Origin of the sequence: Streptococcus sp. 4094, assembly GCF_013277125.1 — a bacterium.
Lineage (GTDB): Bacteria > Bacillota > Bacilli > Lactobacillales > Streptococcaceae > Streptococcus.
The window spans coordinates 1-57,671 of the sequence record NZ_VMMI01000005.1; the positions used below are offsets into that span (position 1 = coordinate 1).

Sequence of the window (57,671 nt, forward strand, 5' to 3'; positions counted from 1 at the left end):
GTGAGCAGTTTATACCATAATCCGCTTTCAACGATAAAGAAAAGGTAAGAAAAATGAAACATTTAGAAATTGAATTGAAAACACTATTGAAAAAAGATGAATACAATCGTCTAAAAGACCAGTTCACAGACGTCACTCCTGTTCTTCAAAAAAACCACTACATGGACACACCTGATTTTGAACTGCGAGAAAAGAAAATTGCTATGCGCATTCGAACCTTTGAAGACTGGGCAGAATTGACACTCAAAGTCCCGCAGAGTGTTGGAAACATGGAATACAACCAAAAATTGCAACTAAAAGATGCTGAAAACTATCTGTCTAAGGAAGAACTTCCTCAAGGGCTAGTACTGGATGAATTGGCGAAACATGGCATCCAAAGCAAGAACTGGCAGGTACTTGGTTGTCTAACAACACTTCGCTATGAAATGCAAACAGCTATCGGTCTCATGGCTCTGGATGAAAGTCAATACTTTGATATGACGGATTACGAATTGGAGCTTGAAGTGGAAAATCACGAGCAAGGCAAACAAGATTTCCAAAAATTTTTAGAGGAAAATCAGATTTCTTATCAAAAAGCTCCTTCAAAATTGGTTCGATTTGTCAAAAGTATGAAAAATAGCTGAAATAATCTCCATTTTTTGGTAAAATAGAAAAGATAAAAATACAAAAATCCCAGTTCATATAGGTAAGGCAAATATCACTAGGATTTAAAAAGTTTACAGAGGACGGTCTATAATGTCAGATAGAAAAAACATGAAACTTTTCGCACTCAACTCTAACCAAGAGATTGCACAGAAAATTGCTGAAGCTGTTGGTGTCCCACTTGGAAAACTATCGTCACGTCAATTTTCAGACGGAGAAATCCAAGTGAATATCGAAGAAAGTGTCCGTGGTTATGATGTTTACATCATCCAATCAACAAGTTTCCCTGTTAACAACCACCTAATGGAATTGTTGATCATGGTCGACGCTTGTGTGCGCGCAAGTGCCCACAGTATCAACGTTGTCCTTCCATATTTTGGCTATGCACGTCAAGACCGCATTGCTTGTCCTCGTGAGCCACTTACAGCTAAACTAGTTGCCAATATGCTGGTTAAGGCTGGTGTTGACCGTATCCTGACTCTTGATTTGCATGCCGTTCAGGTTCAAGGTTTCTTTGATATTCCAGTGGATAATCTTTTCACTGTTCCCCTATTTGCAAAACATTACTGCGATAAGGGACTACTCGGTTCAGATGTTGTTGTCGTTAGCCCTAAAAATTCAGGTGTCAAACGTGCGCGTAGCTTGGCTGAATATCTTGATGCTCCTATCGCCATTATCGACTATCCTCAAGACGATGCAACTCGCAACGAAGGTTATATCATTGGTGATGTTGAAGGTAAGAAAGCCATCTTGATTGACGATATTTTAAATACAGGACGCACCTTCTCTGAAGCTGCTAAAATCGTTGAACGTGAAGGGGCTACAGAAATTTATGCTGTTTCTAGCCACGGTCTCTTCGTCGAGGGAGCTGCTGAACTTCTTGACAATACTAAGATTAAAGAAATTCTTGTGACTGATTCAGTAGCAACAAAAGAAAAAACTCCTAAAAACGTATGCTACATCACTGCTAGTGAGTTAATTGGTGACGCCATCGTCCGTATCCACGAAAGAAAACCAGTCAGCCCACTCTTTGCCTACAACAAAAAGAAATAAGGTGATTCTTTGATTTATTTGGACAATGCTGCGACAACTCCTATGTCAGCAGTTGCTATTTCAGCTATGACCAAGGTGATGCAAGAAACCTACGGCAACCCTTCTAGTATTCATGGTCATGGTCGTCAAGCTGGTAAACTCTTACGAGAAGCCCGTCAGGAACTAGCTCAGTTACTGGGGACAAAACCTCAACATATCTTTTTCACTTCTGGTGGGACAGAAGGCAACAATACTGCTATCATTGGTTACTGCCTTCGTCACCAAGAACAAGGAAAACATATTATCACAACTGCTATTGAGCACCATGCTGTCCTTGAAACAATTGATTACTTGGTTCAACACTTTGGGTTTGAAGCAACCATTATCCAGCCAGAAAATCAAGAAATCACCGCCCAGCAAATTCAAGAGGCCTTACGTGACGATACGATTTTGGTTTCTACCATGTTTGCCAATAATGAGACTGGAAACCTACTGCCCATTGCTGAAATTGGCCAAATACTCAAGCAACACCCAGCCGCCTATCATGTCGATGCAGTTCAGGCTATTGGTAAAATCCCTATACACCCAGAAGAATTGGGCATTGATTTTCTCACTGCTTCTGCCCACAAGTTCCATGGTCCTAAGGGAATCGGTTTTCTCTACGCATCTAGCATGGATTTTGATTCCTATCTTCATGGCGGAGACCAAGAACAGAAAAAACGAGCCGGAACTGAAAATCTAGCTGCCATCGTGGGTATGGTTGCAGCCCTAAAAGAAGACCTAGAAAAACAGGAAGAACATTTCCAACATGTACAAAATCTAGAAACTGCCTTTCTTGCAGAGCTAGAAGGAATTCAGTATTACGTGAATAGAGGACAACATCATCTCCCTTATGTTCTCAATATTGGATTTCCTGGTCAGAAAAACGACCTCTTACTCCTTCGGCTAGATTTGGCTGGAATTTCAATCTCTACTGGCTCAGCCTGTACGGCAGGCATTGTCCAATCCAGCCATGTTCTTGAAGCCATGTACGGGGCAAATTCAGAACGCTTGAAGGAATCCGTTCGTATCAGTCTCTCGCCAGAAAATACTGTTGAAGACCTACATACCCTCGCAAAGACCTTAAAAGAAATTATCGGAGGTTAGCCATATGGCATTTGAAAAAACCATTCAGTTAAAAAATTGTCGTTACGACTACACTCTTAGCCCTTCTGTTAAAAAATTCACCCTTAAGGACAACACCTTTTTTGAGACTAAGGTTGGTAACTATGAATTGACTCGCCTACTTGAAAAAGTGCCAAACAGCGGTGAAGGCTTCCAACTCAAAATCATCATTAACAAGGAACTTACAGGTGCTAAAATCAATATCACTGACAAGTTTGGGCTACGTCTAGTTGATATTTTCAAATCAGAAGACCACCACATTCATCAGGAAAAATTCTATTTCCTCATGGATAGCTTGGTAGAACGTGGTGTCTTTACAAAATCGGAAAGATAGAGCCAAAATGTTTGAACTGACCTATAAGGACAGCTATCATGTAGAGCGCACTCTCAAGTATGAGGATTACGAGGCTCTCATGCTAGCTCTGTCAGGATGTGTGACTCTGCCAGATACACTTTATGTAACTTCTTTGACCTTTAAAGGACAGGAAGTTTACCAAGGACTGGTCGGAGACCTCTACCGTTTTCTATCACATGCAGATTTTTTACAACAAAACTAAGATTTTTCTTAGTTTTTTCTTGTTTTTGTTGATTTTTTCACAATGTTTCTATAAAATAGAAGAATAGAAAGGTTGTGATTTTGTGAAAGATAAACAGTCTGCTATTCCAAAAGCTACAGCAAAAAGACTCTCTCTCTACTATCGAATTTTTAAGAGATTTCATGCAGAAAAGATTGAACGTGCCAACTCTAAGCAAATTGCAGAGGCCATTGGGATTGATTCAGCGACCGTACGTCGTGATTTTTCCTATTTTGGTGAACTAGGTCGGCGTGGATTTGGATATGATGTCAAAAAACTGATGACATTTTTTGCCGATTTGCTCAATGATAACTCTATTACCAATGTCATGCTGGTTGGTATTGGAAATATGGGCCATGCCCTTCTCCACTACCGCTTCCACGAGCGTAACAAGATGAAGATTATCATGGCCTTTGACCTAGATGACCATCCCGAAGTCGGAACCCAAACTCCTGATGGAATTCCTATTTACGGGATTTCTCAAATCAAGGATAAAATCAAGGATGCTGATGTGAAGACTGCTATCCTGACCGTTCCCAGCGTTAAGTCACAAGAGGTTGCCAATCTCTTGGTTGATGCTGGCGTGAAAGGAATTCTTAGTTTTTCACCAGTCCATCTGCATTTACCAAAAGATGTGGTCGTTCAGTATGTCGATTTGACAAGTGAACTCCAAACACTCCTCTATTTCATGCGAAAAGAGGATTAGAAAGCGAAAATCATTTTATGAAAAAACCAGTTATAGGGATTACAGGAAACGAAAAAACTCATCCTGATGATGACATCATGATGAGCTACGCAGCAAAAGGCTTTGTTGAAGGCGTTAAAGACGCTGGAGGGATTCCCATCATCCTACCGATTGGTGATCAAGAAATGGCCTGCCACTATATCAGTATGATTGACAAGCTCATCTTGACAGGTGGGCAAAATGTTGATCCAAAATTCTATGGTGAACCAAAAACCATTGATAGCGATGACTACCACCTTCAAAGAGATATATTCGAACTAGCCCTCATCAAGGAAGCTATCAAACAGCAAAAGCCGATTTTCTCTGTCTGTCGTGGGACTCAACTCTTTAACGTTGCCATGGGTGGAACTTTGTACCAAGATATCGAAGATCACTGGCAGGATTGTTCCGCCGAGTACACAACCCAACGCTTGGTGACAGAACCTGATACAGTTCTTCGAGAAATCTATGGAGAAATCTCCCATATCAACTCCTTCCACCACCAGAGCATCAAGGATTTAGCACCAAATTTAAAGATTGCGGCTCATGATCCTAAAGATGGTATTATAGAAGCTGTTATGAGTACGGATGATGTCGCCTTTCTCGGTGTCCAATGGCATCCAGAGTTTCTTTTTGAAAATCGTCCCAAAGATAAAAACCTCTTTGACTATGTCGTTAATGAACTTTAGATTAAATCTGTTTTTTCACGGTAACTAAAGTAACTAGAATATGAGACAATCAAATGGTCCAAGAGGACAATTCCCATCAGGTCGCAGGCTTCTTTAACAAGTTTAGTGACATGATCATCATTTCGGCTAGGGGCTACCGCTCCCGAAGGATGATTGTGGACCAAGATGAGAGAAGTCGCCATATGCTTGATAGCATAGTGAAGAATCTCACGTGGTTCAGCAATACTACGAGTAGCTGAGCCGATAAAAATGGTCTGTTGATGGATGATTTGATTTTGAGTATTGAGATAGAGCGCCACCAGGTGCTCTTGTTTTTTGTCCCCCAATTCCTGTTGCATCTTCTTGGCCAACTTTTGACTGCTGAGAATACTTTCCATCTCAAGAGTCTCGTGTTTATGAATACGATGCCCCAGTTCAATCATAGCTTGCAATTCTATGGCCTTAACACGTCCAATACCAGACAGACTCTGCAATTCCTGCAGGGTCATTTTTTTCAAATCCGTTAGGTTTGAAAGATTGTTCAAGACTTTCTGGGCAATTTCAAAAACACTAGCTTGACGTGTTCCTGTCCTGAGTAAAATAGCTAGTAACTCTTGATTACTGAGCGCTTCAACTCCTTCCTTGGCCAGTCTTTCTCTTGGTAATAGTGAATCTTCTTGGAATGAAATACTGTACATAAAAATCCTCCTCACTTTATTATTCGTGAGAAGGATGAAAAATTAGATTTTTTTCTCAATTGGGGCCACACTAGCCAAAAGTTTTTTCAAACCTACTTCTGGGAAATTGATTTTCAATTCCTGCGTAGCACCGCTACCTGAAACTTCCAAAACAGTTCCCTCTCCCCACTTCTTGTGGAGGGCAATGTCACCAATGGACCAATTTGCCTCGCTAGAAGCTGATTTTGCTCCAGCTGTAAATTGACTAAACGGAAGGCCACTTGACTGGATAGATTTTGGGGCAGCACTGCGTTTACGGTCTTGAAGAGCCTGGGCAAGACTCATACCTTGACCGAAGGCAAGGTCACCACTGCTATAAGATGCCTTAAAGCTTGTATTTGCTGGACGAGCCAGACCTTGATACTCAAGTAAGTCCGAGCTGATTTCGTTAATAAAACGAGTGGGACGGTTGTAGTTGGTACGACCGAAAAGCAAGCGTGAGTTAGCATTGGTCAGATAGAGAATTTTCTCTGCACGCGTGATACCTACATAGGCCAGACGGCGCTCTTCTTCCAATTCATCTGAATCCTCAGCTGCACGACTAAGTGGAAAGACATTTTCTTCCATCCCAATCAAAAAGACAACTGGAAACTCGAGACCTTTGGCAGCATGCAGGGTCATCAAGGTCACTTCTGATGTCTCCTGACTACCTGAATCTGTGTCCGCAATCAAGGCCAAGTCATTTAAAAAACGACTCAGTTTATCCAGACCAGTTTCTTCTTCTGGCCCATCAGAGGTGTCATCAAAGTTTTTCGTCACAGAGAGGAACTCCTCGATGTTTTCTACACGAGCCTTGCTTTCTAAGGTCGCTTGGGCGTTAAGAATATCGACGTAACCTGTTTTTTCTAGGACGGCCTCAACCAACTCAGTAATGCTTAAGTGGTCCAGTTGCTCTCGCAAATCTAACATCATATTTGCAAAATCCCAGATAGACTGGGCTACTTTACCCTTGATACCAGACAACATGATATTGGCTGAAGCATCTAGCATAGACATGTTTTGCATATTTGCAAAGTCACGAATTTTCTCAACAGTACCTGGCCCAATTCCACGTTTTGGTTCGTTGATAATACGCTCAAAACTGATATTGTCACTCAAATTAGCAATAAGATTAAGATAAGCGATAATATCGCGGATTTCCTTACGGCTGTAGAACTTGGTTCCACCAACCATGGTATAAGGAATGTTTGACTTGAGCAGGGCTTCCTCAATAGTACGAGACTGGGCGTTAGTACGATAGAGAACTGCAAAATCCTTGTGAAGGAAGTTTTGACTCCGACCAAGTTCATCGATAGTTCTGGCTACAAATACAGCCTCATCTAGCTCATCATTGGCACGATAGTAAACGATTTGCTCCCCATCAGCATTCTGGGTCCAGAGATTCTTAGGACGGCGGTTTTTGTTGTTTTTAATGACCTCGTTGGCCGCTTGGAGAATTGTTTTAGTGGAACGGTAATTCTCTTCCAACAAAACAACCTTGGCTTGGGGATAATCTTTCTCAAAATCCAAAATATTCTGCATATCCGCACCACGCCAACCGTAGATAGACTGGTCCGCATCCCCAACCACACAAATATTTTTAAAGCGTGAAGCCAAGAGTTTGACCAGTTGGTACTGGGCATGGTTAGTATCTTGGTACTCATCAACGTGGATGTATTGAAACTTCTGCTGGTAATAAGTCAAAACATCAGGATTTTGATCAAAGAGACGCAAGGTCAGCATAATCAAATCATCAAAGTCAACCGACTCCGACTGACGCAGTTCTTTCTGATAGGCTGTATAACACTGGGCCACAATTTGCGTGTACATATCTCCAGCTTGGGAGGCATAAGCCCCATCATCAATCAAATCATTCTTAGCGTTGGAAATAGTTCCTAAGATGCTCCGTTCATTCCATTTTTTAGGATCCAAGTTCAACTGCTTGAGAATGCGTTTCATAAGAGTTCGCTGTTCACCAGGATCCACAATAGTAAAATTACGGTTGTAGCCAATATGATCCGCATCGCGACGCAGGATACGAACACACATGGAGTGAAAAGTCGCAATCAAACAGTCCTGAGTAGCTGGATTGAGGCTATAAGCACGCTCTTTCATCTCACGCGCAGCCTTATTAGTAAAGGTAATGGCCAAGATATTCCAAGGATTGACCAGCTTTTCATCAATCAAATAAGCGATACGGTGGGTCAAAACACGGGTCTTTCCAGAACCAGCCCCTGCCATGATCAACAAGGGACCTTCTGTCGTTTGCACCGCCTCAGCCTGACGGTCATTCATTCCATTTAATAATGCGTTCATCTTCTCTTCCTTACTCTTGAAGTCAATATTTCTATTATATCAGAATTCAGGGAAAATAGAAACTTTATGGGGAGTAGCAAAATATAGTGGATTGAAACTAGAATACTACACTGTAGGTTTCTAAAACACTCGACTCTTTCACTCAATTTTTTCATAAACTAGCTCAATACTTCAATATAAAAAAGGTAAATTTAAGATTGGCAATACGAACGTTAAACAGAATTCCATTTCTCTTTTTAGAATCAAAACAACGATATCGTAAAACCTCTACACGAACAATAGATTGCGACACTAAAATATTCTCCCCTAGTTTTGCTTTACTAATAGTATATAGGAGGAGAGCTATGAATTCTAGACCCTTTGTTATGATGTGGTTACAAACAGAGTTGGAAAAAATCTTAAAATTAGAAAAACGCATTATACCAGGCATTAAAAGCTTGATACAATGCGTTTTATTATAAAAAGATCTACTGGATTTTTTATCAAAATAAACTTCCAGTAGATCTTTTCACTTTTTATTAATAAGTTCCTTCTTCACCTTGGCTAGTCAAGATTACCGGACCATCCTTAGTAATGACAAATTGGTGTTCATATTGACAAGATAGCCCACCGTCAATAGTCTTATGAGCCCAACCAGTCTTCATATCTGTATCAATTTCCCAGTCACCGGTATTGATCATTGGTTCAATGGTTAAGACCATTCCTTCACGGAGACGAAGCCCACGACCAGCAATACCATAGTTAGGAACCATTGGTTCTTCGTGCATAGTTGGGCCAACACCATGACCAACCAAATCACGCACTACACCGTAACCACGACTTTCAGCGTATTCTTGAATGGCTGCACCAATATCACCGATACGATTTCCAACAACAGCTTGCTCAATACCCTTGTACATGGCTTCTTTGGTTACATCCATCAAGTTTTTGACTTCTTCGGACGGTGTACCAACAGCATAAGCCCAACAAGAGTCTGCAAGACCACCAGAGTAACTCTGGGTGTATTTTTTCATTTGCTCAACATTGTTGAAGTTTAATTTTGAGACATTCAAATCAGATTTGGCAATTGGACCTCCCAAAACCATATCAACCTTAAGCAAATCACCATCTTTCAAGATATAGTGACGAGGGAAAGCGTGAGCCACTTCATCATTAAGAGAGCAGCAGGTAGCATAAGGATAGTCCATCATGGCACCGTCAACTCCAATCTGAAGCGGAAGGAAATTTTCTTCCTTACAACGACGGCGAACGTATTCTTCAACTTCCCACATATCTACGCCTGGCTTAATCAAATCACGCAAGCCAATATGGATACTTGCTAGAAAATCACCGGCCTTATCCATAGCTTCAATTTCACGAGCTGATTTTAATGTTATCATTTTTTCTCCTAGTTTCTAATTAATTTTAACAGTCACATTTGCCTTTGAAACAATCTGATGACCATGATAAATATCGTAATCAATAATAGCTGATCGTCTAGTATGGTGGATAATGCGTGCTTGAATGCGCAGTATATCATCTATCTGAACAGCCTGCAAAAAGTAGATCAGCATTTGTTCGATGATGAGATTGCGCCCACTATTCACAACTAAATCTTGGGTCATATGGGTCAGAATTTCTGCCAAAACACCATTAGCCAAAACTCCGTTTTTCTCAAGCATAAAAGGTTCCACTGTAATCACTACTTCATCATGGTGATAAGAAAGTTTTTGACCAATCTGCTCAGAAAAAGTTGGTAGAGCCGAAACTTGAGAACGACTCATCTTCTCCATGACATCTCGTCTTGTCACAACTCCAAGCAAGGTTTGATTATTCCGAACAACCGGTACCATTTCAAAGTCTTCTGCGATCATCCGTTGACTCACATTAGCAATATTTGTTGATAATCCAACTAAAAATAGACTACGAGACATGACTTTATCAATTGTGGTACTTGGTGACTTATCACCCGCATCTCTCATAGTAACAACCCCAACAACGATCTGATGTTGATTGATAACAGGGAAACGACTGCTACGATTCTTACGAACTAAGTCCAAATAATCTTTAACGGTGTCGGTCTCTCTCAGAAAACCATACTCATGACTAGGGCGATAAAGTTTCTCAACTGTCAGAATATCAGTCTTGATTTGGACATTTGACAAGGCTTTATTGATCATGGTCGCGACAGTGAAAGTATCATGCTTGCTTCTCAGAACAGGAATCCCTTTTTGATTGGCCAGTTTAAGTACATCATCATGAACCTGAAATCCCCCTGTAACCAGAACTGCATTTTCATTTTCCAAGGCTAGCAACTGAATACGGGTTCGGTCTCCGACAATCAAGAGCCCCCCATCGTGAAGGTAAGACAAGATATTTTGTTCAGTCATGGCACCAATTGAAAACTTACTGAATTCTCTCTCTAAACCTTCTTGCCCAGCCAGAACCTCAGAAGAAGTCACTTCTGCAATTTCAGCAAAAGTTAATCTTTCAATCGCAACTTTCTGGGATTTGACGCGGATTGTTCCACTTCTAGGACGGGTCTCCACAATTCCACGGTTTTCAGCTTCCTTGATAGCGCGATAGGCCGTTCCATCACTGACTCCCAGATGGTTGGAAATACTACGAACACTCACCCTTTTACCTACTGGTAATTCCTCCAAATAGCTTAGAATTTCCTGATGCTTACTCATTGAATTCTCCTTTTACATACCGAAATTCAAGATAATCTCGCATTTTTCTTGTATAACGATCACTTCCCTTAAACTGACGGAACAAACTAAATCCAGACTTAAGAGCAACTCTTTGGCTAGCTTCATTTTCAAGGTGGGTAATGATAGATAATTGTTTTAAGCCAAATTCCTCAAAAGAAAGCTGACAAATTTTTCTAACAACCTCTGTCATAAATCCTTGCGACCAAGCATCTTTTCTCAAAAAATAGCCAAGCTCAGCTTCTTTTTTGATTTCATCTAACTTCTCAAATTTAATAGAACCAATCATTTGTTGATTTTTCTGGTCACAAATTGCCCACACTCCCAAAGGGGACTTCATAAAGTAATTTGCTAATGCATATTGACTTTCTTCCAGACTTGCCTGAGTTGGGAAAATAAATTGGAGATTTTCTGGATTCGAAGCTATCTCATGGAAGTCCTGACTATCACTAAAAAAGAAAGGACGCAAATACAAGCGATCCGTTTCAAAAAAAGAAAACATTGCTAATTTGGTCCAAATATTCATAAACACCTCTACGGTTTAATCCTCAACAAGTGTAATATCCGCTCCTAGATTACGTAATTTTTCAATAATATCAGAATAACCACGTAAGATAAACTCGATATTGGTAATTTCAGTTTTACCTTCAGCCATAAGCCCAGCAATGACTAGTGCAGCCCCAGCTCGTAGGTCAGTCGCTTTAACACTGGCCCCACGCAAATCACGTCCACCTGTGTACAAAATATGACCATTTGTTGTCGAAATGTCCGCATCCATCTTTGCTAGTTCAAAAACATGATTTACACGTTTTTCGTAAATCGTATCGACAATTGTACCACGACCATTCGTTCTTAATAAAAGAGGGGTAATCGGTTGTTGCAAATCAGTTGCAAAGCCTGGGTAAGGAGCTGTCTTAATATTGATTGCTTTCAAATTAGACTGCTCTTCGACAAAAATGCTGTCTTCAGATACAGTCATTCTCACTCCCATTTCTTCCAGCTTAGCAATAAATCCTTCTAGGTGTTCGTAAAGAACATTATTTATACGAATCCCCTTGCCAACTGCAGCAGCTAAAGAAATATATGTTCCAGCTTCGATACGGTCTGGAATCACCTGATGACGGGTTCCATGCAATCTTTCAACACCATCAATAATGATGATATTAGTTCCTGCACCGCGGATATGGGCTCCCATATTATTCAAGAGGGTAGCTACATCAATAATTTCAGGTTCACGGGCTGCATTTTCAATAATGGTACGACCATTCGCTTTAACCGCAGCAATCATCGTATTGATCGTTGCCCCTACACTAACCGTGTCCATGTAAATACTTGCACCATGAAGTCCTGTATCTTTAGCAGATAACTTCATGTTATCTCCCTCGTAGCCAACAGTGGCACCCATAGCTTCAAAAGCCTTAAGGTGTAGGTCAATCGGACGAGGACCAAGATCACATCCTCCCGGTAAACCAACTGTCGCTTCACCAAAACGGCCTAAGAGACTCCCATAAAAATAGTAAGATGCACGAAGACTGTTAATTTTACCATAAGGCATTGGAATATTTTGAACACCTCTTGGATCAATCTCCAAGACATCGTCATAACGCTTAACAGTAGCTCCCATCAATTCCATAATTTCGACAAGACTGGCTACATCCGAAATATCTGGAACACAATCCAAAGTCACCACATCATCAGCCAATATAATAGCTGGAATTAAGGCCACAACGCTATTTTTAGCACCACTAATAGTGATTTCACCTTGTAGTGGTAATCCACCATTGATAACAATTTTTCTCATTCTAAGTTTTCAATACTCTTTCAAGATTTCTAATAAGGTCTTTAAAATAAAGTATATCATAAATTTATCCTTTTTTCCATCCTTTTCAATTTTATTGGATAAATCAGAGTTGATGAGTTAGTCACTGATACTCAATAAAAATCAAAGNNTTGAAGAGATTTTCGAAGAGTATAATCTTTCTCGAATCGCTATTGCCCCTTTTTTGCCCCCTGAAATCGAGTAGGAGCTAAGACTACCCCCCTTATCTAAGTATCGGAATACGGCTGTTCAACTAAACTTTAGAAAGAACTTCTCCCCCTTCTCTCAGTTCACAGAAGCGTTTTATACATAGCGTCCTATATTTCATGAACAAGACGTTTTCAGGCTAGCATCCTATCAGACAATCTATTTTAAAGATAACCGTGACTCAGGATCACCTCTATCTGTCGTTTTCTCTTTATAGTGATAGACCTCACGGGATAAGTCATACATCTTTCCTCGTGTATACAAGATATGAGGACGTTAAAAGGTTACAGTGAAAATAGAAAATCCTAGTCCGAATTCAATTACTCTCGTGATTTACGCATATAGGTTACGACTACCTTTTTGGAATTTAGAGTTTTGAGCCCCCTTATCTACTATATACGCCTTACTATCACGTTCCTGTTCGTAGAGCCACGATTTCGCTATCCCTTCCTCTGACGATTCTTATTTCCAGCATCAGACTTGGGAATCGCTATTTGACTCGCCGATAACTTTGACATCAGATATACTATAATAAAGTGAAAAAAGAATTAAACAATTTAATTTTGAAATTCAAATCAATTGATAACAATATTTTAGAAGATATGCTGTGCTATTCCAGATTCAGTTTGCTATACATGCCCGTCGTACCACAAAATCCCGTGTCTGATCAGACACGGGATTTTTTTATCTTCTTTACTGAGATGAATTGTCTTTTTTAGTTCGTGCCAACCTCAAGGCACGATTTGGATTGAGACGATTAAACAGTTCTTCCAATTTCTTTTCATTCCAAACGTCTGCAGCGGAAACAAAGTTGCCATCCGCATCTCGGAAAGATATCGGTTTATCTCCCATATCAATCTCCTAGTCTACAAATTCAAACTCAAATTTACCAATGCGGACTAAATCCCCATCCTTAGCACCACGCGCACGAAGGGCTTCATCAACTCCCATACCACGAAGTTGGCGGGCAAATTTCATGACTGATTCGTCACGATCAAAGTTGGTCATATTAAAGAGTTTCATCAGTTTTTCACCAGAAAGTACCCATGTCGCATCGTCATCACGACTAATTTCAAAGGCTTTTTCTTCTTCGTCAAATCCATAGTAAGCTTCTTCTTCCATATCGGACTCGTCGTAGAGCAAGAATTCTGGTGTCTTGTCTAACAATTCAGCTGTAGCATCTAAAAGTGTTGCCAGACCTTGCTTGGTCAATCCAGAAATTGGGAAGATAGCTGGTAACTCTTCAAATTCATCATAATTTTCAGCCAATTTTTTCTTAAAGTCTTCAAGATTTTCCTGACTCTCAGGCATGTCCATCTTATTAGCTACAATAATCTGTGGACGCTCCATGAGGCGAAGATTGTAAGACTCCAGCTCTTTATTGATAGCTAGGTAATCCTCATATGGATCACGGCCTTCGCTAGCTGACATATCAATGATATGGAGGATGACACGTGTACGCTCAATGTGGCGGAGGAACTGGGTTCCCAAACCAACACCTTGACTAGCCCCTTCAATCAAACCTGGTAAATCGGCTACTGCAAAGGATTCACCTGATTGGGTACGAACCATACCAAGATTTGGTACAATGGTCGTAAAGTGGTAGGCTCCAATTTTAGGTTTAGCTGAGGTAATAACACTTAAAAGTGTTGATTTCCCAACAGATGGGAATCCTACTAAACCGACATCTGCCAAGATTTTTAGTTCCAATTGTAACTCACGTTCCTGACCTGGTTCTCCGTTTTCAGAGATTTCCGGTGCAGGATTTTTTGGTGTCGCAAAGCGGATGTTTCCACGTCCACCACGACCACCGTGGGCTACAATAAATTCTTGACCATGTTCAATCAAATCTGTCAAAACCTTGCCAGTCTCTGCATCACGAACAGTCGTACCTTGTGGAACACGAACTCTGAGATCCTCTGCACCACGACCATGCATCCCTTTGGTCATTCCTTTCTCACCAGAATCAGCCTTGAAATGGCGATTATAGCGGAAATCCATGAGGGTACGTAGACCTTCATCTACAACGAAGACGACATTGCCTCCACGACCACCATCACCACCCCAAGGACCACCATTAGGGACATATTTTTCACGGCGAAAGGCAACCATACCATCGCCACCATTACCAGCCTTGACCTTAATCTTGGCTGTATCTAAAAACATACTCATTATTTCTTCTCACTTTAAAAAAGGGCTGGGAAATCCCAGTCACTAAATTTTCTTGAATCTATTTTATAGATTACTGAGGGCACCAATTGCAGTTGCAAAAATTCCCAATAAACTTGCTACTAGCATGATAATCACGATAAACAAGGTTATTTTCTCAAACATCGTTTTTTTACGATTTCCATTATCTCCAAATGCCATTTTTCTCTCCTTCGTTACATTCTATTTTCTATTATCTTAGCATGAATTGAGCTAGTTTTCAATAGTCACTTGCTACTGGTGCGATAATCCATAAAATGATATAAGCTACAATTCCCGCTCCGTAACAGCAAGCAAGAACACCCCATATTACACGAACAATAGTCGGATCCATATCAAAATAATGGGCTACCCCAGCACAAACACCAGCAATTTTTTGATCACTACCACTTCTCATCAATTGTTTTTTCATAGCTATTCCTCTTTCTATTCTTCATGGTCTTTCCAATAATCTCTGATGCTGATTAACTGTGTTTTTGAAGCCTTCAGCATGCGTCTAGAGCCTTTTACCGGTACAGCGACTACCTTTTGCGGAAGATACAAAACTGTTTTAAAAATACGCTGACTGACCGTATCATCTTTTGCTAAATCTTTCTGGAAATTATTTGAAATAATAGCATCAAGATAAAACTCATGCACCCGTTTCCCAAAGTTCTCAGCCGAAATCTCGTACAATTTTTCTGATAAGGTATGCTCATTCATGTCTGGTGTTGCAATCAAGGCCTCTAAAATAGCACCAGCCAAATCATGTTCTCCATAGTACAAGATTCCAAACATCTTGTCATTGATGAGATTGTCCAGATAAGGATTTCCATGAGCAATGACAGGCGTCCCACTAGCTAAGCTTTCCAAGTAGGTCAAGCCTTGGGTTTCACTTGTCGATGCCGAGATGAAGAAATCTGCCGCCTTATAATAAAGAGCCGTCTCACTAGGAGCAATCATACCTGTAAAGATAACGAAGTCTTGAATCTCTAGTTTCTGGGCTTGCTCTTTGAGGTCATCCAGATAAGGCCCATCCCCAGCAACTACCAGTTTCACCTTGTCTTCCTCTCTCAGAACTTCTGCAAAGGCTGCTAATACTGCTTGAATATTTTTTTCATAGGAAATTCTGGAAAGACTAAGCAACATCTTTTCATCATCTTGAATCCCTAATTTACTACGCAGTTCTTTCAAATTTTCCTGCTTGATTTCCGGACGCTCAAACTTGGCTAATTCAATTCCAGTTGGAATGACCCGTTTTTCAACCTTGACCTTATAGTCAGATAGCAAGTCACGGACAATCTCACTCGGGCAAATCACCCCATCCACATCATGTAAAAAACCTCTAACCAAATACTTGACCATACTAGGACGAATCAACATCCCCTTGGCAATATAATGCACATAGTCTTCGTACTGGGTGTGATAGGTATGGATGACTGGAATCTTCAATTCACGCGCAATCCAAATCCCCAACAAGCCAAGAGAAAATTCTGTCTGAGTATGGATGATATCCAGCTGATACTGTTTAGCAATTTCCAGTGCTTTGCTGAATCCTCGATAGGCAAAGCGGCGATCCTTAAAAGCAAAGAAAGGAACACTTGGAATGCGGATAATTTGCCAATCTTCATAACGATTGACATCCTTATCTGTTGTCGTAAAGATAAAAACAGCATGTCCCTGCTTTTCAAGTTCGGTTTTCAAGGTTCGAATACTGGTCGCAACACCTGAAACCTGAGGAAAATAGGTATCTGTAAATAAACCAATTCGCATAGATTACCTCACTTTTTACTTTCTCCCTAAAGCGGCTTGTTTTTCATAAAAGTCCAACCAGATTTGCAACAGATGCTCTTCAGAATACTCTCTAGAAATATTCTTAGCCTTTTCTTTGAGGTCTTTTAAGGCAGCAGGATTTGCTTGATATTCCAGAATAGCCACTTTCATCTCTTCTCTATCTGCTGTCGCCCGATAATTTCCCTCCAAAATCACCTTATAAAGATCCAAATCACGCAACATAATAGGAGCTTCACAACTAGCAGCCTCTAAAATAGTCATCGGGAAGAGCTCATTGTAACTAGGCAACAAGAAAAGGTCCGCTAGGGCATACAATTCGCGCATCCGCTCTGGCGATACAATACCTGGAAAAATCAAATTTTTAGGGGGATTCTCCATGATTTTCTTGTAGCGTTCATAACCATCTGTCATACCACCAAAAGAGAAACCACCCGCCCAGATAAAGGTAATCTGAGGCAATTCCTCAACCAGACGGATAAAGTCATCAATCCCTTTACGTTTCTGAACTTGACCAGCACCTACTACGATAAACTGATTGTCACTAAGACCTAGCTCTGTTCGCAGTCTGACTACCTCTTCTTGTGGAAGGGGATGCCATTTTTCCTTATTGACAAAGTTAGGAATATAGGTCACTTTTTCACGTGGAATACCAGCTGCCACCAAATCCTCGATAAACATCGGATTTACCACAACCAAGTGCTCCATCCGGTTGTAAAAAGAAAATACATAGCGTTTCACAATTCCCTTTAAGAAAAATGGAATTTTCAAACTTCCCTCAAGTGTATCAGGTAAGAAATGCACATATCCAATTTTCCTCCCTGATCGTTTCTTTTGGAATGTTGATAAATAATAGGGGAAATCAATGGTATGAAAGTGAGTCACATCTGCCTCGATTGGAAGATTTTCTGTAACAATCAATTGGTCCTTGGCATCACGGTGAAGAAGACGAACTAATTCACGGTAAGCACCTGAAACTCCTTGTCCTGCTACTTTCTCACTTGAACTCAACATATTGATGCGTAATTTCTTTTTTTCCATAGCTACTATTATATCATTTTCTTTGAATAAAATCAGCAAAAGAAAGGAGAGACTAAAGGAAAAGAGGGGAAATTTCCTCGCTTTTCCAAGGGTCTCTCACATGCTTTTATATGTTTACTTAATGCCTAGGGCAATGCGTGCATAGCGACTCATTTTTTCAACTGTCCAGGCTGGATACCAAACTAACTTAACCTCAGTATCCGTTACTTCTGGAACCTCTGTCATAGCATCATAAATCTGGTCCGTCAAAAGATCAGCTAGGGGACAACCCATGGTTGTCAAAGTCATATCAATCTCTGTTTGCCCTGTGTCGCCGTCAAAACGAATCTCATAAATCAAACCAAGATTGACAATATCGATTCCCAACTCAGGGTCAATAACTTCTTCCAAGGCTGATAAAATTCGTGTTTTGATGTTATCAATTTGCTCTTCTGTATAAGCCATATTCATCCTCACTCTTAGTCTTCAATAAAATCACGAAGCGGTTTACTACGACTTGGTTGGCGTAGTTTTCTCAAAGCCTTTGCTTCAATCTGACGGATACGCTCACGGGTTACGTTAAATACTTTACCCACATCTTCAAGGGTACGCATTTTTCCATCATCTAATCCAAAACGTAGACGCAAAACGTTTTCTTCACGGTCTGTAAGAGTATCCAAGACTTCATCCAACTGCTCACGCAAGACGATACGAGTCGTATAATCCACTGGATTTTCAATCACTTCATCTTCGATAAAGTCCCCAAGGTGGCTATCATCCTCTTCACCGATAGGAGTTTCAAGGGATACCGGTTCTTGAGCAATCTTCAAGATTTCACGAACCTTATCAGGTGTCATATCCATACGTTCAGCGATTTGCTCAGGTGTTGGATCTTGTCCCAATTCTTGAAGAAGATTACGCTGTTCACGAACCAATTTATTGATGGTTTCAACCATGTGGACTGGGATACGGATGGTACGAGCTTGGTCCGCAATGGCACGAGTGATAGCTTGACGAATCCACCAAGTTGCGTAAGTTGAGAACTTAAATCCTTTAGAATAATCAAACTTGTCAACCGCCTTCATCAAGCCCATGTTCCCTTCTTGAATCAAGTCAAGGAACTGCATACCTCGGCCGACATAGCGTTTAGCAATAGAAACAACCAAACGAAGGTTGGCCTCCGCAAGGCGCTGTTTAGCTTCGATGTCACCCGCTTCAACAGCCAGCGCCAATTCTTTTTCCTCTTCATTGGTCAAGAGAGGAACGACCCCGATTTCTTTCAAGTACATACGAACAGGGTCATTGACCTTAGCCGAAGTTGACCCAATCAAGTCCTCATCACTGAGTTCTGGTTCTTCTTCATTGCTAAGAACACGCGCACTCGGATTTCCTTCGTTATCTGTGATAGAAATCCCTGCATCCTGAATTCGTTGCAAGAGATCTTCAATCCCATCAGCATCCAAGGTAAAAGGAACGACAAGACTAGCATTGATTTCATCATCAGTTGCTGTCCCTTTTTGCTTATGATTACGGATAAATTCTGCTACTTGTACGTCAAATGTTGTTACTTCTTTTTGTTTTGTTGCCATTATTACTCCATTCTTCTCTTTTGGGAAATTAAACGTTCCAATTCTTCTAGGGCTGTGTCTGTATCTCCTACATGGCTAGCTTCCTGCACCTTCTTTTTGATTCTCATATTGTCCTGATTCAAGAGAGCCTTGTTACGAGTCATTTCTACTTCACTAAGTTCCTGCGGTGACATCTCAGCAGGTAAATCCTGAGCTAAAACCTGATACCAAGCTCTTTCAACTTCATCTGTCTGTTCTGCTAAAACTTCCGGAGGAAGATTGCCATACTGACCAAGCAAGTCATATAAGACCTGAAATTCAGGTGTATCAAATGTAAAATCTTCTCGTAAACGGTAATCGTTCAAAACAAGAGGGGATTCCATCATCCGATAGAGTAGATGGGCTTCTGCTCTCATAATAGCTGATAACTGCTTGGTGACAGGCATAGTGATTTGCGTCGGTCTGGAAATCCCTTCCATGCGATTCTGCCTTTGCGCCTGACGACTCTCATTAACAATCTGCTCAATCTGGGCATAATCAAAAGATGCCAGACTGTCAGCTAAAATATGAATATAGCTGTTTTGAGCAGTGATAGACTTTTCTTGAACAATCAAGGGAGCTATTTTTTCAATAAACTCAATCTGGGCCTGCAGATTTTCACTATTTTCAGGTTTGTACTGGTGAATGTAAAACTCAATCGGACTAATACGAGTTTTCGTTAATAGATAGGCCAAGTCTTCCGGACCATTTTTTTGTAGATACTCATCTGGATCCAAGTTATCAGGCATGCTGACGATTTGCACAGGCATATCACCAATTTCATCCAGTGCTTTCAATGTCGCAGCTTGCCCAGCCTTATCGCCATCGTAAACAAGAACCAACTTCTTGGTTAGCCTTTTCAGATGTTCAACATGCTCACGACTTAAAGCTGTTCCCATAGATGCGACAGCATTTTCGATTCCAGCCCGATAGGCTGCAATGACATCCATGAATCCTTCCATCAGGTAAATCTCACTGGTTTTACCAGAAGATTTTTTTGCCCTATCCATATGATATAATTCGTAACTTTTGTTAAAAATTGCAGTCGATCGGCTATTTTTATATTTAGAAGTTTGTGAATCCGTTTTCTGCCAGATACGACCTGAGAAGGCAAGCACCTTTCCTCGGTCATTTGTCAGGGGAAACATAATCCGATTGTGAAAGGTGTCTACAAATTGATTAGCATCTGAGAGGTAAAATAGTCCCGAATCCAGGAAATCCTCTTCACGATACTGACCAGCCAAACGTTGATAGAGATAGTTGCGTTCTGGAGGTGCTAAACCAATCCGAAAATGCTTGAGCACTTCATCTGTCAAACCGCGCTGATAAAGGTAATTTCTGGCCTCTTCCCCCATGGTCGTTGTCATGAGAATAGCGTGATAAAATTTGGCTGCATCTTCGTGCATATCATAAAGAGCTTGGTGAGGCGAAACTGGCTTTTGTTCACTATAAAGCGGTTTTTCAACCTCTATCCCGACACGCTGACCTAAGATTTGGACAGCCTCCATAAAGGGAACCCCTTGGTACTCCTCGATGAACTTAAAGACATCACCCGAGCGACCACAACCAAAACAGTGGTAAAACTGCTTGTCCTCTACAACGTTGAAAGAAGGTGTTTTTTCACCATGAAAAGGACAGAGCCCTAGATAGTTCCGTCCTGCCTTTTGTAAAGAAATCACATCTCCTATGACTTCCACAATGTTGGCATTGTTTTTGATTTCCTCAATGACTTGTTTGTCAACCATACACAATACCTCCATGTTATCATAGTTTACTTTATATAGTATACTTTATTTCAGAAAAAAAGTAAACCATTTCACTCATTTTCCCTACTTTATTCAAAGAGTTGATAATAATCAGAGATTTTCATTTTTGCTTTTTCTTCTTGCTTCAAATCTTGGATAATTCGTCCTTCTTTCATGACAATTAAACGATTTCCATATTTGAGAGCATCTTCCATATGGTGAGTAATCATAAGAGCTGTCAGCTGGTCTTTCTTGACAAATTCATCTGTCAATTCCATGAGGGCAACACTGGTCTTTGGATCAAGGGCTGCAGTATGCTCGTCTAACAAGAGTAATTCAGGTCGCTTCAAGGTTGCCATCAAGAGACTCAAGGCTTGTCTTTGACCACCTGATAAAAACTCAATCGGTGTATTCAAATGTTTCTCAAGACCGTTTCCCACTTTTTCAATAGTTGCCTGAAACTCATCCTTATAACTAGTCAAGCGTCGTGGTAACAATCCACGCTTTTCACCACGAAACTTGGCAATCAAGAGATTCTCTGCCACTGTCATACGAGGAGCTGTCCCCATCTTGGGATCTTGGAAGACTCGAGACAGATACTTAGCCCGCTTCTCTGGTGAAAACTTGGTAACATCCTCACCTAAAATACGGATGGTTCCGCTGGTTAGTGACAGGGTTCCTGCAATAGTGTTAAAGAGGGTTGATTTCCCAGCACCATTTCCACCTAAAATCGTGATAAAATCCTGTTCAAAAATTTCTAAGGAAACATCATTTAAAATAATCTTTTCTTCATCAAAGCCATTTTTAACGACTTTGGTTGCATTTTTTAATTCTACAATTGCTGTCATTTGCTTAATTTGGCTCCTTTCAAGATTGTTTGTTTAAATGTTGGAATCATGAGGCAGACTGCTAAAATCACGGCGCTGTACAAACGAAGGTAACTTGTATTAAAGCCAAGCGCAATAACTGCCCACACTAAGAATTGATAAGCGATGGAACCGACAACGATGGTAACCAGACGTTCTGCCAAGCTCAAACTCTTGAAAATAACTTCCCCAATAATCAAACTTGCAAGCCCCACAACGATAACCCCGATTCCTCGAGATACATCAGCATAGCCTTCTTGCTGAGCAATGAGGGCACCTGCAAGGGCAATCACACCATTTGATAAAACCAAGCCCATAAGCTCCATGCGCCCAGTATGAATCCCGAAACTTCTAGCCATATCAGGATTGTCACCTGTAGCAATATAGGCTTGTCCTAGTTTGGTATCCAAGAAAAAGAGCATGAGAGCAATAACAAGACTGACAAAGATAAGACCTGTCAAGAGTTGGTTCAAATCTGAATCAAAAGGCAAAACATCCTGGATTTGCTTGGTTCCAAGTAAGCCTAAATTTGCACGTCCCATAATCAAGAGCATGATAGAATGACAGGAAGTCATCACCAAAATCCCTGATAACAAGGTGGGGATCTTCCCTTTTGTATAAAGAAGTCCTGCTGCCATACCAGCCAAACAACCTGCTCCTACAGCAACAAGTGTCGCTAAAAAAGGGTTCACGCCTTTGGTTATCAGAGTGACAGCAACAGCTCCGCCAAGAGGGAAGGAACCTTCTGTTGTCATATCTGGAAAGTTCAAAATCCTAAATGTCATAAAGATTCCCAGACCTAGAATAGCCCAGACAAATCCTTGAGAAATAATGGAAACAATCATATTTTATTTAATCCTTTCTATATTCATCTTTTTAAAAAATGGGAAGAGTTTCCTCCTCCCTACCTTATTTATTCGATGACTTGTCCTGCTTCTTTGAGAACAGACTCAGGAATCGTAATACCTAGTTCTTGTGCTATTTTTTTATTGATGACTGACTTACCAGTTGAAAAGACATTGACTGGGGTATCGGCTGGTTTTGCACCTTTCAAGACTTGCGCAATCATTTTTCCAGTTGCCACACCAAGGTCATGTTGGTCAACTACAACTGATGCCAAACCACCTACTTCTACCATAGCTGTCGCACTTGGATAAATCGGTTTCTTAGAACTTTGATTGCTAGAGACAACCGTTGGAAATCCTGATGCAATGGTGTTATCAATTGGAACCCAAATAGCATCTACCTTGCTAGTCATAACAGTGACAGTTGAGGCAATTTCATTTGTTGAAGGAACTGCAAATGTTTCCACTGTCAGACCTGCTTTTTCAGCATAAGCCTTAAATTCTTCGACCTGTGTTTTTGAATTGTCTTCGCTACTTGAGTAAAGAGCTCCGATTGTTTTCACATTCGGTGTCAGAGCTTTGATGAGTTCAACTTGTTGTTGAGCTGGATTGTGGTCAGATACCCCTGTAACGTTGCCACCTGGTCTTTTCAAATCTTTAACCAAGTTAGCACCAATTGGGTCTGTAATAGCGGCCATGATAACAGGTAGGTCTTTTGTGGCACTAGCCAAACCTTGGGCTGCTGGTGTTGCGATACCAACCACAAGGTCATTCCCATTTGCAACCAATTGTTTACTCATTGTCGCAACCTTACTTTGGTCACCTTCTGAGTTCATAAAATCGATTTTAACTTGATCATCTTTATATCCTTCTTCTGCAAGTCCATCTTGGATCCCTTTATAAATCAAGTCAAGGGATGGATGGCTCACAAATTGAAGCACACCAATCTTGGCTATTTTCTTCTCATCCTTATTATTCTGAGCTTCTGATTTATTCATTGAAGAATAAATTAAGCTTCCTGCTACTAAGACTGCTAATGCAGCGATAATTCCAATTAAACGTTTATTTTTCATTCTATTTCCCCTTTTATTCCTTTAAAATACTTCACTTATCTAATACTCTTCGAAAATCTCTTCAAACCACGTCAGCGTCGCCTTACCGTAGATATATGATACTGACTCTGTCAGTTCTATCCACAACCTNNCGGCTAGCTTCCTAGTTTGCTTTTTGATTTTCATTGAGTATAAACAAGCGACGCCATCGTTTTCTTTCCATACTAACCTCCATCAAAAAAGTCCTCACACAAAAAACTTGTGTGAGGACGTCGATGCGCGGTACCACCTCAATTATAGGGAATTTCCCTATCGCTCTGTCTCGCAATAACGAGATGCACTGTAAGGTGTGCTCACCGAATTTTTATGATTTCAAATTCTAAATAACATTCAGCCCAATTTTCATCATCATCACTTATCTGTTTTCAGCTACCACAGACTCTCTAAAAAGTTTATTATGATTACTTTTCTGAATGTTTAAATTATATCATTTTTCAACTACTTGTCAAGACTCTTTTAGCATTTTTTTGAAAGATTCAAAAACTTCCCCTATAGAAAAGAGGAAGTTTGATAGGTATCAGCCTGAATTACGCAATCCGGTCGCAATTCCGTTGATGGTGATATGAATCAATCGTTCTTGATCACTGGACAATTCTCCACGGCGTTGGCGTTTAATCAACTCCAACTGAATATAGTTGAGAATATTAAAGTAAGGCATACGGTAATCCAGACTAGCTTTTAGATATGGATTGTCAGCTAAGAGTTCGTCATGTCCTTCAATAGCCAGGATAACATTCTTAGTAACTTGCCATTCATTTAAAATAGTCTCATAGATGGCCTTAACTTGCTCGTCTTCACAAAGTTTAGCATATTCAAAAGCAATATTCATATTTGATTTTGACAAAACCATATCAACATTTGAAAGAAGCGATTGGAAGAAAGGCCAATTTTGGTACATATCTCGTAAAATAGCAATATTCTCTGGATTTTTATCGATAAATTCCTTGAAGCTTGAACCAACCCCGTACCATCCAGGGAACATAACACGACTCTGTGACCATGAGAATACCCAAGGGATGGCACGCAAACCACCGATTTCAGTAATCGTCTTACGAGCTGCTGGACGAGAACCAATATTAAAGCTTGAAATAGCCTTGATTGGACTTGACTCAAAGAAATAGTCATAAAAATGCTCATTACCAAAGACCAAATCACGGTAGATATCGTAACTACGGTCCACTACTTGATCCATAATGGCTTCATAACGATTTGAGGTATTGGTATCGCTCTTCTTCTGAGTAATCATACGGTTAATGGCTGCAGATACTAGCATTTCAAGGTTATAGTAGGCAGCATCTTTGTTACCGTATTTATTGCCAATTACTTCTCCTTGCTCCGTCAAGCGGATACGATCCTTGATAGACTTGAGTGGTTGAGAGGTGATAGCCTCATAGGTTGGCCCACCACCACGACCGACAGTCCCACCACGGCCATGGAAGAAGGTAACCTTAACGCCAAATTCATCTCCAATAGCAGTCAATTGTTGTTGAGCCTTGTAAAGGGTCCAACATGATGATAAGTAACCGCCATCTTTATTACTATCAGAGTAACCAAGCATGATTTCTTGGTAGTTATTGCGTGAAGCAATCCATTTTTTGGCAAGGCTAAGAGAAAGATATTTTCTCATTGTTTCCTCTGAATGATCCAAGTCTTCAATTGTTTCAAAAAGGGGAACAATCTGAACACGCGCCCTTTCCGTATCCACCAGTCCTACTTCTTTTAATAGGACAGCTAATTCTAGCATATCAGAAAGGCTGGTAGCATGCGAAATGATGGTTTGGCGGATGACATCATCTCCCAACTTATCTTTCAAAACACGAGCCGTCTTAAAAATAGCTAGTTCTTTTGCTAATAATTCTGATTTTTCTGCGTGAGTCGCAGAAAGAATTCGGGGATCTTCTTCTAATTCTTTCAAGAGAAGGTCACACTTTTCTTCTTCGCTCAACTCGCTATAACGAGAATGAATTCCTGCTGATTTCAAGAGTTCTGCCACACAGGCTTCATAGACGCTAGAGTCTTGTCGCATATCAATTGATGCTAGGTAAAAACCAAATATCTCTACTGCCTGCAATAATTCCACAAAATCACCTGAAATCAAGGACTCGCCCTTATTTTCTAGTAGAGAATCTCGAATGGCAATCAAATCCTTGTAGAAATCATTGGCGGTTTCATAACGATTCCCAACTTCCTTATCCTCAATCAGATAGGTTTTTGTTGCTTGAATTTTTGATTGAATATCAAACAAGGCACGACGGTAAAGCTCTTTTTCGCGGTAAATCGAGTTATCCTTGGATTGACGAGCCATTTCTCTGACTTGCTTACTGACGTTGACAATGCTAGTTGAAAGAGAAAATTCACGATAAAGTTGGTAAATCTTTTCATCATAGTAGTTCATGATGACTTCACACTGAGTGAGTGCAGACTGCTTCAAGGTCTCTGCTGTAACAAATGGATTTCCATCACGGTCACCACCTATCCACATACCCATGGTGATTGGCTTAGCCTGTTTTAAATTCAACCCATGCGCTTGCGCTAAGCGCTTATACTCCGTCGTCAAATGAGGTACAGCTTTCAAAAAGGAGCTGTTGTAGTATTCCATAGCATTCGTGATTTCGTTAGTCACTTTTAATTTTTTCTCACGAATCATGTCTGTCTGCATGATAATTTCGATGTAACGGCGCAAATCATTGTGCCATTTTTCTTTATTGATCAACCCCAACTTAACATCACGGTATTTACGCAAAAGACTATGAATATGATTTGTTAAATCCAACATACTTTTGCGTTGCACTTGTGTTGGATGGGCTGTCAAAACAGGGACAACATTTAAGTGTTCAAGAATTTCAACGGCATTTTCTTTTTCAGCAACCATTTTGATCGTTGTAGATAATTTACCTAAATAGTCCTGATCAATATTATTTTGATGATTGATTTCATAAGCTAAATCCACATCCTCTGAAATATTAATCAAAAGAGGTAAGATTGAAAAATAGCGTGAAATATAGACCATTTCATCATTTGATAAGCTAGTCACTAGACGGTTTAGACCTTGATAATCTTCCTGCGTTGATAATTCTTTCAACTGCATGATTTTTTCAAAGGTCTCTGGGGCAAGCATGTTTTTAGTGATATCTTCCAGCAATTCTGTTAGAATCAAGACTTCTTCTTGCACAACACTTTTATTACTATAATTTTCTAATTTTTGAAGAGACATAGACTATCCTTTCTTTATTCTACTTCACAGAAGGTTCATTGGTTGATTTTCCAATTCTCGGTACAACTTAGCGCGTTTTTCACTGGCATCAATATTTAAGACAAAGGCCACTGCCACTGACAAGACTAGAAGACTATTTCCACCCTGGGATAGGAAGGGAAAGGTTACTCCTGTAGATGGAATCAAGCCCGAAATCCCTCCGATATTGACAAATACCTGAACCAACATCATCCCTCCGACACCGAGTGCAACCATGGCATTGAAAGGATTCTCCGCTCGGATACCGACCAAGATAATCCGCAAAATCATGAAAAACAAGAGAGCTAAAATAAGACTGGCACCAACAAAGCCAAATTCTTCAATCACGATAGAAAAGACAAAGTCTGTATGAGCTTCTGGTAAATAACCTCGTTTTTCAATCGAGTTTCCAAGACCTAGACCAAACCAACCGCCATTGACCATGGCAAAATAAGAATTAGATAACTGGTGACCTGCATCAGCACGATCGGCAAAAGGATTAAAAAAGGCACTAAAGCGCTTGGCCACATAGCCAAATACTGGAATTTTTGAAAAGGTCTCAACACCGATTAGGCTGATAGTGGTCAAGACAAAGACAGAAGCGGCAGATACGAGCACCAGAATGGTTGAAAACCAGCGATAAGCGATTCCACTAACTGTATACATAATCAAGGAAACCAAGACTAAAATAGTCGCATTCCCTAAATCAGGGAAAATTCCCAAACTTCCAATCAGAACTAGGAGAACGAATCGCCAATCATTAAAAGCACGGGGAAGCCATTGATTTTGAGTCAAAACTTGAAAATCATAAATAGCTATTTCTTCTTGCTGTTTGGAGAATCGGTGAGCCAAATACCAAATAATAATGATTTTTAAGTACTCAGCTGGCTGAATAGTTACTCCTGCAACTGAAATCCAACCGTATGCCCCGTTTACGGAAATACCAATAAAACGAGCCAAGAACAATAAAAGCATTTCTATCAATATAACTAAAATGATTAGTCGCTCATTTCTCAAAAAATCTAGTCTCAATTTATAAATTAAGGCAATCAGTATCAAACTAACAATCCAAAAGATTCCTTGGTTTCGAACCAATTGCAAGGCGCTCTTGCCTTCTTCAATTAAAATAGCGCTAGTGGTCGAATAGACCACAATCAAGCCCAAAATAGATAAAAGCAAGTAGGGAATCAAGATGGAATAATTTAATAAGTGCCTCTTACTAATCTTCATAGTATCACCACTCTACTAGGATACAGACAAATCTGTTCCAAATTCCGTTTTATTTTCTAGTTTTGATTGCTATTATACCATTTTTTCAGAAAGAAAAAAACTCTTACCTTACAATCCTTCGAATTTTACTGTTTTTACAGAATTAAGGCAGAATTTGAAATCGTAAAACCATTTTGAATAAGAGTTGCTTCAATCCATTGACTCCGACGAATTAAGTTGCTTTCGTGAATGACAAAATCAGCCGCAATTTGTTCATAAGTGCGCTATTCTCGCATGTATTGAATAGTTACCTTGAGGAGATCGTCTAGGCTTAATTTGAGTTTTCGTACACCTTTTGCGCGTTTACGTTGATAAGCTGTTTTTAACACAGATAACATCTCTTCAAAAGTCGTGCGCTGAACACCTACAAGTCTCTTAAAACGGCTATCGCTTAATTGTTTACTTGCTTCATCATTCATAGTTTTATTGTATTGTATTTTTGTTTCGCAGAAAGTCTATCATCCCTTTCGTTCCAAGGTTTTTACGCTTTTAGCAACAAAGCTACACATTCGACGTACAAGGTAGTCTAAACTTACCTTATAAAAATCTGCAAGTTTGATAAGGTCATCTATAGAGATTAATCTGGTACCTGATTCCATTTTAGAATAAGCTGATCTTGTGCAATTTAAGACTATTTTTGCAACATATTCTTGTGTCAAATCAGTATCCTCACGTAAATCTCTAATCCTTTTCAACATCTAATGTCTCCTAAAATAAGTATAGTATAGTTGATTTCTTATTTTAGGAAATATGACAAATTGGCACACGAAAGTCTTTTATACATACTTATTAGGAAAGTGTTTACTCTATATGTATCTCTTTTTCCTTGTTAGATTTCATATTTTTTGATTTCTTGTAGTTCTTTATTGTACGATTAAACATTTCAAATGTATTTACAGCTTCTCTATGTTGCTCCTTCAGTTTTTCAATTCTTCCTTTATAGAAATATAAGTTCTTCTCTATTATATCTACTGAAATTTTTCCTTGAATACTATTTTCTAAATTTCCATAACTATTTCTCGCATCATTCAACAATACTTCTTCTAAATTAGTTAAATCATCAATTTTATTTTGGACTTGTTCAATCAAATTCTCTAGATATGATATTTGGGCAATGAAATCATGTGTTATATCTTCAAAATCATTCGGACTATTTTCCGCAGATATAAGAAAATCTAATTGTTCTATTTTTTCTTTAATTTTGCTAAGAGGAATTCTTCTATACATATACTGTGGTTCATACTGAAGATTAAATTGTCTAATCAAAGTTTTACCTTTCATAAAGCGATTTTTTTCTGCTGAATCTTTATGGTATACATAGTAAGAACTAGTTTCTCTGAGAAATACTTTAACTTTTTCTTCTTCCATATTGATTTGAATATTTGGTACAAAAATAAGTCCTTCTTGTCGGATGCCGAACTGTACCTTAATGTACATTCCATCGTCTACTACTTCTTCTATTTGATTAAGATTCAACTCTACCTCAAACTCATGAACTGCATCCGTATTTCTCTTGAAATCTTGATAGGATTTCCATACCACCTCTTCTGTCGGCAACTCTTTTTCTTTAATTAGCTTTTCCTTATTGTAAAGTTCAACTAAATTTTTATTATCTAAGACAACAGTTTCATTTTTGTTATTAAAATAGTCTTGAAAATAACTAACACTATACCGATTCGTTTTTACCAATTCCTGCTCTGAAATCTTAATCTCATCAAATTCAAATTGAACATGTTTTTCTTTCGGTATTATTTTTAATCCAAAAAATTCTGCTCGTTGAATCAATTAATTCATATTCTTCATTTTCGGAAGTAAAAATTCTAAGATGTTTATGATTTCCCTTTGAACAAACTTTTTCTTAAAATAAGTTTCATTATAAGGTTGTTTTCTACTCAATTTACTATCACGTACGACTTGTTTCATATTTGAATCAGTCATAAAAAAAGTAACATGCTTGTGTCTAAAATCAATTTTTAAATGTAAAGCTTTTGCTTTATTCTTGAAATCTTCAAAATTTTTCGAGTTCTCGATTAGAAAATATACTCGTTGTTTTATTTCATATTTGTAATTTGTTTTGCGATAAACTTCATACTGACGATGCGAATAACGATTTTCTATAATTTTTGCCCCTGCAATTTTTGAAAGACGATCAGAAACCATTCGTAGATTATGTTCTGCCTTATAATCCCATAGAAACTTTTTATCAGAATTCTGATCAATTGAATTTAGGATGATGTGATTGTGGATATGATCTTTATCGACATGAGTTGCTACAATAAAACGAAATCTACCTCCTGTCAACTCTTTAACTGTCTCCTGACCAATCCGATTGATTTGTTCAGGAGTGAGGTGGTCATCTGGAAAAAAGGACTGAATGATGTGATGAGAATGAATTTTTCGTTGTTTTACTTCTTGCCTATCATGACGAAATTCATAAAGAATATCATTACTTAAAAAATTATCATTGTACATCTTCACTAGTTCTTTATAACTAGGAAAATCTAAATAATTTCTCATACCAAAATCTGAAACTAGTGTTAGATTTTTTGTTTTACTTGGATTCAAAATATATTTGATTAGTTTACTACGATAATTTTTTCCATGAATCGCAAAGTGTTTAGTGATGACCATAAAATTTCCTCAATTTTTCAGATTGAATAAGAAAATCTTTCTCCACTTCTACTATTAACTCTTCTATACCTTTTCTCAACTCATTTAATTCAACTTCCGTTATTAAATTCGAATAATTTATGCTTCTGGCTATTTGATTAATATTATTTCCGATTCGTTTTAATTCAAAAATCAAATCTTGATAACTATTTGTATCAATGGTGATAAAATTCATACCAGGATCTAGTAGAGTTCGTCTAGCATATTCTGAGAATGATAAGCAGTTGCTTTTTGAGATATTTTCATTCAATTTGACTAATTCTAGGTCAGATAAAAAGACTTTTTTTAAATTTGTTCTATATCGGTGCTCCACTAAACTACCTCATGTATTTGTTACGAAAATCTTCACTAAAAGGACTTGTTTTTTCTACCTCGTTAATTAATTCCTGAATACAAGTTAACAAAATAGAAACATGTTCTTGAGTAACCTGATGATTTATTTTAGCAATTATGAATACTTCATGAACATCACGGCTAATTTGTTCCAACTTTTGTTTTTTCCAAAGGTTGAACCATTTTTCCATCTGTTTTTGTCCATCAGACAATAGTAAGCTTTTACGAAGAAAATCAGAAAAATTATCCTCTCCTTTCTCTCTCATTAAATCTAGTATTTGTTTTTCTTCCGTTTCTGTTAAGCGAAATTGTTTCCGAATACTACGTATATCTCTTTTCATATGACTTTTCCTCCTTTATTGATACCTGTACTTACAATGTAAGCTTACAGACACTGTCAGTACATTTTTCAAAACAGCTTCAACATTTTTGTAAGGCTTTGCGAGCTCAGATATTGTGTCCACAATATCCCAAAAATCATATCGCCAGCTGACTAAAACCTTCCAGTTTTGACAGCTAACGATAAGATAACTTGGTGACTCTGCCCCCAAACCCCCAGAGAAAAATCTTAGTTGGATTTTTTAAAGTTGAAAAAAGTATATCAGAGGGAATTTGGAAAAGTTATCACAGGAGAATGAGAGGATGAAAAAAGAGCCTTTCGGCTCTTAAAAAGTTGAACTTATCTCAATAGCAGAATTATCTACAAGGATTGTTTATTACATCCTCTTAGCTATATTGAACTCATCTAATCGTTCTCTTTTGTCTTTGGCATTCTGTATATACTGACTATAATCTTCTTTGAAATCGCTCAAACTTACTAAAGAAATATAAGAATCGTGCTCATTATCATAAAGATCATTACATGGATTTTTCTTATAAGCCGACTTAATATTTAGCATGTTCTTTCTAGCTAAATTATCAAAATATTTCAAAGACCTACACGACTTAGTCTGCTGATAATGCTGACAATAATGAGTACTATCATCTAGTACCTTATCTTTAGCTTCATCAGTATAAACAGCTATGACACCATTTGTTCTGTTATTTTTTCTATCCTCTAAAGAATACCTTAGTTCATCATAAAGCCAATCATCATAATTTCCAATCCAATTCTTTCTATAAGAAACAGCCTCTGGAGTTAATAATACAATTGTAACCGATGTATCTTTTAACTTCTCATATAGGTATTCCTGAATAATGTTCTCACTCATTTGACTTCTATCAACATCTTCTGATCTATTAATTACCTCAGTAGATTCATCAAATAAATCAACTAGTTCATCTTTAATCTCTTTTCCATCACTAAAACGGAACGAAATAAATATTTTGGTTGCCATTATCGTACCTCATTGACAATTTTATCAATCGTGGAAAAAACTTTAGTGAAATCCTTTTCAGTCTCCAAAGTTTCCCAGTAATTATCTAAATAACTATATTCTCCTGATTGTTTCATCTCATCAAAAATTTCTTTTGCAGCAAATCCAGTAGAGGCAATCGGAATGATTATCTTTCCTTTTTCTTTAGCTATTTGAAATTCCTCCATCATCCCTGAAGCAAGTTCTACCTTACCATCAACTAGCTTGTTACCAAATAAAAATATACACACCCCTGACTCACTAATCATTTGTTCACGGTTCTCGGTCCAACGTTCTTTTAACGATTTCTCTCCATTGGCATTTTGTGGAAAAGGAAACAAACCAAGGTGTTCAGCCACATGTCTATATTTAGTTTTATAAATTTGGTCCAGCGCACCGTTAATAACACTGCTTCCTATCCCCAGTCCAAACCCTGATATTATTTTATAATCTTTTGAAATAAGAAAACTAGATAAATCATAGCAGTATTGATTTACCTTTTCTTCACTCCAATTCTCATTATAATCTGATATACTACCTGAAATGAAGATTGTATTTTTTAAGTACTCCTCCTCAATTTTTTGTATCAAGTCAGATATTTCAGAATAATCATCTACTAGAACGGTCTCTATTCCATATCTCTGTAAATCTTTGATTTTTAAATCTTGTTTTATTTTAGCGTAATTATATCCCTCGATGTCTGCGTCATAGTCTCTCTCTAACACTTGTTTTTGAATACAATAATGTTCTCTCTTATTATCTCCCAGCAGGACATTTACCTTCCCCAGAATAGATTCTAAATTAGGATCTTCAAAACCAAAACCTACAAATAAAAATGTTTTAGAAACTAAGTCACCTCGTAAAGCTGTTACAAATAAAGAGTTTTTATCACTATATCTTTCATAATCATCTTTTGAAATAACTGCATCATTAGGCGAATCTACATCACCATGCATCTTATAAACAATGGCATCGCTATCACGAATACTAATTGCTAAATCATCTATCTTTCTCTTTATATCTCCTCTACGATTGTTTTTCTTTAAACCGTTTTCAATTACGTTATCATAGTTTGTCGTCCAATATGTAGAAATGGGTAGTCTTGTTAGTAAATTCGTTACTTTTGTTTCTGCTTCTTGACTAGAAAATTGATAAACTATTTCCTGATTTACAGAACCTCGATTTCCCATTTTAGAATTGATATAATATTGAGTCAATCCCACTAAATCTGACTCTTTATCAATATCTAAATCAATCTCATCCGCAAATGGCTTTACGAGCTTTTTCCAGTTAACAAATCCTGCGTCAACTGATGTTCCTGCGCCAGCAAAAACTGCCGCATTGCTATCTTGAACAGCTTTCGTAAATTTTTTAATAAATTGCTCTTTCCTCATCTTGAATCCTTCTATTATTTTTTATTCTCTTTCCATTTAGTAAATGGAATATCTGACTGTCCATGATTTTTAACCATAAAATCTTCAGAAAAAAGTAATTTTGGATATTTAAAGTAGAACTTTGGAATAATTGATTTATTTATTTTTTCTGAAAAATAGATACATATTTTCTTTCCAATTGCATCTGCATATCCCAATTCCCAAGCACACCACTGAGAATTAAGTGTCTTACTTGAAAAGTACAAAACAAATACATCCGATTGTTTTATACGCTCTTTGATAATATCGACTGTTGAAGTATTACACCATTCTCGTTTCAGATCGTATTTATCATTAACCCAGTCAATATATATGACTTGGCCATTTTTGTTTAGTTTTTTATAAAAGGTTATTATTTTTGCTTCATCTTGAGAGTTATGTGAAAGAAAGATATCAAATTTTTTTATCTTTTCTAGATCATCAATATATAGCCTCTTCTTCAATTCTTCTGGTCCTTTCCTATTTGTTACTATTTCATTATCAATAAAATTCGTTTTTCCTTTCTTTTTTCTACTCAATTTAAATGGTAAAGATAAGCTTTGAAAGTATGACTGAACTTCTTTTTTTAGCGATTGATTTCTTGTATGACCATTTATCGCATAGAAAAAATTATGGACTTTCTTCGAATCATACTTTGAAAGTTCTCTAATAATCTCTAATCTTTCATGTAAATCATGTGTTCTGAAAAATCTTTTACGATAATGATTTAGATACGGTGGATCTATTTCTTGGATATAATCTAATACTTTTTTTCTTTTTATAGATTGTAACTTTAATTTCGCTAAAGATTTTTTGCGAATTTCATCTACTTGATTCTTTCTTTCCTCATTACTTAAAAAATTTTTCCTTGTTCGTTTCCTTATATGTTTAGATGTCTCAAGAATAAAATCATAAATCTCTAAAGATATTCTTTTACGCCGAATTTTAACTAAATTCTTTTTAATAATACATTTACCATACCAATAATTTCTTTCCTTTTCCAGCTTAGAAATTTTGTCAGGAAACATATAAGTAAATTTATCAACATAGTCCTTGCTAGAAAATTTTTCTGGCATAGTCTCTATGACTATATTATGAGCCGGTTTAAACTCTTTTTGCAATTTTATATAAAATTCATTGTATTGTCTCATTACTTTGCCCATATAATCTGCCACCTCATAATATATATGTACTGTTTTATAACTCCTCTACGGAAATTATTACAAATTCCCTTTTTTAATTTGATACTTTTTTGCAACAAGAGAAGCCAGTTGATAATCGTATCTTTCACTATCGTAATAGAAAAAATAAAAATCCTGATAACCATACCACACGTTTAATCTTGTTTCCTCTTCTAATAATTCACAGAACTCCGTTGAATATTTCTTATAAAACATTGAAGTCATTACTTTAAATTGATCTTCAAATATTATTCCTCTATTTTGAAACTCTGTAACAATCTCTTCAAATTCTTTATCTAATATATCTCTTAATTTCATAGTGTTCCCCCTCTTGCTATTTGGTATAACATAGAGCATGACTAATTAAAATTTTCTCAATTTATTTTCCCCAGTCTCAACATTTACTTCTTACCTTACTCCACTCACCGAACAGAAACTCTTTGAGCTTGATGCAATTAATAATTGTCTTTCTAGTTCGCTTTGTCTATGGAGGAAGATAGCTATTGGATTTTGCCTCATTCACTTTCCTTTCGTAAGTATGAAAATATTTAGACCTAAGGTACAGAAAAACTCATCCTCACTATAATCATATAAACTCATTAAGCTACCATTCACATTTCTGATGTTTTTTGCATGTACTCAATACCATCCAAGTAGCACCTGTAACGCTCAAGCTCTTCAAAAGTAGTCACTAGATAAATGTTGGTATTCACCATATCAGATAAGGCGTCACTCATTACAATCCAGTGATTGTCCCATCATTAAAGATGAGGTTCTGGCTATCTTGATAACAATAGTGATGAGTTAGGAAATTTGTTCAACGTTTCTTAACAATCTCCATTTTTAAAGTCAGTTTATTATCTTCCCACTAGATTTAGGTGAAATGCTTATAATTCGTGCAAATTCTGGACGTGTCAGGTCATGTGCCTTTCGTATGAATTTTATATTGTTTCTAATCATGGCATCTTCTTTTACTCGATAATACTATTATAACATTTAGAAATTTAAAAACAGATTCTAAATCAATAGAACGTATAATTCTAAAATTAGAATTTTTAGTGATAATTCTATAAAATGTTGCTTTTCTAATAAACTTGTACTTGTTTTCTTCAGACTATACAAATATCACATTGTTGTAAGTTTGTAAATAACTCAAAAGTATTAGATATAATTTTAAAACAGTGTTTTAAACCGTAGTTGGCCAATACTATAGTTTGTTATTTAATTCTAACTAAAAAAATCATTATGCAAATCAAACAACTAAAAATGAATTTATGGTATACTAATGATAATAAATTGTTATCGGTAGGAGACACAAATTTGTACTACTTCCCTCATATTGAAAAAATAGTATCTATAATCACTGATGAAATAAATGACGGCTTGTACGGTAATACTTTTGATAAATCTATTTCTATTGTTGGCGAAAGAGGATATGGAAAAACCTCAATCATATCGAAAATCTATGAATACTATCAAAATAAATCATATTCAATTTTTAAAATAAATCAAGATTTGATGACTTTTGAGAATTTTTTTGAGGAACTTAATTCAAAGAATTGGCCATCAAAATTCTCAAATACACTAAATGACTCAAGGCTAACTATAGGAATAGATTTGCCAATTGGTGAATTGGTAAAAGACTTATTATCCACTTTTAGAAAAAGTCATGCGTTTGAGACTGAATCTAATGAATATTATAAAAGCAAATTTAATATACTTTCAAAATTTCTCCAAAAGAACGAAGTAATTATCTTAGTAGATGACTTTGATAAGCAATCAGATGTTGTGAAACAATTTTTTTATAAATTATTAAATTATAAATCAAGTTCGATGTTTGACAATTTAACAATCATTTTTACAGCAACAAAAAGTATAAATAAAACGAAATCTCTGCACATCGAAAAACTTTCATTTGGAGATTTTCAACAAATTGTTAATACACAAAAAATTGATGATACCCAGCTAAAAAGTATATATAGCCTATTAAATGGGAACTTACATTTAGTAACGATTATTCAGCAACTGATACTAGGAAATAACATAGAAAAGATCAATATACAAAAATCACTTAAAGAAGAATTGCTGACGAAGCGTAACGGTGAAAATCTTTACTCTGTTCTTAGGAATATCTCATTAATTGATAAAACAAATATTAATAAAAATTTAGCAACTAATTTTTTAAATCAAATTCAACTAGAATCTTACTTGAATGATTGTATTAATGAAAATCTGTTGATCGAAACGACTGATTATTATAGTTTTGCTAGTGATTATGTCTTATATGCCCTAGAAGAATGGGAAGATACGGAACGTTATGAGTATAGTGTAATTATTTTAAGATGCTTTGATATTATTTATCCAGGAAATTATCATGACCGTCATCTCCTTGCTAGTAAATTAGGTCTCATAGAAGAATCAGAAATATCCCAAGTTCTAAATAATATATCTGACTTTAAGCGCTTAAATATATCTACCACAAAAGAAGATTCATTAAGAGAAAAAATTCAAGAACAATATGAATTAATTATTTCTGCTATTAACTATTTTATCTCAGGAAATTTTGAAGATGTTTTAAAATTAATAGAAAAAACTTCAGATTTTCATCCTTATTTAAAATTGGAAATCTTGGATATAAAATTTCAAACTCTATACAATCAATTTATTGATATAATTAGACAAAAAGAACTATTAACTGAAATTGAACTAGAAATTAATAGACTAGATGCTCAAGAAATCCACAAGGAATATTTATTAAAATTTTTAATTCTTAAAAAAAATATTTTATTAGAACTATCGCAATTAGAGAAAATTGATTCAGTGAATAAAAAAATTGAGGAAATTATCGCTCAATTTCCTCAAAATACTTATATAGGCTTATTGTATTATGCTCAAAAACTTAATAGCAATATGGAATATTCTGTTGAAATAGCAGAAAAAAGTCTACAGGAAGCCTATGACTATTTCAATACTCATAAATCTCAATATCCAAAACATTATATCGTAGCTACGATTAATTACCTCTCAAATCTATACTTGACACTGCAATATAGAACTGCTAATAGAATAGCAAAGCAGTTACTACAAGAATTAGAAGATGGTATTGTTCCATGTTATTCCTTTGGCAATATTATGTTGATCAACAACATTTCTTTGCTGGACTTTGTTAATAAAGATAGCATAAATGCAGAAATTCTTGAAAATATTCACCCAAATTCGCTACCAGATGTTGATTTAATCAAAAGTAATTTTGCTGTAATGTACTTTTTAAAAGGCGATTTAGAAACCAGTCTCCCCTTGATTAAGGAAGCATATTTTTCAATTAATCGCAATACCGATGTTGATAGTTATTATAAATACTATATTTATAATAACTATGCCTTTATAAACCTCTTTCTAGGAAACAAAGATTCAGCACTTGCAATCATTGAGGAATTATTGGGTTCTCTTCCTGATAGTCAAAGTAAAAATTATTTTAAGAAAAGAAATCAATTACTGTCCAAACAAATGAAACAGTTGGTTATTGAACTAGAACATAGGGAATTGGATGTTATTCAATATAATAGTTTTCTATTAAAATACTATCCTGAAGAAATTGGAATTATTTGGCAACATTGGGGGCAATTACTTTTACTTAGTCCATTAGAAATCTGGGAATAAGTTTCCAAGAAGTAACTTCATTATGATATCTAATGTATTTTCTTTATATATGCTATGCATAGACTTATAAAAAGAACTATGTTCAATATAATGAGGATAAGTATTGATATCAAAAATATAAGCTTTTCCTTGAGAATATCTGATATCAATTCTTCCGAATTTATCAAATCTTAGAAAAGAAACAGCTTCGGAGACTACTTGATTTAAAGTCGAAAGAATTTCTGAATCAGTTTCAATACTAAATGTATATTCATCGGTTAAAACATCATGAAAATCAAGGAAATCTTTCTGTTCATTATGATGAATACGAATAGGTGGCAATACGTGAATTTGCCCAGAATAATCCACGAAAAACGGAACTTCATATTCAACTCCTTCAATGAAACGCTGAACGATAAACTCCTGTTGATACGTCTCTACTCTTTTATCTAGTAAATCACAAGTCTCTTGATTTAAATGACATTTTGAAAGATGATCAACACCAATGCTACAGTAACCTGAATTAGGCTTAATAAATATCAGCTCCCCCTCTTGTGGCTTGCAATCAGCAAGCCATTTTTTTTGATATTGATACAGAAACGACTCCGGCATATCAAATCCGTAGTTACGTAATAAAATACTCCAGTGAAATTTATTACTTAATAATGCATTTATATATGGACTTGGCCCAATATGCTTAATACCATTGGTCTCACAAAATGCAGGGATAAGACTATCTCCAGCACATATTCCATTACTTTCTGTGTGTTCAAAAACAATGATATCACTCATTTTATCAGCATCTAGCGAGAGTAGTTTTGAAAATAGTGCATTAGTCTCAAAAAAGACTTCAGTGTAAATCCCTAGTGATTGAAAACACTTTAATACTTGCTCTAATTCAGATAAAGAAAAGAACTCTGAAAATCTATCCCCCTTCTCACCGCTATTAGTTAAATACTTAGTTGGACAGACTAAGAATATCTTTTTTTTATTGTCAATAATATAATATCGATATTTTTCTAGAGTGTTATTCACAAATTTTACCAAGTCATTCATGTATATTCGCACCCCTCTCTCCTACCGATAACAATTTATTATCGCTATACAAAGCACCTAAATAGGTTTATAATAGCATGATTATTGATAAAGGAGATTTTTATGGATTATAAACTTATTTCTACTTACTTAGATTATTGCAAAACTCATAAGCGTTTGAGTTCACACACGATTCGAGCTTATAAGAATGATCTTATGCAATTTTATAACTCAGACTATGATAATGTCGAATCCTATATAGAACAGTTGACACGATCTAACATAAAAACGAATACATTAAGAAGAAAAATTGCTTGTATGAAGGTGTTTTATAACTATCTAAAATACCAGAACATAATTGAAGAGAACCCCTTCAATCAATTGCGTTTTCAATTTAGAACTGAAAAAGTATTGCCTAAAACGATTCCGTATGACATTCTGAAAAGTATTTTTTTATATTTAGAGCAGAGAGTAGTTCTATCTAAAACTGATTATCAAAAACAACACGCTGAAAGAAATCTACTAATTATTTCACTTTTGCTTTCAACAGGCATCAGAATTTCTGAACTTTGCCACATTCATCTCAAAGATATTAATCTTTCCAATAAGACACTCCATATTATAGGAAAGGGTAAGAAAGAACGTATCCTATTTTTAGGAGATCAAAAAACATTCAATTTATTAGAAACATATATAAATAAAACAAGAAATGAATCAAATGATTTCTTGTTTCCAGGGAAATATCCACTTAAACCATTGTCAGAGCAAAGTGTACGTTTAGTTATAAAAAGAATCGTTGAACAAAATAACTTTTCTAGATCTATTACACCGCATATGTTTAGACATAGCTTTGCGACAATGCTTCTAGATAGTGATGTAGATATTCGATATATTCAACAAATTCTTGGACACAGTTCTATATCAATCACACAAATCTATACTCACGTATCTCATTCAAAACAAAAAGAAATACTTAGTTCTTTTAATCCTGTATCAGCGATTCATTCTGAAATCGAGTAAGAGACATTTCCAAAGTCTACAGTTCACTTCATCTTAAATTAATTTTTGTAGTTCGACTTTAGTTAATAGATTTTATACTCAACAAAAGTAACAAACATACAAAACCTCACTTTGAATCAGTATTTATACTATATTCCGTATTAAAACTCCATAATTGTTTTCTAAAATACTGTTTTCAAATATTCTTAAATATAATAAAAAAAGATTGATAAATGAACTTAATTACTGTAAAAGCGAATCAAATCCTCCCACAATAAAATAAATTGAGAAATCTATTTCCTACTTAGGTAAATTTCTCAATTTATTTACTTATTTTTATTTTGAAAATTTGGTAAAAAGATTATCTACATTGTTTCTCATAAATATCTAATGTGATCTATTTCCAGTAGATTACTATACTCTTATGATCTTATACTTCATTTTTAGTATTTAAATGACTACTTATTATAAAAATTCCAGTAATAAATAAGGCGATTCCTAAACGAACAAAGTTAATCGATTGTTCTTCTCCTGTTTGGGGTAAATTTTTTACTTCCGATTCTATTTTTTTAAAATTAGTTGATACTATAAAATCTGATTTATATTCATTAAATTTACTGTAAAGTAGTTCAGGATTCTCCTGATTTTTAACACCAACCACACTATCTTTAGAATTATCCTCTATATTTTCAATAGTCTTTCCAAAAGTATCTTGTGATTTAACTACAATCTTTTTCTGTAAATTTTCGTCAGATAGTGGAATATCTTTAGGGATTTGATTTGTAATTGTTTTAATTTTAACTGTATCCTCTTTAGTATCCATAGTTTGCATTGAATTCTCTGGATTTATAATATTTTTATTATCATTTTCAAATTCTCTTTTCGGCTTCTCATCAGTTTTTCCAAAATAGAGATAATCGTAAAGTTGTTGTGCAGTTATTCCTCCACCAACCCAACCAGAAATAGTTTTACCATTTTTAAAATAAATAATTGTTGGCGTTCCAGGAATACCGATTGTTTTAAAAATGAACTCTTTAGCAGAATCATCAAAATCCTCACCATCTATATCGTAATATTCTAACTTTTTATCAATCAGCATATTAAACTCTTTCAATACTCCAGAAAATTCACGACAATGATAACATGTCCCTCTTCCAAAATATAAAGTATGTTCCGAATCTTCTGAAGTGAATATCTGACGAACTTCAGCAATACTAATTTTATTAAAATCAGACACATTTGAAGCATATTCTTCATATGTAACTGATTTCATATCTTCAGTTTCTTTCTTAATAATTTCTTTCGTAGATTGCTGAACGTTACTTTCATTTTCTCTATCGCTAGACTTTTGTTCAGTTAAAGATTCTCCAGTGGTTTCTGTAACAGCTGGTTCTAAATTTAAAGCTGATGGCACTGTATCAGAAAATTTTGTTTCAGCACTTTCAGCCAAAACAAGATTCGGACTAATGGTAACTAACGCTACGGTACTAACTAATAAAGATTGTAATAAATACTTCTTCATAATGTGGCTCCTTTTTATTGATAATTTTATTTTACACATTTTAAAACTAAATTTTTAAGCAAATCCTAAAAGGTAGCTATATTATACTGAAATGGTATTTTTCGCTCTGCAGAATAGAAACATCATTTGCTTTCAAAATAATGATTAACACAATCATATTTATTTGTTTTAACTACCTCCTCTCTCATGCTACATAAACGTTCTATTCGTGTGTCCTTTTTTTATGAACAATAGTCACCATTTATATTTTCATACTACCATCCTATCAAACAAATAATCAATATATACAATTCTACTTTCAATTGTTCACCTTTCACTCCACTTCCATTATAGAATTTTCCTGACTACTATAGAATTGACTAACTTCTCATGATTCTTTATTAGCATGATGTCAGCTCTCAGCAGAACCTCACCTCAATAGATAAGTCGCACATCTTTTCTTGTACACTCTCGTGATTTAAATATATAGATTAGGTATACCTATTTGTGCTTCAGAGTGTAAAGCCACTTTATCCTCTAAACGTGTCTTACTATAACATTCCTGTTCTTTAAGCCACGATTTCGCTATGCCTTCTTCTTCCCGCTACCTCACGATAGTCAGGCTTGAGAATCGCTATTGGGTTCACCGGTAGCAGGTGCCCACCTAGGACTTACACCTCAGATATACGACATGCCCGTCGTACCTCAAAAAAGAAAGGACGAATTTCGTCCTTTCTCGATCTTAGATTTTCTTCAACTCACTACAGTTGACAATGAGCCAAAGGATAGCTAATAACCTATTGAAGTGTCAAACGTTGCTAACTCCATTGATCTTCAAATTTAAATAGGCACATTATCGGAGTTATCAGTAAGAAAAAATCTAACCAGTTCAAATAATTCATAATATAGGATATAATACCAGCCATAACGAAAAGGTACAAAGCTGTACGATATCCTCTCTTTGGGTTTTTATCAGCCTTGGTGTTAAAAATAATGTACACACAACAAATTGCAATGAGTATAAGCTGAATCATAGTTTCCTCTAACATATTAACACTCATTCCTTTTTAAAACTATTTTGGTGGTCTCAATCCATAAGCTACAAAGCCACCTACTATAGCGCCTCCTGCTGCGCAAATAAAGTAAGCTTGGGGGCCTCCAGCAATACAAGATTGTCCTGCCTGAAATGCACCCGACAAGGCTCCTACAAGTACATCTCCTCCCAATCCACCTCCAGAAATATTACTTAATTCTTGATTATCTACTATTTTGTAATTATACATAATTTCTATTCCCTTCTATGGCCAAAGATTATCAGCAATTGCAGTAATAGAACCACCAATTTTAGCTCCAGCCCAAGCACAGCCAGCAGTCATAGCCCATGTGGAACCACCAGTAAGGAGTCCTCCTACCCCACACATAGCAACTCCGATACCTGCTCCATAGACAGCTCCTTTTCCTACTGTTCCCCAATCAGTTCCTCCCTCAATGCTAGCCAGCATTTCAGTATCCAAAACATCAAATTGAGTCGTTGTTTTTGTTTCCATGAGGAATACCTCCGTATTAATATTAATTATTTTTGTCGGATTGCAATCTTGACAAGTTTAGTATACCAGAGAAAACACGAGTTTTACCGTAAAGTCTTTAAATGTACGATTTTCATCACGAAACGTATTTTTTTCATAATTTGTAACCATTCATGATTAAAAATATGCCGTTAAAAATGGTGTTAACTAATTTTCAAAATCAAAAATACCATTCAAGATATTATATGAGCCATTTAAGATTTGAACAATTTTTCTACCTATTTTTTGTCATAATAGTCTTGTAAATAAAAAGAAAGGATTTGACAAATGACATCTTACAAACGAACCTTTGTCCCTCAAATAGACGCTAGGGACTGTGGAGTTGCCGCTTTAGCGTCTATTGCCAAGTTTTATGGTTCTGACTATTCCTTAGCTCATTTGCGAGAACTAGCTAAAACAAATAAAGAAGGAACGACCGCTCTTGGTATCGTCAAAGCAGCCAAAGAAATGAGTTTTGAAACAAGAGCCATTCAAGCGGATATGAGCCTCTTTGAAATGGAAGACATACCTTATCCTTTTATCGTTCATGTTAATAAAGAGGGCAAACTACAACACTACTACGTTGTCTATAAAAATATAAAAGACCATCTTATCATTGGTGATTCTGCTCCTAATGTCAAAGTAACAAAAATGACCAAGGAGAGATTTGCTTCTGAATGGACAGGTGTAGCTATCTTTCTGGCTCCAGCTCCCAGCTATAAACCTCATAAGGATAAAAAAAACGGATTGATGAGCTTTCTCCCCTTAATTTTCAGGCAACGTTCACTTATTTTTTATATCGTGTTATCTAGTCTCTTGGTGACTCTTATCAATATTGGCGGCTCTTACTACCTTCAAGGGATTTTAGATGAATACATTCCTAATCAGATGAAATCAACCCTAGGTATTATCTCCATTGGCCTGATTATCACCTATATCCTGCAACAGATGATGAGTTTCTCACGAGATTACCTCTTAACTGTACTTAGTCAGCGATTAAGTATTGATGTTATTCTTTCTTACATTCGCCACATTTTTGAACTCCCCATGTCTTTCTTTGCGACACGGCGAACTGGTGAGGTCATCTCTCGTTTTACAGATGCCAATTCAATCATTGACGCTCTAGCTTCGATGATTTTGTCACTCTTCCTTGATGTCTCTATCTTGATCATTATTGGTAGTGTACTCTTGGTACAAAACACCAACCTCTTCCTTATTTCACTGATTTCAGTTCCTATTTATATCATCATTATTTTTGCTTTTATGAAGCCCTTTGAGAAGATGAATAATGATGTTATGCAGAGCAATTCCATGGTAAGCTCTGCTATTATTGAAGATATCAATGGTATAGAAACCATCAAATCCCTAACCAGTGAAGAAATTCGATACCAGACGATTGACAGTGAGTTTGTGGATTATTTGGACAAATCTTTTAAACTTAGTAAATATTCTATCCTACAAAGCAGCCTTAAACAGGGAGCTCAACTCATCCTGAATATTGTTATCTTGTGGTTTGGTGCTCAGATAGTTATGACAGGTAAAATTTCCATTGGACAATTGATTACGTTTAACACACTCTTATCTTACTTTACTAATCCCTTGGAAAATATCATCAACATCCAAACAAAACTTCAGTCTGCAAAGGTAGCCAACAATCGTCTTAATGAAGTTTACTTAGTCGAATCTGAATTCAAAAAAACTCAGACCTTAACTGATTCGCAGTTTCTGGCTGGTGATATTTGTTTTGAAGACATTTCATATAAATATGGTTTTGGACGCGACACCCTAAATAACATAAATCTAACTATCAAACAAGGTGATAAGGTCAGTATAGTAGGAATTAGTGGATCAGGGAAAACGACCTTGGCTAAAATGATTGTCAACTTCTTTGAACCTTACAAGGGACGAATCACTATTAACAAAAATGATCTCAAAATGATTGATAAAAAGGTTCTTCGACAACATATCAACTACCTCCCTCAACAAGCTTATATTTTTAGTGGATCAATTTTAGAAAACCTGACCTTGGGAGCTAATCAAATGATTGGTCAAGAAGATATTATCAAAGCTTGTGAGATAGCAGAAATTCGTCAAGACATCGAACAAATGCCTATGGGATATCAAACAGAACTATCAGATGGAGCTGGTTTATCAGGTGGTCAAAAACAACGGATTGCTTTGGCTAGAGCATTACTGACTAAAGCTCCTGTTCTTATTCTTGATGAAGCAACTAGCGGACTTGATGTTTTAACTGAAAAAAAGGTTATTGAAAATTTGATGGCCATGACTGACAAGACCATCATCTTTGTTGCCCATCGTCTTAGTATATCTGAACGAACTAATCAAGTCATTGTCCTTAATCAAGGGAAAGTTATAGAGACTGGTTCTCATCAAGAATTGATGACCAAACAAGGTTTCTATTATCATCTATTTAGCAAATAAGGAGACTTATCATGAACCCAAAGCTATTTAAAAGTGCAGAATTTTATCAGCGCCGCTACCATAATTTTGCGACACTCTTAATTGTCCCATTAGTCCTATTACTAAGTTTCTTGCTTATCTTCTCTTTATTTGCCCAAAAAGAAGTCACCGTCATATCGAGAGGAGAGATTACACCAACTCAAGTCATCGCTTCAATCCAATCAACTAGCAATAACACCATAACAACTAATAATCTGTCCAATAACCAATCGGTCAAAAAAGATGACGTCGTTATCAAATACTCTGAAACAATGGAGAAATCCCAAAAACAAGCTCTTGAAACACGGCTAGCTACCCTAAATCGGCAAAAAGCTGGAATCGAGACTCTCAAAGCAAGTCTGTCACAAGGAAATAACCTCTTTACAGGAGAAGATGAGTTCGGTTATATTAATACCTTTAACAACTTTATTAGCCAATCTCAAGATATAGAGTTAGGCATCTCTAAAACCAATGCAGAGGTTAATAATCAACTAGCTTTAGCAGGAAATACCGCCACTGCTATAGAGAAACAAATCAATAATATCTACAAACAAATAACAGAGTATGAGGAACTTAGTCAAGCTATCACTAATAAAAGTTCGAGTTTGTCGGCTAGCAATCCACACAAAGATACTTTAAATTCCTACTTAGTCCAATCCCAGAAACAATCTCAGCAAGGATTAGCTGATCAATATCTTTCTCAAATTAATCAGAGTATCTCAAGTCTAAAATCCTCTATCGCTAGTCTTAATATTCAACGAGCAGGTACAGGAAGTGTTGCGACTTATGATAGTAGTTTAGGAACCAAGGTAGAAGTCCTACGAACCCAATTTCAACAATCGGCATCTCAACAGCTGACGACTGTTGAAACACAAATCACAGAGCTGACAGCTCAACTTGGGCAAGCAAATGTTAACTTTGAACACAACACTATTAAAGCCCCAGGTACAGGAATCATTCATTTAAATAGTGAATTTGATGGAAAAACTCTAATTCCAAACGGTAGTGAAATCGCCCAAATTTACCCCAATATTCAAGAAACTAAAGAGGTACTTATTACTTACTATGTCACTTCTGAGTATGTCCCTTTACTTAAAGAAGAACAGATCGCACGTCTTAAACTAGAAAAAATCGGAAATCAAAGTATCACAATAATTGGGAAAATCCATTCTATTGATAGAACAGCAACAAAAACTGAACAAGGAAATCTTTTTAAAGTGACTGCACTAGCCCAACTACCAGATAAAGACAGTAACATCATACAATATGGTTTACAAGGCCAAGTAACGAGTATCATTGATAAAAAAACTTACTTTAATTACTATAAAGATAAAATCCTCAATCACTTATAGATAACACTTTATGATTATATAGATACCTTTTGGGATTTTCAAAAAAATTTTTAAATATATTATTTTATAATTAGTATATAAACGAAGGAGGTCTAAGAAATGGACAAAAAACAAATATCTCTAAAAAAATTTCCAACAATAAGTTCTGAAAACCTGTTAAAGATTTATGGAGGAAACCTCTGGAAGGATTTTGATAACCTTATACTTAAGATAAACAGAAACTCCCGATTTTTTAACTAGTCAAAGCTTTTATAAAAAACATTGTACATTATTTCATAATTGTCAACTGTAGTGATTTTTTTATCGGTAAACCTCTGTTGTGAGAACTCGTGGAATCTCTATAGATAACCTAGGCCAAAACTACTTCTAACTATCAAAAAACAAGCATTTCCATAGTTGGAGATGCTCGTTTTTTCATGTCATGTTTTATATTTTAAATAAAAAAACAATTAGAAAACCATGACAATGTATAAAGATTATAATGCAAATCAATTAAGTTTGGAAGTAAATTTTACCTATGATATTCCAGCAACTCACAAAGCTAGAATGATTAGCCTCTCTGTGGACAGTATCCCTAGCCAAATGTTATTGGAAGAAACCTCTCACACTGCTCGCCCTGACTTCCATCAAGCTATACTCATGAAGATGATCCTGTTCACTTATGCTCATCAAGTGTTCTCTGGACGTAAAATCGTTCAAATGAACGAGGAAGTGATTCCCATGAATGCTTGAACAAGGACTCCTGTATTAGCTGTAAAACGATCAATAACTACCGTTAAAATAAGATATTTTAGGTACAGATGAAAATTTATAAAATTTCAATAGTAATTATTGTCAAATACAATAATACTGATAAATTAAATTAATGAATCTTATAAATTTTATACAGAAACATATCATTTTTTACAGCATAAGATTTATGTGATAACCATATTCTAAAATCTAATTTCAAAACTAGAACTATTTCGTATTTAAATGTATATAAAGTCATAACAAAAGAGTCCCCCTTAAAATATTCTATAGAATATTTTAAAGGGGACTCTTTTAAAGTTCTATTTCCAAGATCTGTGTAAAGACATAATTTTTACTTGTGGTTTTCAAACATACATTTGGATAAGATTTTAAAATTCTCCGAACATTGGCCAATCCTATACCCCGACCTTCTCCTTTTGAAGAATTGCCACGCTTGAATATATCTCTCAATTCTATCTCTCTTTCTAAAGTAGAATTTTTTACAATCATGACTAATTTATTCCATTCTGTATCTTCAAGAAAACAAATTGCTATTCCTCCTTCTGCTGCGGACTCTATAGCATTATCTAACAAGATAGAAGTAATTGTTAAGAAGTCAATTTGTTCCATATTTTTTATAGAGAACTGTTCACTAATCTCCAGGGAAACTGGAATAGATAAGTTTTGGGCCTCCGATAACTTAGATAATAGTAAATTCTTTAGCGCCAAATCATTGATATTTCTTAGATGTGCTACATCAAAACGCTTGCCTTTTAATTTTTCACCAGAATTTTTCAAAACACTATCATAAACTTGAGAAACCAGATTAATATCTTTTTGATCTATACCTATTTTTAAGCTTGACAAAATATTAGCATAATCATGTCTGAAGCCTCTAATTTCTTGATACAACCCTTCAACTTGTTGACTATAATTGCTAAGATTTTGCAATTGAATGTCTTTTTGTAGAACGACTTTCTCCTGTAATTCTTGAAGTAATTTTCTATCCAATAGATTAACAAAACAAATAAACAATAAAAAGTAAACTGCTGTCAATAATTCTTTATAATCCAACATTCTATCCCAACTTACTTTATCACTGTAGTTTATATAAGGTGGTAAGATAAAATAGGCTAGCATTAAAATATCCGCAGTAATTAAAATAAATTTTGTCTTTCTATCCAAGTTCTTTATTTTTAAATGACTAAAATTATATCGAAAGAGACTAATAAGAAATAACACAATAATTTCAGCTAATAAAGAGAAAATCATTGTTCCTAGATTAGTTTCATATAGTCTATACAATATTGGAATCTTAGAAATTATAAAGTAACCTAAGAAATTTTTGATGACATCCCAAAATCCAAGTGGAAATAATGAGTAAAAAAGTAATAAAGAAACCTTACTTCTTAATTTACCAATAGACAAAGTATATAGGATAAAAAAGGTAGGATAAAGCAATAATGACCCAAGAAAGTAAAATTCAGTTGATTTAAATAAAACAATAAATAGTAATGTTAAAAGATGGAACAGAATAATGGACATTACTACTTTTTTCAGATTTAATCTCTCACCTACAACCCTAGCATGGATACATAACAATAGAAAAACACCTAAAATATTTAAAAAAAATATCATCTAAATCTCCTTAGTCATGAAGTCTTTCGATAGCTTTCATAAGTGGACGAATTTTTAATCTAGAGACAATACAAGAGGATCCGTTCTGAAAATGAACTATCCGGTTTTCTTTATCAATTAAAGATATATTATAAGGATTTACGATAAATGATCTATGACATTGAAACAAACGTGGTTCCTGTTTAAGAATATCTGACAATTGTCCATAAAATTCAACTATGTCTCGTTTTGAATAGAGAGTCAACTTATGAGCAATTGTTGATGTTTCAATATACAATAAATCTTTAAAAGGGACTTGAATTTGAGCTTTGGATCCTGTAAATATAAAAGAGTCCTCAGATACTGTTCTTCTTTGATTATCGCTAACACTTAAAATAACATTTTCAATTCGTTTGATAAATAATGGTTCAGGTAATTCTTTATCAATGAAATCAATAGCTGATACTAAATATTCAAAAGATACAGGCATAAACTCAGAATGTGATGTTACAAAAGCAATCACTGCTTGAGAATCAAGTTTTCTAATTTCTCTAGCAACGTCTAATCCTCTTTTGTCATCATCTTTTATTTCAATATCAAGTAAAAATAATTGATGATTTCCTCTCTCTGAAATGTCCTCTAAAAGCTGTTGAGGTTTTCCATAAACCTCAAAATGCCTATACTCAATCTTATTATCCACCAAAATTTTTTTGACAACATTTTCAATTCTAGTCTGTTGTAAAAAATTATCTTCTAGTATAAAAATATTCACTACTTCACTCCTATATATTTTTCCACTGATTTTTTAATATTGTAAAGTGTCTTCTAGAACAAGCGATGTCTGATACTCTATCATCCATAAACATAATCGTTCTTGTCTCATGATTAAATCCTGCTATTTTATCTTTATTCACAAGAAACTTTCTATGGCATCTAATAAGTTCTTCTGTACTTTCCTCTTCGATTTTAGCTAGTGAGGTTGAAGCTTCAAAATTCCCTTCTGCTGTTACAAAAAGAACAGCATGAGCTTTTGTTGGGTGAGTTGTAACATAATAAATTTTAGAGAGTGGTACCTTTACGATAGCTCTATCTTGATATAAAATATAGTCTTTCATATTTAGCCTCCTTCTATAAGTTTAATCTTATCAGAATGATGGAAATTAAATTATAAAAATCTCAAATGGTTTCTATACTATCTCAAATGGTAAAAATTTTCTTAATTTAGACATTTCAGGATAAAATAGATACTTTTTAGTATCTCAATAATATTAATCTTTCTTCATTTGATAAACTAATTTCTAATGAAAGGAAAGCTATGAAGGCAATTCAAATTTTACACTACTCTTTATTTGGCTATATTTTATCTCTGTATTTAAAATATTATTTCTTAAAGAAAACATTCAAAAATACAAAAATTTTACAAGGACATAAGATTAACTACAAATATAAATCTTCTACTTATTTTATCATAAAATCAGGGTCTCTAACATCTAAAAAAATGAAACTCTATTTAAAATCTATCCAATTTAGTTCAAAAAAATCAGAAGTTATCATCATAGGCAGTCAAATTGATTATGACGAGCTTTATCGAAACCACTATAGTGTGTTTGGTGTTATAGACATAACTAATAATAAATCATTAAAATATATTAAAGAAAAAATTCATTTTTACTTGGAAGAGATCTATGAATTTAAGCAGGATAAGAGTGATTAAGTCTATGAAATAAAGTTTTAAGTCTTATAACTTTATATCCGTAATCACCTATCCATTACATCATAGAATTTTTATTTCTTCCTCCACATGCTCAAGTTTGATAGCAAATTCTAGTTTCGTCTTAAAGTAGTCATATTTTCTTAGTCTTTTTTCTGAGTTATTGAAATTGATTGGAACTTTTGAGGCTGGGCAAAATCTCAATTCCTGAAGAAAATGGAGTAAATCCTCCAACAAGAAAACGCATAATTTCAAGTTTTTGAACACCTGAGACTATGCGTTTTTTTGATTCTAAAGACTTTCTGCCCACCTTAAACAACTAACAAAAGTTATAAGTAGATTTTATTTTAAAATTCGTGTTCTAACAACTATTTCGATTGGTTAAAACTTTCAATCTTTCTTCTCCAGATTTAAGCATCTCTTTCTCTACCTGACTCCACTCCCCAAACAGTAACTCATGAAGAACATTTGCTGCTGAAGTTGTATTTTCTTTTGAATCATATACACAGCTTCTATCTCGTTGGTAAATTTGAATTCTTTCAAAGATAGCTAGTTCTTCCAATTGTCGTGTATTATCAACTAGATGATTTACAATGAAATCATGATGTTCTTTTGGAGTTGCGCGTGCTTGATTTGGATTGATAGCGTACAGTTCTTCGTATCGGATAAGAGTGCTCAGATACGACAATTCGGGCTTTGTTGCGATTAAAGCTAATTGTACTTCATATCCCTCACTTTTCAAGAGTTGTACTGTTTTCTTTGGAACATCAACTGTTCGTAAAGTTCCCTCAATCAAAAGATTGTATCCCAAATGACTCAATTCTGTTACTAAAGACTCTACCATTTTCCCTGCAAAATCTTTGGTGTATTCTACACTATCTTTGCCATATTCTTGCTGCAGTTCTAAATAGTGTGGATGCTGAGAACGAAAACTATCACCATCTATGATAACAATATTTCCTTGAAATTCTTTCTGTTTAATACGATGAATTGTAGTCTTACCGGCACCACTTTGCCCTACAAGCAAAATCGCTATAGGTTGCTTACTGGATTTTTTTCCTCTTGTCAGTGAACGAAGATTCCGCGCTAAAGCATGTTTGAATTCACTATCAGTATAATCTTGGATTTCCATTAGGCTAGCATCCGTTTTTCAGATATCTCTAACATACGTTCAATTCCATCCAAATAGCCGCTATATCTCTCTATTTCATCAAAATTTTCTACTAAATAGATATTCGTATGAATCAAGTCAGATAGATCATCACTCATTAAAATCCAAGGATTAGATTCATCATCAATGCTAATTCCCTGACTATCTTGATAACGATAGAGTCGTGATAATAGATTAGCTCCTCTTTCTTTCATAATTTCAATTTTTAAAGTCAATTCATAATCTTCAACAGGATTAAGCATTTTATCTTCTCCTACAATATCGACATAAGATACATTAAACTTTTGACAAATGATGTCTATTAGTTCCGTAGAGACTGAACTCGTTCCATTTTCATACCGACTCAGACTGTTACGTGAAATACCTACAATCCGTGCAAATTCGAGTTGGGTTAAGTCATGTGTTTTACGTAAGGATTTTATGTTCTTTCCAATCATGGGAGACTCCTTTCATTTGATAATACCATTATAACATTTAGAAAAATTAAACGCACCATTTTTGGTGCATTATTTATTATTTTTCCTAAACCTCTCTAAATTCTTCTCCAATTGTTCCTTATGAAGTTGATTCTTAGCTTCCTTTAATGTGTCATCCAAAGTTTCTTCTCTGTAAGTTGCTTCTGTTTTTAGCTGTTCTGATTCTTGATCTGGAGTGAAAATAATATCTAGCAGTCGGTCTATTTTTTCAAGATCTTGGACAGACATATCAGATAGTCGATGAATTAGCTTCTTAAATATATCACCATTGTCTTGGTTTTTCTTAAAAAATGTTGTAAACATCTATAACCTCTCAAAAAGAGCCTGGGACAAAATAGTTCTCGACCACAAAAAAGCTAGAGATTTCCAATTGTGGAACTCTAGCTTTTTAATTTTGAGTCATTCTCTTATTGTATTTTAGGAGGTTATTGGCCATAAGTACCAATCCCATGTCAATTCTCACTTGACGCTTGCCTCTCAGATTACATCTCTTGTAACCCAAACAAGCCTTTATCTGCCCAAAGACAGGTTCCACATCAATCTTGCGTTGAGCGAAAATCTGTCTACCTTGGGGAGATAAAAGCGCCTGACATTCTTTAGCTTTCAAGTTTTGATAGCGTTCGTTTATATACAGTCCCTTTTGAGGGGCTGATTCAGGTTGATCAGTGTAGTAAACCTTGGTTTCCTGTTGAAAGTCTCTGTCTGTGTTTTCTGTTGTTTGATATGGTGAAAACGATAACACTAGCCATCAGGATGTATGTAGCTATCTTCCTTGTTATCATAGTACCAATTCGCTAAGTTTCTAGCTGACTGTTTATACCCTCTCTTCTGTTCCTTGTCAAACATGGCATATTTAATCAGATGATTTACCTCCTTTTCATCTAAACGAAGGAGGTTCTCTTCACTTCCATATCCAGCATCTGCGACAACTGTCTTCAATTCATGTGGATAGGTTTCAAGGAATGGCAGAAGAGTCTTGGTGTCTGTCGGATTTGAGAAGACATCATAGTGAAGAACAAATTGATTTTCCGTAGCGATTTGAAGATTATAAGCAGCCTTGAGTTGGCCATTTTTCATATGGTCTTCTTTCATTCTCATAAAAGTGGCATCTGGATCAGTTTTGGAAAAACTGTTACGCCCTTCAAATGTCTCCTGATAGCTCTCATATTTTTCAGCACGCACTGAAAAATCCTCCTTGACTTTACGCAAGACTTTCTTGAGTTTACGACGTTGGGTTTTACGTTCATCTTTCCCTTTAACGGGTGTCTCCTCAATGTCCTGGTTCAATTTTTTCAATTCTTCTTCAAGGACTTGAGCGAATGCAAGCAACTGCTCTGAGGATATAGGCTCTTGTGTATCCAGTTCGATAGCCTGATGGATAAGGGGGGTGATTTCTTCTTGAAAATAGACTTGTATCTGTTCTTGAAGTTTGACGGAGAATCTCTCTGTCGCTTTCTTCCACACGAAACTATACTTGTTGGCATTGGCTTCAATCTTAGTCCCGTCAATAAACAGACAATCTAAGGTCACTAACTCTTCCATTTTTAAACGAAGATTGAGGTCGATGACAAGATTACGTATGAGTTCTTCCATCCCTTCAGCTACACGAAAACGATTGATGGTGCGATAGCTGACAACCAACTGCCCTGTTAGGTACTGCATAGCCAGATTTTCAACCATCATTTTTTCAATTTTTCGACCAGAGAAAATCCCTTGTGAATAGGCAAATAGAAGAGTAGATACAAGCATTTTAGGGTGATAAGACGGGCGACCAAAGGCATGATAGAAGGCGTGGAAATGACAATCCTCCAAGGTATTTACCACTTTTTCAATAGTAAAGACGAGATGATCTTGTGGCAAGAAAGAACTGATTTCTAGTGGTAAAGTTGTTTGATTTGTGTTATAGTGAATATGCATGGGATAGCCTTTCTAAATGGTTTATTAAGCAATTCTATTTTACCAAGACTATCGCAACCAATCGAGTAGGGGATAATCTCTAGCCCCTCTCACACCACCGTACATGCCGTTCGGCATACGGCGGTTCAACTAACTTTTAACGCATGTCGTTCAAGGTAATAATCCAAACACGAAACCAGTCCACGTTTTTCAAGGACTGGTTTTGATATAGCACGTTTAAGTACCGACTTCTGAGCTACTAATTGGTAGTGGTCGCCCCAGCCAGATACCTTATCTGCTATCCATTTAGGAACTCCTAACTTAAGCAATCCCCATAATCGTCTCGATTTCTTCTTCCATTGCTTCCAGATAATCACTCGTAGGCGAGTACGCAAGCGCTCATCTATGCTAGCGACTATGCGCTTCATATTTCCCAGCGAGAAATAGTTTATCCATCCTCGAATAGACAAATTCAGTTGCTCAATACGTCTTGTTAAGTCTATACTCCATTTCCTCTGTGTTAGTTTCTTCAATTTAAGCTTAAATCTCCGAACACTATCTTGATGGGGACGACTTTTCCAACCATCTGATGATTTCCAGAACCCAAAACCTAAGTATTTCAACTCTCTTGGTCTGGTAATCTTAGTCTTGGTCATGTTTACTTTCAAACCTAGTCGTTTCTCAATAAAACGACTGACTGAATACATCACACGCTTAGCGGCTGCCTCGCTTCCGACCGTAATCACACAATCATCTGCGTAGCGCACAAATCGAAGTCCCCTCTTTTCTAATTCCTTGTCCAATTCATTAAGCATAATATTGGATAAGAGAGGAGATAAATTTCCTCCCTGTGGTGTACCAACTAGCGTTTTATGACGCTGACCATTAATGATAACACCTGAATGAAGATACTTACGAATCAAGGATTCCGTATCTCCGTCTTCGATAATATTATGTACTAAGGACATCAATCTATCTTGAGGAACCGTATCGAAAAATTTCTCTAGGTCTATATCCACTATCCACTCATAGCCGTCATTTAAGTACTCTAAGAGCTTCATGATGGCTTTTTCACATGACCTATTTGGTCTGAAGCCATAACTCGTATCTGAGAAATGAGGTTCACAAATAGGGTTAATGACTTGAACAATGGCCTGTTGAATCATTCTATCCATAACTGTTGGAATTCCTAGTTGACGGATGCCTCCGTTTGGTTTGGGAATCTCAACTCTGAGAACTGGTTGAGGCTTATATTTTCTCTGTTTTATCAGTTCCTTAGTCAAGCGCCAGTTTTGTCTGAGATAATTATCCATCTCTTCGATAGTCATTCCATCAATCCCAGCTGAGCCTTTATTGGATTTTACTTGATTGTAGGCTTCCAGCATATTTTCGCGTGATAATATCTTATCTAGCAATTTTGACATGTGCGTATTCCTTTCTTGTTTTGGTGCCTGAGGGACATCTTATATTGGTGAGCCTTCATCTAGTCAATACGTGACAGACTCCAGTTCTATCAGACCACTCGTTTTACAGACACAAGTGAAGTAGGATTACTTCAATTAGTTGTTCACCCCTTCGCTCCACTTCCATTACAGAAGTTTCCTCACTACTATGGGTTCGGCTGACTTCTCATGATTCGTTGTTACTACGCTTTCAGCGCTCATGAGACCTCACGGGATAAGTCATACATCTTTCCTCGTTTACTCTCGTGATTTACGCATATAGGTTACGACTACCTTTTTGGACTTTGGAGTTTGAAGCCCCCTTATCCGCTATATACGCCTTACTATCACGTTCCTGTTCGTAGAGCCACGATTTCGCTATCCCTTCCTCTCCCCGCTACCTCACGATAGTCAGGCTTGGGAATCGCTATTGGGTTCACCGGTAGCGGGTGCCCACGGAGGACTTACACCTCAGATGCACGACATGCCCGTCGTACTGCAAAAAAGCAACGGCAAATCCGTTGCTTTTTTTGGAGATAAGGGACTATTGTCCCAGACTCTCTTTAGATAAATATTTATCGTTGTATTCATTTTTCCGATACGCAAACGACATCTACAAATACATATACATCTATGTGCCTTTTTAGGACTTTTTTGACGTCAAAATTGCCTTTATCTACAAATACAAAATGCTTGTAAAATAGCTTAAAATCAAGGATTTTCACCCTCTTGTTCGTTGTAGCAACACTACACACTCCACGTGTGCTAATAGTGCCTACCTATACTATCAAACGAAATGTGGTTAGTCAAATTTAGAATAATAGTATGGAATGAAATTATTTATCTTTATTTAATGCTTTTAGAAGCAGTCGCTCTGTTCTTGAAGAATAAAGATAT

General features: G+C 36.1%; 51 protein-coding genes, 5 pseudogenes and 1 other annotated feature (1 of these 57 running past the window's edge). Of the genes and pseudogenes, 13 read left to right on the top strand and 43 right to left on the bottom strand.

Going from position 1 to position 57,671, the window contains the following annotated elements; genetic code table 11:
• Positions 1-53 precede the first annotated feature (53 nt).
• The 7 genes from HT721_RS00695 (at position 54) to HT721_RS00725 (ending at position 4,826) form a co-directional block, all read left to right on the top strand.
• Positions 54-623, top strand: coding sequence for a CYTH domain-containing protein (locus tag HT721_RS00695; protein WP_173212809.1), 570 nt, complete (start codon positions 54-56; stop codon positions 621-623).
• A gap of 112 nt (positions 624-735) precedes the next feature.
• Positions 736-1,695 carry a ribose-phosphate diphosphokinase gene (locus HT721_RS00700; protein WP_001283809.1) on the top strand — a complete coding sequence of 320 codons (960 nt, stop codon included), beginning with the start codon at positions 736-738 and terminating at the stop codon, positions 1,693-1,695.
• Positions 1,696-1,704: 9 nt separating this feature from the next.
• A complete protein-coding gene (locus tag HT721_RS00705; RefSeq protein ID WP_173212811.1) occupies positions 1,705-2,820 on the top strand; it encodes a cysteine desulfurase family protein in 1,116 nt (371 codons plus the stop codon).
• A 4-nt stretch (positions 2,821-2,824) separates the two neighbouring features.
• Complete coding sequence (locus HT721_RS00710; RefSeq protein WP_000863540.1) at positions 2,825-3,172, top strand: DUF1831 domain-containing protein; 348 nt, start codon at positions 2,825-2,827, stop codon at positions 3,170-3,172.
• A gap of 7 nt (positions 3,173-3,179) precedes the next feature.
• Complete coding sequence (locus tag HT721_RS00715; RefSeq protein ID WP_173212813.1) at positions 3,180-3,395, top strand: DUF4649 family protein; 216 nt, start codon at positions 3,180-3,182, stop codon at positions 3,393-3,395.
• Positions 3,396-3,477: 82 nt separating this feature from the next.
• Positions 3,478-4,119: a redox-sensing transcriptional repressor Rex gene (locus HT721_RS00720; RefSeq protein ID WP_000653417.1), complete on the top strand. Its 642-nt coding sequence runs from the start codon at positions 3,478-3,480 to the stop codon at positions 4,117-4,119.
• Positions 4,120-4,136: 17 nt separating this feature from the next.
• Positions 4,137-4,826, top strand: coding sequence for a gamma-glutamyl-gamma-aminobutyrate hydrolase family protein (locus HT721_RS00725; protein WP_049524081.1), 690 nt, complete (start codon positions 4,137-4,139; stop codon positions 4,824-4,826).
• Here the strand turns inward: HT721_RS00725 and radC are convergent.
• The 30 genes and pseudogenes from radC to HT721_RS00875 all read right to left on the bottom strand — a co-directional run bounded on the left by radC (position 4,823) and on the right by HT721_RS00875 (position 36,138).
• Positions 4,823-5,503, bottom strand: coding sequence for a DNA repair protein RadC (gene radC, locus HT721_RS00730; RefSeq protein WP_173212815.1), 681 nt, complete (start codon positions 5,501-5,503; stop codon positions 4,823-4,825). The genes HT721_RS00725 and radC overlap by 4 nt on opposite strands.
• A 42-nt stretch (positions 5,504-5,545) precedes the next feature.
• The gene (gene pcrA / locus HT721_RS00735; RefSeq protein ID WP_173212817.1) at positions 5,546-7,837 is read right to left on the bottom strand and encodes a DNA helicase PcrA; all 2,292 of its coding nucleotides are present in this window, start codon (positions 7,835-7,837) and stop codon (positions 5,546-5,548) included.
• Positions 7,838-8,355: 518 nt separating this feature from the next.
• Positions 8,356-9,216: a methionyl aminopeptidase gene (locus tag HT721_RS00740; RefSeq protein WP_000631543.1), complete on the bottom strand. Its 861-nt coding sequence runs from the start codon at positions 9,214-9,216 to the stop codon at positions 8,356-8,358.
• A 15-nt stretch (positions 9,217-9,231) separates the two neighbouring features.
• Positions 9,232-10,509, bottom strand: coding sequence for a CBS-HotDog domain-containing transcription factor SpxR (gene spxR, locus HT721_RS00745; protein ID WP_049522490.1), 1,278 nt, complete (start codon positions 10,507-10,509; stop codon positions 9,232-9,234).
• A complete protein-coding gene (locus HT721_RS00750) occupies positions 10,502-11,053 on the bottom strand; it encodes a GNAT family N-acetyltransferase (RefSeq protein ID WP_001028727.1) in 552 nt (183 codons plus the stop codon). Before HT721_RS00750 ends, spxR begins: the two co-directional genes overlap by 8 nt.
• Before the next feature lie 15 nt (positions 11,054-11,068).
• A complete protein-coding gene (locus HT721_RS00755; RefSeq protein ID WP_173228703.1) occupies positions 11,069-12,328 on the bottom strand; it encodes a UDP-N-acetylglucosamine 1-carboxyvinyltransferase in 1,260 nt (419 codons plus the stop codon).
• Positions 12,329-13,246: 918 nt separating this feature from the next.
• Positions 13,247-13,405 (bottom strand): hypothetical protein, encoded by a 159-nt coding sequence (locus tag HT721_RS00760; RefSeq protein WP_050314293.1) that lies wholly within the window; start codon positions 13,403-13,405, stop codon positions 13,247-13,249.
• Between the two features lie 9 nt (positions 13,406-13,414).
• Positions 13,415-14,725 carry a GTPase ObgE gene (gene obgE / locus HT721_RS00765; RefSeq protein WP_000061641.1) on the bottom strand — a complete coding sequence of 437 codons (1,311 nt, stop codon included), beginning with the start codon at positions 14,723-14,725 and terminating at the stop codon, positions 13,415-13,417.
• A gap of 63 nt (positions 14,726-14,788) precedes the next feature.
• On the bottom strand, positions 14,789-14,923 hold the full coding sequence (locus HT721_RS00770; protein ID WP_000863859.1) for a DUF4044 domain-containing protein: 135 nt from the start codon (positions 14,921-14,923) through the stop codon (positions 14,789-14,791).
• Positions 14,924-14,981: 58 nt separating this feature from the next.
• Complete coding sequence (locus tag HT721_RS00775) at positions 14,982-15,158, bottom strand: PspC domain-containing protein (RefSeq protein WP_025170615.1); 177 nt, start codon at positions 15,156-15,158, stop codon at positions 14,982-14,984.
• 29 nt (positions 15,159-15,187) lie between these two features.
• Entirely contained in the window at positions 15,188-16,513 is a 1,326-nt protein-coding gene (locus HT721_RS00780; protein WP_173212827.1) for a glycosyltransferase family 4 protein, read from the bottom strand.
• 15 nt (positions 16,514-16,528) lie between these two features.
• Positions 16,529-17,572 (bottom strand): alpha-galactosylglucosyldiacylglycerol synthase, encoded by a 1,044-nt coding sequence (gene cpoA, locus HT721_RS00785; protein WP_173212829.1) that lies wholly within the window; start codon positions 17,570-17,572, stop codon positions 16,529-16,531.
• Positions 17,573-17,686: 114 nt separating this feature from the next.
• Complete coding sequence (locus HT721_RS00790) at positions 17,687-18,016, bottom strand: metal-sulfur cluster assembly factor (RefSeq protein WP_173212831.1); 330 nt, start codon at positions 18,014-18,016, stop codon at positions 17,687-17,689.
• 14 nt (positions 18,017-18,030) lie between these two features.
• The gene (rpoD, locus tag HT721_RS00795) at positions 18,031-19,140 is read right to left on the bottom strand and encodes an RNA polymerase sigma factor RpoD (protein WP_000201906.1); all 1,110 of its coding nucleotides are present in this window, start codon (positions 19,138-19,140) and stop codon (positions 18,031-18,033) included.
• 2 nt (positions 19,141-19,142) lie between these two features.
• The gene (gene dnaG / locus HT721_RS00800; RefSeq protein WP_173212833.1) at positions 19,143-20,903 is read right to left on the bottom strand and encodes a DNA primase; all 1,761 of its coding nucleotides are present in this window, start codon (positions 20,901-20,903) and stop codon (positions 19,143-19,145) included.
• An 89-nt stretch (positions 20,904-20,992) separates the two neighbouring features.
• Complete coding sequence (locus HT721_RS00805; RefSeq protein WP_070527393.1) at positions 20,993-21,751, bottom strand: ABC transporter ATP-binding protein; 759 nt, start codon at positions 21,749-21,751, stop codon at positions 20,993-20,995.
• Positions 21,748-22,614: an ABC transporter permease gene (locus tag HT721_RS00810; protein WP_173212837.1), complete on the bottom strand. Its 867-nt coding sequence runs from the start codon at positions 22,612-22,614 to the stop codon at positions 21,748-21,750. The genes HT721_RS00805 and HT721_RS00810 overlap by 4 nt, the downstream gene beginning before the upstream one ends.
• Before the next feature lie 68 nt (positions 22,615-22,682).
• Positions 22,683-23,687, bottom strand: coding sequence for a tryptophan ABC transporter substrate-binding protein (gene trpX / locus HT721_RS00815; protein WP_173212839.1), 1,005 nt, complete (start codon positions 23,685-23,687; stop codon positions 22,683-22,685).
• Positions 23,688-23,928: 241 nt separating this feature from the next.
• Positions 23,929-24,147: a binding site (T-box leader), on the bottom strand.
• 96 nt (positions 24,148-24,243) lie between these two features.
• A complete protein-coding gene (gene ppc / locus HT721_RS00820; protein ID WP_173212841.1) occupies positions 24,244-26,940 on the bottom strand; it encodes a phosphoenolpyruvate carboxylase in 2,697 nt (898 codons plus the stop codon).
• 24 nt (positions 26,941-26,964) lie between these two features.
• The gene (locus HT721_RS00825) at positions 26,965-28,188 is read right to left on the bottom strand and encodes an FtsW/RodA/SpoVE family cell cycle protein (RefSeq protein ID WP_173212843.1); all 1,224 of its coding nucleotides are present in this window, start codon (positions 28,186-28,188) and stop codon (positions 26,965-26,967) included.
• A 143-nt stretch (positions 28,189-28,331) separates the two neighbouring features.
• Positions 28,332-28,646, bottom strand: a pseudogene (locus HT721_RS00830) (transposase family protein); the annotation flags it as partial.
• A gap of 39 nt (positions 28,647-28,685) precedes the next feature.
• The gene (locus HT721_RS00835) at positions 28,686-28,925 is read right to left on the bottom strand and encodes a helix-turn-helix transcriptional regulator (protein ID WP_173212845.1); all 240 of its coding nucleotides are present in this window, start codon (positions 28,923-28,925) and stop codon (positions 28,686-28,688) included.
• Between the two features lie 103 nt (positions 28,926-29,028).
• Positions 29,029-30,858: pseudogene (locus HT721_RS00840) on the bottom strand (SAG1250 family conjugative relaxase).
• Complete coding sequence (locus HT721_RS00845) at positions 30,845-31,210, bottom strand: MobC family plasmid mobilization relaxosome protein (RefSeq protein WP_000401235.1); 366 nt, start codon at positions 31,208-31,210, stop codon at positions 30,845-30,847. The pseudogene HT721_RS00840 and the gene HT721_RS00845 overlap by 14 nt, the downstream one beginning before the upstream one ends.
• Before the next feature lie 4 nt (positions 31,211-31,214).
• Positions 31,215-31,571 carry an SAG1252 family conjugative relaxosome accessory protein gene (locus HT721_RS00850; RefSeq protein WP_173212847.1) on the bottom strand — a complete coding sequence of 119 codons (357 nt, stop codon included), beginning with the start codon at positions 31,569-31,571 and terminating at the stop codon, positions 31,215-31,217.
• A gap of 375 nt (positions 31,572-31,946) precedes the next feature.
• Entirely contained in the window at positions 31,947-32,567 is a 621-nt protein-coding gene (locus tag HT721_RS00855) for a TIR domain-containing protein (protein ID WP_173212849.1), read from the bottom strand.
• Complete coding sequence (locus tag HT721_RS00860) at positions 32,567-33,979, bottom strand: SIR2 family protein (RefSeq protein WP_173212851.1); 1,413 nt, start codon at positions 33,977-33,979, stop codon at positions 32,567-32,569. The genes HT721_RS00855 and HT721_RS00860 overlap by 1 nt, the downstream gene beginning before the upstream one ends.
• A gap of 14 nt (positions 33,980-33,993) precedes the next feature.
• Positions 33,994-35,160: a toll/interleukin-1 receptor domain-containing protein gene (locus tag HT721_RS00865; RefSeq protein WP_173212854.1), complete on the bottom strand. Its 1,167-nt coding sequence runs from the start codon at positions 35,158-35,160 to the stop codon at positions 33,994-33,996.
• A 57-nt stretch (positions 35,161-35,217) separates the two neighbouring features.
• A complete protein-coding gene (locus HT721_RS00870) occupies positions 35,218-35,496 on the bottom strand; it encodes a hypothetical protein (RefSeq protein WP_173212856.1) in 279 nt (92 codons plus the stop codon).
• A gap of 293 nt (positions 35,497-35,789) precedes the next feature.
• A pseudogene (locus HT721_RS00875) lies at positions 35,790-36,138 on the bottom strand (XRE family transcriptional regulator).
• Positions 36,139-36,423: 285 nt separating this feature from the next.
• Between HT721_RS00875 and HT721_RS00880 the strand changes: the two are divergent.
• Positions 36,424-38,838: a hypothetical protein gene (locus HT721_RS00880; protein ID WP_173228705.1), complete on the top strand. Its 2,415-nt coding sequence runs from the start codon at positions 36,424-36,426 to the stop codon at positions 38,836-38,838.
• Here the strand turns inward: HT721_RS00880 and HT721_RS00885 are convergent.
• Positions 38,821-39,873 carry an ATP-grasp domain-containing protein gene (locus HT721_RS00885; protein ID WP_173228707.1) on the bottom strand — a complete coding sequence of 351 codons (1,053 nt, stop codon included), beginning with the start codon at positions 39,871-39,873 and terminating at the stop codon, positions 38,821-38,823. The two genes, HT721_RS00880 and HT721_RS00885, sit on opposite strands and share 18 nt — an antisense overlap.
• Before the next feature lie 102 nt (positions 39,874-39,975).
• Here HT721_RS00885 and HT721_RS00890 point away from each other — a divergent pair, with 102 nt between their 5' ends.
• Positions 39,976-40,872: a tyrosine-type recombinase/integrase gene (locus tag HT721_RS00890; protein WP_049532748.1), complete on the top strand. Its 897-nt coding sequence runs from the start codon at positions 39,976-39,978 to the stop codon at positions 40,870-40,872.
• Between the two features lie 409 nt (positions 40,873-41,281).
• Here the strand turns inward: HT721_RS00890 and HT721_RS00895 are convergent, their stop codons facing one another.
• From HT721_RS00895 to HT721_RS00905, 3 genes are all read right to left on the bottom strand, one after another.
• Positions 41,282-42,373, bottom strand: coding sequence for a thioredoxin domain-containing protein (locus tag HT721_RS00895; protein ID WP_173212403.1), 1,092 nt, complete (start codon positions 42,371-42,373; stop codon positions 41,282-41,284).
• A 1,052-nt stretch (positions 42,374-43,425) separates the two neighbouring features.
• The gene (locus HT721_RS00900) at positions 43,426-43,635 is read right to left on the bottom strand and encodes a Blp family class II bacteriocin (RefSeq protein WP_173212402.1); all 210 of its coding nucleotides are present in this window, start codon (positions 43,633-43,635) and stop codon (positions 43,426-43,428) included.
• Positions 43,636-43,650: 15 nt separating this feature from the next.
• Positions 43,651-43,899 (bottom strand): Blp family class II bacteriocin, encoded by a 249-nt coding sequence (locus tag HT721_RS00905; protein ID WP_173212401.1) that lies wholly within the window; start codon positions 43,897-43,899, stop codon positions 43,651-43,653.
• Positions 43,900-44,205: 306 nt separating this feature from the next.
• Here HT721_RS00905 and HT721_RS00910 point away from each other — a divergent pair, with 306 nt between their 5' ends.
• The 3 genes and pseudogenes from HT721_RS00910 to HT721_RS00920 all read left to right on the top strand — a co-directional run.
• Positions 44,206-46,359, top strand: coding sequence for a peptide cleavage/export ABC transporter (locus tag HT721_RS00910; RefSeq protein ID WP_173212399.1), 2,154 nt, complete (start codon positions 44,206-44,208; stop codon positions 46,357-46,359).
• Positions 46,360-46,370: 11 nt separating this feature from the next.
• The gene (locus HT721_RS00915) at positions 46,371-47,729 is read left to right on the top strand and encodes a bacteriocin secretion accessory protein (protein WP_173212397.1); all 1,359 of its coding nucleotides are present in this window, start codon (positions 46,371-46,373) and stop codon (positions 47,727-47,729) included.
• A 465-nt stretch (positions 47,730-48,194) separates the two neighbouring features.
• Positions 48,195-48,505 (top strand): annotated as a pseudogene (locus tag HT721_RS00920) (IS5/IS1182 family transposase); the annotation flags it as partial.
• 268 nt (positions 48,506-48,773) lie between these two features.
• Here the strand turns inward: HT721_RS00920 and HT721_RS00925 are convergent.
• From HT721_RS00925 to HT721_RS00935, 3 genes are read right to left on the bottom strand one after another with little or no spacing between them, the layout of a single operon-like run.
• Positions 48,774-50,099, bottom strand: a complete 1,326-nt coding sequence (locus tag HT721_RS00925; RefSeq protein ID WP_173212395.1) for a GHKL domain-containing protein — start codon at positions 50,097-50,099, stop codon at positions 48,774-48,776.
• A gap of 10 nt (positions 50,100-50,109) precedes the next feature.
• Positions 50,110-50,850: a response regulator transcription factor gene (locus HT721_RS00930; RefSeq protein ID WP_140834654.1), complete on the bottom strand. Its 741-nt coding sequence runs from the start codon at positions 50,848-50,850 to the stop codon at positions 50,110-50,112.
• A gap of 10 nt (positions 50,851-50,860) precedes the next feature.
• Entirely contained in the window at positions 50,861-51,193 is a 333-nt protein-coding gene (locus tag HT721_RS00935) for a LytTR family DNA-binding domain-containing protein (RefSeq protein ID WP_000656277.1), read from the bottom strand.
• Between the two features lie 200 nt (positions 51,194-51,393).
• On the opposite strand from HT721_RS00935, the gene HT721_RS00940 reads away from it, so the two are divergent.
• Entirely contained in the window at positions 51,394-51,792 is a 399-nt protein-coding gene (locus HT721_RS00940) for a hypothetical protein (protein WP_173212393.1), read from the top strand.
• A 358-nt stretch (positions 51,793-52,150) separates the two neighbouring features.
• Here the strand turns inward: HT721_RS00940 and pezT are convergent, their stop codons facing one another.
• The 6 genes and pseudogenes from pezT to HT721_RS00970 all read right to left on the bottom strand — a co-directional run.
• Positions 52,151-52,921, bottom strand: a complete 771-nt coding sequence (pezT, locus tag HT721_RS00945; protein WP_173212391.1) for a type II toxin-antitoxin system toxin PezT — start codon at positions 52,919-52,921, stop codon at positions 52,151-52,153.
• On the bottom strand, positions 52,921-53,397 hold the full coding sequence (gene pezA, locus HT721_RS00950; RefSeq protein WP_173212389.1) for a type II toxin-antitoxin system antitoxin PezA: 477 nt from the start codon (positions 53,395-53,397) through the stop codon (positions 52,921-52,923). Before pezA ends, pezT begins: the two co-directional genes overlap by 1 nt.
• A 69-nt stretch (positions 53,398-53,466) precedes the next feature.
• Complete coding sequence (locus HT721_RS00955) at positions 53,467-53,739, bottom strand: hypothetical protein (protein WP_173212387.1); 273 nt, start codon at positions 53,737-53,739, stop codon at positions 53,467-53,469.
• An 85-nt stretch (positions 53,740-53,824) separates the two neighbouring features.
• Positions 53,825-55,353 (bottom strand): annotated as a pseudogene (locus tag HT721_RS00960) (IS1182 family transposase).
• A 125-nt stretch (positions 55,354-55,478) separates the two neighbouring features.
• A complete protein-coding gene (ltrA, locus tag HT721_RS00965) occupies positions 55,479-56,756 on the bottom strand; it encodes a group II intron reverse transcriptase/maturase (RefSeq protein WP_173212384.1) in 1,278 nt (425 codons plus the stop codon).
• 854 nt (positions 56,757-57,610) lie between these two features.
• A protein-coding gene (locus HT721_RS00970; RefSeq protein WP_173212382.1) for a hypothetical protein crosses the window boundary here: on the bottom strand, positions 57,611-57,671 show its 3' portion. It continues 1,235 nt past the right edge of the window; only the last 61 of its 1,296 coding nucleotides appear in the window; its start codon lies beyond the right edge, outside the window; its stop codon occupies positions 57,611-57,613.

What these genes read in the sequence shown, in the direction of transcription:
- HT721_RS00695 (WP_173212809.1), top strand. Translation starts at nt 54, where the DNA reads ATGAAACATTTAGAAATTGAATTGAAAACACTATTGAAAAAAGATGAA.
- HT721_RS00700 (WP_001283809.1), top strand. Translation starts at nt 736, where the DNA reads ATGTCAGATAGAAAAAACATGAAACTTTTCGCACTCAACTCTAACCAA.
- HT721_RS00710 (WP_000863540.1), top strand. Translation starts at nt 2,825, where the DNA reads ATGGCATTTGAAAAAACCATTCAGTTAAAAAATTGTCGTTACGACTAC.
- HT721_RS00715 (WP_173212813.1), top strand. Translation starts at nt 3,180, where the DNA reads ATGTTTGAACTGACCTATAAGGACAGCTATCATGTAGAGCGCACTCTC.
- HT721_RS00725 (WP_049524081.1), top strand. Translation starts at nt 4,137, where the DNA reads ATGAAAAAACCAGTTATAGGGATTACAGGAAACGAAAAAACTCATCCT.
- radC (WP_173212815.1), bottom strand. Translation starts at nt 5,503, where the DNA reads ATGTACAGTATTTCATTCCAAGAAGATTCACTATTACCAAGAGAAAGA.
- pcrA (WP_173212817.1), bottom strand. Translation starts at nt 7,837, where the DNA reads ATGAACGCATTATTAAATGGAATGAATGACCGTCAGGCTGAGGCGGTG.
- HT721_RS00740 (WP_000631543.1), bottom strand. Translation starts at nt 9,216, where the DNA reads ATGATAACATTAAAATCAGCTCGTGAAATTGAAGCTATGGATAAGGCC.
- spxR (WP_049522490.1), bottom strand. Translation starts at nt 10,509, where the DNA reads ATGAGTAAGCATCAGGAAATTCTAAGCTATTTGGAGGAATTACCAGTA.
- HT721_RS00750 (WP_001028727.1), bottom strand. Translation starts at nt 11,053, where the DNA reads ATGAATATTTGGACCAAATTAGCAATGTTTTCTTTTTTTGAAACGGAT.
- HT721_RS00755 (WP_173228703.1), bottom strand. Translation starts at nt 12,328, where the DNA reads ATGAGAAAAATTGTTATCAATGGTGGATTACCACTACAAGGTGAAATC.
- HT721_RS00760 (WP_050314293.1), bottom strand. Translation starts at nt 13,405, where the DNA reads ATGGGAGATAAACCGATATCTTTCCGAGATGCGGATGGCAACTTTGTT.
- obgE (WP_000061641.1), bottom strand. Translation starts at nt 14,725, where the DNA reads ATGAGTATGTTTTTAGATACAGCCAAGATTAAGGTCAAGGCTGGTAAT.
- HT721_RS00770 (WP_000863859.1), bottom strand. Translation starts at nt 14,923, where the DNA reads ATGGCATTTGGAGATAATGGAAATCGTAAAAAAACGATGTTTGAGAAA.
- HT721_RS00775 (WP_025170615.1), bottom strand. Translation starts at nt 15,158, where the DNA reads ATGAGAAGTGGTAGTGATCAAAAAATTGCTGGTGTTTGTGCTGGGGTA.
- HT721_RS00780 (WP_173212827.1), bottom strand. Translation starts at nt 16,513, where the DNA reads ATGCGAATTGGTTTATTTACAGATACCTATTTTCCTCAGGTTTCAGGT.
- cpoA (WP_173212829.1), bottom strand. Translation starts at nt 17,572, where the DNA reads ATGGAAAAAAAGAAATTACGCATCAATATGTTGAGTTCAAGTGAGAAA.
- HT721_RS00790 (WP_173212831.1), bottom strand. Translation starts at nt 18,016, where the DNA reads ATGGCTTATACAGAAGAGCAAATTGATAACATCAAAACACGAATTTTA.
- rpoD (WP_000201906.1), bottom strand. Translation starts at nt 19,140, where the DNA reads ATGGCAACAAAACAAAAAGAAGTAACAACATTTGACGTACAAGTAGCA.
- dnaG (WP_173212833.1), bottom strand. Translation starts at nt 20,903, where the DNA reads ATGGTTGACAAACAAGTCATTGAGGAAATCAAAAACAATGCCAACATT.
- HT721_RS00805 (WP_070527393.1), bottom strand. Translation starts at nt 21,751, where the DNA reads ATGACAGCAATTGTAGAATTAAAAAATGCAACCAAAGTCGTTAAAAAT.
- HT721_RS00810 (WP_173212837.1), bottom strand. Translation starts at nt 22,614, where the DNA reads ATGATTGTTTCCATTATTTCTCAAGGATTTGTCTGGGCTATTCTAGGT.
- trpX (WP_173212839.1), bottom strand. Translation starts at nt 23,687, where the DNA reads ATGAAAAATAAACGTTTAATTGGAATTATCGCTGCATTAGCAGTCTTA.
- ppc (WP_173212841.1), bottom strand. Translation starts at nt 26,940, where the DNA reads ATGTCTCTTCAAAAATTAGAAAATTATAGTAATAAAAGTGTTGTGCAA.
- HT721_RS00825 (WP_173212843.1), bottom strand. Translation starts at nt 28,188, where the DNA reads ATGAAGATTAGTAAGAGGCACTTATTAAATTATTCCATCTTGATTCCC.
- HT721_RS00835 (WP_173212845.1), bottom strand. Translation starts at nt 28,925, where the DNA reads ATGTTGAAAAGGATTAGAGATTTACGTGAGGATACTGATTTGACACAA.
- HT721_RS00850 (WP_173212847.1), bottom strand. Translation starts at nt 31,571, where the DNA reads ATGAAAAGAGATATACGTAGTATTCGGAAACAATTTCGCTTAACAGAA.
- HT721_RS00855 (WP_173212849.1), bottom strand. Translation starts at nt 32,567, where the DNA reads ATGGCAACCAAAATATTTATTTCGTTCCGTTTTAGTGATGGAAAAGAG.
- HT721_RS00860 (WP_173212851.1), bottom strand. Translation starts at nt 33,979, where the DNA reads ATGAGGAAAGAGCAATTTATTAAAAAATTTACGAAAGCTGTTCAAGAT.
- HT721_RS00865 (WP_173212854.1), bottom strand. Translation starts at nt 35,160, where the DNA reads ATGGGCAAAGTAATGAGACAATACAATGAATTTTATATAAAATTGCAA.
- HT721_RS00870 (WP_173212856.1), bottom strand. Translation starts at nt 35,496, where the DNA reads ATGAAATTAAGAGATATATTAGATAAAGAATTTGAAGAGATTGTTACA.
- HT721_RS00880 (WP_173228705.1), top strand. Translation starts at nt 36,424, where the DNA reads ATGCAAATCAAACAACTAAAAATGAATTTATGGTATACTAATGATAAT.
- HT721_RS00885 (WP_173228707.1), bottom strand. Translation starts at nt 39,873, where the DNA reads ATGAATGACTTGGTAAAATTTGTGAATAACACTCTAGAAAAATATCGA.
- HT721_RS00890 (WP_049532748.1), top strand. Translation starts at nt 39,976, where the DNA reads ATGGATTATAAACTTATTTCTACTTACTTAGATTATTGCAAAACTCAT.
- HT721_RS00895 (WP_173212403.1), bottom strand. Translation starts at nt 42,373, where the DNA reads ATGAAGAAGTATTTATTACAATCTTTATTAGTTAGTACCGTAGCGTTA.
- HT721_RS00900 (WP_173212402.1), bottom strand. Translation starts at nt 43,635, where the DNA reads ATGTATAATTACAAAATAGTAGATAATCAAGAATTAAGTAATATTTCT.
- HT721_RS00905 (WP_173212401.1), bottom strand. Translation starts at nt 43,899, where the DNA reads ATGGAAACAAAAACAACGACTCAATTTGATGTTTTGGATACTGAAATG.
- HT721_RS00910 (WP_173212399.1), top strand. Translation starts at nt 44,206, where the DNA reads ATGACATCTTACAAACGAACCTTTGTCCCTCAAATAGACGCTAGGGAC.
- HT721_RS00915 (WP_173212397.1), top strand. Translation starts at nt 46,371, where the DNA reads ATGAACCCAAAGCTATTTAAAAGTGCAGAATTTTATCAGCGCCGCTAC.
- HT721_RS00925 (WP_173212395.1), bottom strand. Translation starts at nt 50,099, where the DNA reads ATGATATTTTTTTTAAATATTTTAGGTGTTTTTCTATTGTTATGTATC.
- HT721_RS00935 (WP_000656277.1), bottom strand. Translation starts at nt 51,193, where the DNA reads ATGAAAGACTATATTTTATATCAAGATAGAGCTATCGTAAAGGTACCA.
- HT721_RS00940 (WP_173212393.1), top strand. Translation starts at nt 51,394, where the DNA reads ATGAAGGCAATTCAAATTTTACACTACTCTTTATTTGGCTATATTTTA.
- pezT (WP_173212391.1), bottom strand. Translation starts at nt 52,921, where the DNA reads ATGGAAATCCAAGATTATACTGATAGTGAATTCAAACATGCTTTAGCG.
- pezA (WP_173212389.1), bottom strand. Translation starts at nt 53,397, where the DNA reads ATGATTGGAAAGAACATAAAATCCTTACGTAAAACACATGACTTAACC.
- HT721_RS00955 (WP_173212387.1), bottom strand. Translation starts at nt 53,739, where the DNA reads ATGTTTACAACATTTTTTAAGAAAAACCAAGACAATGGTGATATATTT.
- ltrA (WP_173212384.1), bottom strand. Translation starts at nt 56,756, where the DNA reads ATGTCAAAATTGCTAGATAAGATATTATCACGCGAAAATATGCTGGAA.